General features: G+C 62.1%; 55 protein-coding genes (2 of these 55 running past the window's edge). 34 read left to right on the top strand and 21 right to left on the bottom strand.

The genetic code is table 11. The features are described 5' to 3' along the window. A protein-coding gene (locus tag PRJ_RS06110) for a bifunctional diguanylate cyclase/phosphodiesterase (protein ID WP_104960936.1) crosses the window boundary here: on the top strand, positions 1–1,334 show its 3' portion. 931 nt of this gene lie to the left of the window's left edge; only the last 1,334 of its 2,265 coding nucleotides appear in the window; its start codon lies beyond the left edge, outside the window; the stop codon is at positions 1,332–1,334. Here the strand turns inward: PRJ_RS06110 and PRJ_RS06105 are convergent. Continuing rightward, a complete protein-coding gene (locus PRJ_RS06105; protein WP_064492946.1) occupies positions 1,234–2,121 on the bottom strand; it encodes an NAD(P)-dependent oxidoreductase in 888 nt (295 codons plus the stop codon). The genes PRJ_RS06110 and PRJ_RS06105 overlap by 101 nt on opposite strands. 192 nt (positions 2,122–2,313) lie before the next feature. Further along, positions 2,314–2,625, bottom strand: a complete 312-nt coding sequence (locus PRJ_RS06100; RefSeq protein ID WP_012051427.1) for a DUF2288 domain-containing protein — start codon at positions 2,623–2,625, stop codon at positions 2,314–2,316. A 359-nt stretch (positions 2,626–2,984) separates the two neighbouring features. Here PRJ_RS06100 and PRJ_RS06095 point away from each other — a divergent pair, with 359 nt between their 5' ends. The 9 genes from PRJ_RS06095 to nhaA all read left to right on the top strand — a co-directional run bounded on the left by PRJ_RS06095 (position 2,985) and on the right by nhaA (position 13,312). After that, on the top strand, positions 2,985–4,100 hold the full coding sequence (locus PRJ_RS06095; RefSeq protein WP_104960935.1) for a branched-chain amino acid ABC transporter substrate-binding protein: 1,116 nt from the start codon (positions 2,985–2,987) through the stop codon (positions 4,098–4,100). Between the two features lie 185 nt (positions 4,101–4,285). Then, a complete protein-coding gene (gene livH / locus PRJ_RS06090) occupies positions 4,286–5,209 on the top strand; it encodes a high-affinity branched-chain amino acid ABC transporter permease LivH (RefSeq protein WP_008097482.1) in 924 nt (307 codons plus the stop codon). Then, entirely contained in the window at positions 5,206–6,462 is a 1,257-nt protein-coding gene (locus PRJ_RS06085) for a high-affinity branched-chain amino acid ABC transporter permease LivM (protein WP_104960934.1), read from the top strand. Before livH ends, PRJ_RS06085 begins: the two co-directional genes overlap by 4 nt. Further along, positions 6,459–7,226, top strand: a complete 768-nt coding sequence (gene livG / locus PRJ_RS06080) for a high-affinity branched-chain amino acid ABC transporter ATP-binding protein LivG (protein WP_020192376.1) — start codon at positions 6,459–6,461, stop codon at positions 7,224–7,226. The genes PRJ_RS06085 and livG overlap by 4 nt, the downstream gene beginning before the upstream one ends. Next, positions 7,227–7,928 (top strand): ABC transporter ATP-binding protein, encoded by a 702-nt coding sequence (locus PRJ_RS06075; protein ID WP_003254879.1) that lies wholly within the window; start codon positions 7,227–7,229, stop codon positions 7,926–7,928. A gap of 106 nt (positions 7,929–8,034) precedes the next feature. Next, positions 8,035–9,345 (top strand): IS4 family transposase, encoded by a 1,311-nt coding sequence (locus PRJ_RS06070; RefSeq protein WP_104960600.1) that lies wholly within the window; start codon positions 8,035–8,037, stop codon positions 9,343–9,345. Between the two features lie 110 nt (positions 9,346–9,455). Next, positions 9,456–10,130, top strand: coding sequence for a COG3650 family protein (locus PRJ_RS06065; protein ID WP_104886598.1), 675 nt, complete (start codon positions 9,456–9,458; stop codon positions 10,128–10,130). A 103-nt stretch (positions 10,131–10,233) separates the two neighbouring features. Next, positions 10,234–11,841 carry an NAD(P)/FAD-dependent oxidoreductase gene (locus PRJ_RS06060; RefSeq protein WP_019750617.1) on the top strand — a complete coding sequence of 536 codons (1,608 nt, stop codon included), beginning with the start codon at positions 10,234–10,236 and terminating at the stop codon, positions 11,839–11,841. Positions 11,842–12,118: 277 nt separating this feature from the next. After that, a complete protein-coding gene (gene nhaA, locus PRJ_RS06055; RefSeq protein WP_177413599.1) occupies positions 12,119–13,312 on the top strand; it encodes a Na+/H+ antiporter NhaA in 1,194 nt (397 codons plus the stop codon). Between the two features lie 69 nt (positions 13,313–13,381). Here nhaA and PRJ_RS06050 read toward each other — a convergent pair whose 3' ends face one another. Further along, positions 13,382–13,846, bottom strand: a complete 465-nt coding sequence (locus PRJ_RS06050) for a glycine zipper 2TM domain-containing protein (RefSeq protein WP_009684613.1) — start codon at positions 13,844–13,846, stop codon at positions 13,382–13,384. Between the two features lie 147 nt (positions 13,847–13,993). Here PRJ_RS06050 and PRJ_RS06045 point away from each other — a divergent pair, with 147 nt between their 5' ends. Continuing rightward, positions 13,994–14,227 (top strand): hypothetical protein, encoded by a 234-nt coding sequence (locus PRJ_RS06045; protein WP_104960932.1) that lies wholly within the window; start codon positions 13,994–13,996, stop codon positions 14,225–14,227. Between the two features lie 39 nt (positions 14,228–14,266). Here PRJ_RS06045 and pdxH read toward each other — a convergent pair whose 3' ends face one another. From pdxH to dinG, 5 genes are all read right to left on the bottom strand, one after another. Next, on the bottom strand, positions 14,267–14,914 hold the full coding sequence (pdxH, locus tag PRJ_RS06040) for a pyridoxamine 5'-phosphate oxidase (protein ID WP_064492950.1): 648 nt from the start codon (positions 14,912–14,914) through the stop codon (positions 14,267–14,269). A 19-nt stretch (positions 14,915–14,933) separates the two neighbouring features. After that, positions 14,934–15,911, bottom strand: a complete 978-nt coding sequence (locus tag PRJ_RS06035) for an OmpA family protein (protein ID WP_104960931.1) — start codon at positions 15,909–15,911, stop codon at positions 14,934–14,936. A gap of 99 nt (positions 15,912–16,010) precedes the next feature. After that, positions 16,011–17,156 (bottom strand): EstA family serine hydrolase, encoded by a 1,146-nt coding sequence (locus tag PRJ_RS06030; protein WP_004576208.1) that lies wholly within the window; start codon positions 17,154–17,156, stop codon positions 16,011–16,013. A 133-nt stretch (positions 17,157–17,289) separates the two neighbouring features. After that, entirely contained in the window at positions 17,290–19,524 is a 2,235-nt protein-coding gene (locus PRJ_RS06025) for a beta-galactosidase (RefSeq protein WP_104960930.1), read from the bottom strand. Positions 19,525–19,603: 79 nt separating this feature from the next. Then, positions 19,604–21,748, bottom strand: coding sequence for an ATP-dependent DNA helicase DinG (gene dinG, locus PRJ_RS06020; RefSeq protein WP_003254889.1), 2,145 nt, complete (start codon positions 21,746–21,748; stop codon positions 19,604–19,606). A gap of 98 nt (positions 21,749–21,846) precedes the next feature. Between dinG and PRJ_RS06015 the strand changes: the two genes are divergently transcribed. Continuing rightward, entirely contained in the window at positions 21,847–22,311 is a 465-nt protein-coding gene (locus tag PRJ_RS06015) for a CopD family protein (protein ID WP_021785832.1), read from the top strand. A 119-nt stretch (positions 22,312–22,430) separates the two neighbouring features. Here PRJ_RS06015 and PRJ_RS06010 read toward each other — a convergent pair whose 3' ends face one another. The 3 genes from PRJ_RS06010 to PRJ_RS06000 form a co-directional block, all read right to left on the bottom strand. Continuing rightward, a complete protein-coding gene (locus PRJ_RS06010; protein WP_003254892.1) occupies positions 22,431–22,706 on the bottom strand; it encodes a DUF1145 domain-containing protein in 276 nt (91 codons plus the stop codon). Between the two features lie 98 nt (positions 22,707–22,804). Then, positions 22,805–23,524: an OmpA family protein gene (locus tag PRJ_RS06005; protein ID WP_104960929.1), complete on the bottom strand. Its 720-nt coding sequence runs from the start codon at positions 23,522–23,524 to the stop codon at positions 22,805–22,807. 89 nt (positions 23,525–23,613) lie between these two features. Beyond that, positions 23,614–24,306: an OmpA family protein gene (locus PRJ_RS06000; RefSeq protein WP_010952284.1), complete on the bottom strand. Its 693-nt coding sequence runs from the start codon at positions 24,304–24,306 to the stop codon at positions 23,614–23,616. A 159-nt stretch (positions 24,307–24,465) separates the two neighbouring features. On the opposite strand from PRJ_RS06000, the gene PRJ_RS05995 reads away from it, so the two are divergent. From PRJ_RS05995 to PRJ_RS05980, 4 genes are read left to right on the top strand one after another with little or no spacing between them, the layout of a single operon-like run. Next, on the top strand, positions 24,466–24,960 hold the full coding sequence (locus tag PRJ_RS05995) for a DUF6231 family protein (protein ID WP_020191311.1): 495 nt from the start codon (positions 24,466–24,468) through the stop codon (positions 24,958–24,960). A 2-nt stretch (positions 24,961–24,962) separates the two neighbouring features. Beyond that, complete coding sequence (locus PRJ_RS05990; RefSeq protein ID WP_029615445.1) at positions 24,963–25,439, top strand: YchJ family protein; 477 nt, start codon at positions 24,963–24,965, stop codon at positions 25,437–25,439. Between the two features lie 2 nt (positions 25,440–25,441). Then, the gene (locus tag PRJ_RS05985) at positions 25,442–25,915 is read left to right on the top strand and encodes an LEA type 2 family protein (protein ID WP_104960928.1); all 474 of its coding nucleotides are present in this window, start codon (positions 25,442–25,444) and stop codon (positions 25,913–25,915) included. Positions 25,916–25,922: 7 nt separating this feature from the next. Next, a complete protein-coding gene (locus tag PRJ_RS05980; RefSeq protein ID WP_003254900.1) occupies positions 25,923–26,120 on the top strand; it encodes an SEC-C metal-binding domain-containing protein in 198 nt (65 codons plus the stop codon). 167 nt (positions 26,121–26,287) lie between these two features. Here PRJ_RS05980 and PRJ_RS05975 read toward each other — a convergent pair whose 3' ends face one another. From PRJ_RS05975 to PRJ_RS05960, 4 genes are read right to left on the bottom strand one after another with little or no spacing between them, the layout of a single operon-like run. Further along, a complete protein-coding gene (locus tag PRJ_RS05975; protein WP_014589933.1) occupies positions 26,288–27,190 on the bottom strand; it encodes a pyridoxal-phosphate dependent enzyme in 903 nt (300 codons plus the stop codon). Continuing rightward, entirely contained in the window at positions 27,187–28,398 is a 1,212-nt protein-coding gene (locus PRJ_RS05970; protein WP_014589932.1) for an MFS transporter, read from the bottom strand. Before PRJ_RS05970 ends, PRJ_RS05975 begins: the two co-directional genes overlap by 4 nt. After that, the gene (locus PRJ_RS05965; protein ID WP_010952274.1) at positions 28,395–29,183 is read right to left on the bottom strand and encodes an alanyl-tRNA editing protein; all 789 of its coding nucleotides are present in this window, start codon (positions 29,181–29,183) and stop codon (positions 28,395–28,397) included. The genes PRJ_RS05970 and PRJ_RS05965 overlap by 4 nt, the downstream gene beginning before the upstream one ends. Then, entirely contained in the window at positions 29,180–29,893 is a 714-nt protein-coding gene (locus PRJ_RS05960; protein ID WP_177409993.1) for a serine O-acetyltransferase, read from the bottom strand. The genes PRJ_RS05965 and PRJ_RS05960 overlap by 4 nt, the downstream gene beginning before the upstream one ends. Positions 29,894–30,065: 172 nt before the next feature. Between PRJ_RS05960 and PRJ_RS05955 the strand changes: the two genes are divergently transcribed. From PRJ_RS05955 to pdeM, 7 genes are all read left to right on the top strand, one after another. Then, positions 30,066–31,424 (top strand): PLP-dependent aminotransferase family protein, encoded by a 1,359-nt coding sequence (locus PRJ_RS05955; protein WP_064492956.1) that lies wholly within the window; start codon positions 30,066–30,068, stop codon positions 31,422–31,424. A gap of 85 nt (positions 31,425–31,509) precedes the next feature. Next, on the top strand, positions 31,510–33,951 hold the full coding sequence (locus PRJ_RS05950) for a penicillin acylase family protein (protein WP_104960927.1): 2,442 nt from the start codon (positions 31,510–31,512) through the stop codon (positions 33,949–33,951). Positions 33,952–34,078: 127 nt separating this feature from the next. Beyond that, positions 34,079–35,095, top strand: coding sequence for a ligase-associated DNA damage response exonuclease (locus tag PRJ_RS05945; RefSeq protein ID WP_020191305.1), 1,017 nt, complete (start codon positions 34,079–34,081; stop codon positions 35,093–35,095). After that, positions 35,092–36,750, top strand: coding sequence for an ATP-dependent DNA ligase (locus PRJ_RS05940; RefSeq protein ID WP_104960926.1), 1,659 nt, complete (start codon positions 35,092–35,094; stop codon positions 36,748–36,750). The genes PRJ_RS05945 and PRJ_RS05940 overlap by 4 nt, the downstream gene beginning before the upstream one ends. A 113-nt stretch (positions 36,751–36,863) precedes the next feature. Beyond that, entirely contained in the window at positions 36,864–37,979 is a 1,116-nt protein-coding gene (locus PRJ_RS05935) for a succinylglutamate desuccinylase/aspartoacylase family protein (protein WP_104960925.1), read from the top strand. Positions 37,980–38,046: 67 nt separating this feature from the next. Then, positions 38,047–40,497 (top strand): ligase-associated DNA damage response DEXH box helicase, encoded by a 2,451-nt coding sequence (locus PRJ_RS05930; RefSeq protein ID WP_104960924.1) that lies wholly within the window; start codon positions 38,047–38,049, stop codon positions 40,495–40,497. Next, on the top strand, positions 40,494–41,144 hold the full coding sequence (pdeM, locus tag PRJ_RS05925) for a ligase-associated DNA damage response endonuclease PdeM (protein ID WP_104960923.1): 651 nt from the start codon (positions 40,494–40,496) through the stop codon (positions 41,142–41,144). Before PRJ_RS05930 ends, pdeM begins: the two co-directional genes overlap by 4 nt. A gap of 6 nt (positions 41,145–41,150) precedes the next feature. Here pdeM and PRJ_RS05920 read toward each other — a convergent pair whose 3' ends face one another. Together PRJ_RS05920 and dcd are read right to left on the bottom strand one after the other, a co-directional pair. Beyond that, positions 41,151–41,378 (bottom strand): hypothetical protein, encoded by a 228-nt coding sequence (locus tag PRJ_RS05920; RefSeq protein WP_003254918.1) that lies wholly within the window; start codon positions 41,376–41,378, stop codon positions 41,151–41,153. Positions 41,379–41,472: 94 nt separating this feature from the next. Then, a complete protein-coding gene (gene dcd / locus PRJ_RS05915; RefSeq protein WP_003254920.1) occupies positions 41,473–42,039 on the bottom strand; it encodes a dCTP deaminase in 567 nt (188 codons plus the stop codon). Positions 42,040–42,366: 327 nt separating this feature from the next. Between dcd and PRJ_RS05910 the strand changes: the two genes are divergently transcribed. Next, positions 42,367–42,576 carry a cold-shock protein gene (locus tag PRJ_RS05910; RefSeq protein WP_003254922.1) on the top strand — a complete coding sequence of 70 codons (210 nt, stop codon included), beginning with the start codon at positions 42,367–42,369 and terminating at the stop codon, positions 42,574–42,576. A 167-nt stretch (positions 42,577–42,743) separates the two neighbouring features. Here the strand turns inward: PRJ_RS05910 and apbC are convergent, their stop codons facing one another. Then, positions 42,744–43,838, bottom strand: a complete 1,095-nt coding sequence (gene apbC / locus PRJ_RS05905) for an iron-sulfur cluster carrier protein ApbC (RefSeq protein WP_003254924.1) — start codon at positions 43,836–43,838, stop codon at positions 42,744–42,746. Between the two features lie 158 nt (positions 43,839–43,996). On the opposite strand from apbC, the gene metG reads away from it, so the two are divergent. The 7 genes from metG (at position 43,997) to PRJ_RS30025 (ending at position 49,699) form a co-directional block, all read left to right on the top strand. Continuing rightward, the gene (gene metG, locus PRJ_RS05900; RefSeq protein WP_014860064.1) at positions 43,997–46,036 is read left to right on the top strand and encodes a methionine--tRNA ligase; all 2,040 of its coding nucleotides are present in this window, start codon (positions 43,997–43,999) and stop codon (positions 46,034–46,036) included. Between the two features lie 106 nt (positions 46,037–46,142). Beyond that, positions 46,143–46,691: an Rnf-Nqr domain containing protein gene (locus tag PRJ_RS05895; protein ID WP_104960922.1), complete on the top strand. Its 549-nt coding sequence runs from the start codon at positions 46,143–46,145 to the stop codon at positions 46,689–46,691. Continuing rightward, complete coding sequence (locus PRJ_RS05890; protein WP_014589919.1) at positions 46,688–47,659, top strand: RnfABCDGE type electron transport complex subunit D; 972 nt, start codon at positions 46,688–46,690, stop codon at positions 47,657–47,659. The genes PRJ_RS05895 and PRJ_RS05890 overlap by 4 nt, the downstream gene beginning before the upstream one ends. Continuing rightward, positions 47,656–48,258 (top strand): RnfABCDGE type electron transport complex subunit G, encoded by a 603-nt coding sequence (locus PRJ_RS05885; RefSeq protein ID WP_104960921.1) that lies wholly within the window; start codon positions 47,656–47,658, stop codon positions 48,256–48,258. The genes PRJ_RS05890 and PRJ_RS05885 overlap by 4 nt, the downstream gene beginning before the upstream one ends. Then, positions 48,251–48,775 (top strand): NADH:quinone oxidoreductase, encoded by a 525-nt coding sequence (locus PRJ_RS05880; RefSeq protein WP_104960920.1) that lies wholly within the window; start codon positions 48,251–48,253, stop codon positions 48,773–48,775. The genes PRJ_RS05885 and PRJ_RS05880 overlap by 8 nt, the downstream gene beginning before the upstream one ends. Before the next feature lie 4 nt (positions 48,776–48,779). Then, positions 48,780–49,418 carry an endonuclease III gene (nth, locus tag PRJ_RS05875; protein ID WP_020193232.1) on the top strand — a complete coding sequence of 213 codons (639 nt, stop codon included), beginning with the start codon at positions 48,780–48,782 and terminating at the stop codon, positions 49,416–49,418. Positions 49,419–49,522: 104 nt separating this feature from the next. After that, a complete protein-coding gene (locus tag PRJ_RS30025; protein ID WP_010952256.1) occupies positions 49,523–49,699 on the top strand; it encodes a PA3496 family putative envelope integrity protein in 177 nt (58 codons plus the stop codon). Between the two features lie 70 nt (positions 49,700–49,769). Here PRJ_RS30025 and PRJ_RS05870 read toward each other — a convergent pair whose 3' ends face one another. After that, positions 49,770–50,393, bottom strand: a complete 624-nt coding sequence (locus PRJ_RS05870) for a response regulator transcription factor (RefSeq protein ID WP_003254939.1) — start codon at positions 50,391–50,393, stop codon at positions 49,770–49,772. Between the two features lie 366 nt (positions 50,394–50,759). On the opposite strand from PRJ_RS05870, the gene PRJ_RS05865 reads away from it, so the two are divergent. Further along, on the top strand, positions 50,760–51,242 hold the full coding sequence (locus tag PRJ_RS05865; protein ID WP_064492967.1) for a hypothetical protein: 483 nt from the start codon (positions 50,760–50,762) through the stop codon (positions 51,240–51,242). Between the two features lie 67 nt (positions 51,243–51,309). On the opposite strand, the gene PRJ_RS05860 is transcribed toward PRJ_RS05865, so the two are convergent. Then, positions 51,310–52,527 carry an argininosuccinate synthase gene (locus PRJ_RS05860; protein WP_003254941.1) on the bottom strand — a complete coding sequence of 406 codons (1,218 nt, stop codon included), beginning with the start codon at positions 52,525–52,527 and terminating at the stop codon, positions 51,310–51,312. A 639-nt stretch (positions 52,528–53,166) separates the two neighbouring features. Beyond that, a complete protein-coding gene (locus PRJ_RS05845; RefSeq protein ID WP_104960919.1) occupies positions 53,167–54,108 on the bottom strand; it encodes an OmpA family protein in 942 nt (313 codons plus the stop codon). 130 nt (positions 54,109–54,238) lie between these two features. Between PRJ_RS05845 and pyrC the strand changes: the two genes are divergently transcribed. Both pyrC and rnt read left to right on the top strand, forming a co-directional pair. Beyond that, positions 54,239–55,285, top strand: a complete 1,047-nt coding sequence (gene pyrC, locus PRJ_RS05840; RefSeq protein ID WP_003254943.1) for a dihydroorotase — start codon at positions 54,239–54,241, stop codon at positions 55,283–55,285. Between the two features lie 59 nt (positions 55,286–55,344). After that, positions 55,345–55,478 carry the 5' portion of a ribonuclease T gene (gene rnt, locus PRJ_RS05835; protein ID WP_010952252.1) on the top strand. 478 nt of this gene lie beyond the right edge of the window, so 134 of the gene's 612 nt are visible here — the first part of the coding sequence; the start codon lies at positions 55,345–55,347; its stop codon lies beyond the right edge, outside the window.

Here is a 55,478-nt window from a genome sequence, read left to right as displayed (position 1 = left end):
GCCTGGTCGAACATCAGGCCAGCGAAAACCGCCTGGCCGTCATGTTCCTCGACATCGACCATTTCAAGCGTATCAACGACAGCCTTGGCCACGATGCCGGTGACGAGCTGCTCAAGGTGATCGCCAACCACATCAAGGCCGCTACCCGCAACCACGACCTGGTTGCGCGCTTTGGTGGCGACGAGTTCTGTGTGGTCACCAGCCTGAACAGCCGCGACGAAGCCCGCCACCTGGCCCAGCGCATCATGCAACGGATGAAAGAACCCATCGACCTGGGCGGGCGGCGCATGGTCATGACCACCAGCATTGGTATAAGTATCTTCCCGGACGATGGCAGCACAGCCGAAGAGCTGCTCAAGCATGCCGACCTGGCCCTCTACCAATCCAAGGACAACGGGCGCAACAGCCTGAATTTCTTCAATGACAGCCTGAAGGCTCGCGCGTCGATCGCCTTGCAACTGGAAGAAGAGCTGCGCCTGGCGCTGCTCGAAGAGCGCGGGCTGTGTGTGCACTACCAGCCGATCTTCGACCTGCGCAGCGGGCAAATGGCCAAACTGGAAGCGCTGGTACGCTGGCAGCATCCTCAACACAGCCTGCTCGGGCCCGACCGTTTTGTCGGCATTGCCGAAGCCAACGGCCTGATCATCGACCTTGACCTGTGGGTGCTGCGCCATGCCTGTGCCGACCTGGCCCACTTGCAGCGCCACGGCTACGGCGAGGTCCAGGTCACGGTCAATTGCTCGGCAGTCACCCTCAGCCACGACGAACTGCCTAACGAAGTAGAAAAGGCGCTGTTCCACGCCGGCCTTGCGCCGCGCCACCTGGAGCTGGAGGTGACCGAGAACGCCCTGGTGGGCGATATCCAGCGCACGGTCAGCCTGCTCAAACGCGTCAGGGCTTTGGGGGTGGCACTTTCGATCGATGATTTTGGTACCGGCTACTCGTCACTGGCCTACCTCAAGCGCCTGCCGCTGGATGTGCTGAAGATCGACCGCACCTTCCTGCAGGATGTACCGGGCAGCCAGAAAGACCGGGAAATTGTCCAGGCGATCATCGCCATGGCGCATACCCTGCACCTGCGGGTAGTCAGCGAGGGCGTGGAAACCGCCGAACAGCAGGCGTTCCTCGAAAGCCATGGTTGCGACTACCTGCAGGGCTACCTGTTGGGGCGCCCCGTACCGCTGGCCGAGTTGCGCCCACTGCTGGAGCGGTTGCAGCGCCAAAACAGCCGGATCACACCTTCTTGCGGTACAGCTCTACCAGGGTCGCCGGATCTTTTTGCAGGTAACCCTGGCTACCGTGCAAGCGCATCAGTTGCGCGGCAAGGCCACTGAGCGGCGTCGCAGAGCCTTGCTCGCGGGAAAACTTGACCGCGCCATCGAGGTCCTTGAGCAGCGTGCGTACGTGCCACTTGATTGGCTCGAAGCGGCTCTCGGCCATTTGCGGCGCAAGAATCTGCAATGGCTTGGAATCGGCAAAGCCCCCCGCCAGCGCTTCAGCGATCAGCGTCGCGTCCACGCCCGACTGTTCGGCCAGTGCCACCACTTCTGCAATTACCAGGGCATTGCAGGCTACGATCATCTGGTTGCAAGCCTTGGTCACCTGGCCCGCGCCTACCGCGCCCATATGCGTCACGCGCTGACCAAGCACCTGCAGCACCGGGCGTGCACGCTGCAGATCGGCCGCTTCACCGCCAACCATGATCGCCAGCGTGCCCGCTTCGGCACCGGGCGTACCGCCAGATACCGGTGCATCCAGCCAGGCCATGCCGCACAGTGCGGCCAGTTCGGCAGCCATTTCACGGGTGGCGGTGGGTTCCAGGCTGGAGAAATCGATCAGCAACTGGCCGCTGCGCCCGCCCTGGGCAACGCCTTGCTCGCCGAACACCACTTCACGCACCACCGCCGTGTCGGCGAGGCACAGTAGCACCATGTCGCTGTCACGGCACAATTCGGCCGGGCTGCTGGCCAGGCGCGCACCAGCAGCGACCAGCGCGGCGCACTTGTCCGGGCTGCGGTTCCATACCGTCAGCGGATAACCCGCTGCCAGCAGGCGGCGGCACATGGGCAGGCCCATCAGGCCGATGCCGGCGAATCCAAGCGAAGGTAGTGCAGTGCTCATCGATAAACTCCTGACTGATTCGAACATTTCCCAGGCTGGCGACGGTCCCGGTGGCGCCTGGCAGAACGATGGCCACATTACGCATCCCGTAAACTGTTACCGCCACGCCGAATTGTTACTTCCCTCTACCCGTCTTGATTGCTTTCAAGCACCAAAACGGCGCTGATGCGTATTTTTGCGCACTAAAAAAGATCACGCCTCTTCCTGGCCCTTCACCTGAATCACGATGAACGGTGAAACCACCACCGCCCAGATCTCTGGGTCGCGGCTTTGCAGGTCCAATGCCTGCTCGGCCGACACCGGCCCAACAGTGCCATCACTACGCCACTTGGCGAAGATCTCGCTGCGATTCTCGGCCATCGCCTCGGCAACGGCGATCAGGTCAAGGCTGGGGTCGACCCAAATCAGGTCACCCTTGGCCCAAAAACGCTCCAGCGCTTTCCACTCGATGATTGCCGTCTCGCCAAGCAATTTGGCATAGAGGGTGCTTGTTTGATCAGTCATGGGTGGTATCCGCAAAAAATCGGTCAATAAAAAGGCCGGCATTTTTGCAGAAAAACCCGGTTTCAAATATGTAATTTGGTCGATTGGCCCCGAAGTTGTGGGACGGGGTCGCAGATGCAGGCAGTTTGATGGCGCCTTTCTGTATCTTTCTGTCGATCAAGCGACAACGCAGGAAAGACGCACTTTTCGACCGCTTTTCAAGCGCTCGAACAGCGCTCTACACTGTACCGGTACAGTTCCGGGACATGTTCCGGGGGAAGGTGGGCTAGCGCGTTGGCATGGCCACGCCGCAAATCCCGCCCGGTCTGTAGCCCTGGCCGCCAGGACTATAAGAATTACAACAGAATGAGTGGAGCACTATGATCAAGATTTCCAAGCTGTTCGCCGCAATGGTACTGGCCGGGGTAGCCAGCCATTCGTTTGCCGCCGATACCATCAAAGTCGGCATCGCCGGTCCCAAGACGGGTCCCGTGACCCAGTACGGCGACATGCAGTTCATCGGCGCCAAGCAAGCCATCAAGGATATCAACGCCGCGGGCGGCGTGGATGGCAAGATGCTCGAAGCCAAGGAATACGACGACGCCTGCGACCCTAAACAGGCCGTGGCAGTCGCCAACAAAGTGGTCAACGACGGCGTCAAGTTCGTGGTCGGCCACCTGTGCTCCAGCTCCACCCAGCCAGCGTCCGACATCTACGAGGACGAAGGCGTGATCATGATCACCCCGGCCGCCACCTCGCCGGAAATCACCGCCCGTGGCTACAAGCTGATCTTCCGCACCATCGGCCTGGACAGCGCCCAGGGCCCGGCTGCCGGCAACTACATCGCCGACCACGTCAAGCCGAAGGTCGTTGCCGTCCTGCACGACAAGCAGCAGTACGGTGAAGGCATCGCCACCGCCGTCAAGCAAACCCTGGAAAGCAAAGGCACCAAGGTTGCCGTGTTCGAAGGCCTGAACGCGGGTGACAAGGACTTCTCCTCGATCATCCAGAAGCTCAAGCAGAACAACGTCGACTTCGTCTACTACGGCGGCTACCACCCAGAGCTGGGCCTAATCCTGCGCCAGGCTCAAGAGAAGGGCCTGAAAGCCAAGTTCATGGGTCCGGAAGGCGTGGGTAACGACTCCATTTCGCAGATCGCCCAGAACGCCTCCGAAGGCCTGCTGGTCACCCTGCCGAAGTCGTTCGACGCAGACCCGGCGAACAAGAAGATCGTCGACGCCATCAAGGCTGACGGCAAGGACCCAAGTGGCCCGTTCGTATTCCCTGCCTACTCGGCTGTCGAGCTGATCGCTCAAGGCATCAAGAAAGCCGGTTCCGATGATACCGACAAGGTGGCCAAGGCCATCCACGAAGGCACCTTCAAGACCCCGACCGGCGACCTGTCGTTCGACGACAAAGGCGACCTGAAAGACTTCAAGTTCGTGGTCTACGAATGGCACTTCGGCAAGCCGAAGACCGAAGTCTCCCCTCAGTAACTGCGTGACTAATAGCTGACCTACGAGCCCACTGTGCGAGCAGTGGGCTTCGTTTTATGAGGTTCATGGGCCCGATCCCCGCGATCCGGGGGCAGGCTCACCTGAAAATCTTAAAACCGTCACCCGCGGTTTCCTGGCCGTACCCCTGCCAGTGAAATGCAAATCAGGTTTTTAGGAGCGCTGTAATGCCTGAGATCTACCATTTCTTCCAACAACTGGTTAATGGATTGACCATCGGCAGCACCTATGCCTTGATCGCCATCGGCTACACGATGGTGTACGGCATCATTGGCATGATCAACTTCGCCCACGGCGAGGTGTACATGATCGGTTCCTACGTGGCCTTCATCGCCCTGGCGGGCCTGGCCATGATGGGTATCCATTCGCTGCCGATCCTGATGACCGTCGCCTTCGTCGCGACGATCTTCGTCACCAGTGCCTATGGCTACAGTATCGAACGGGTTGCCTACCGCCCCCTGCGCAACAGCAACCGTCTGATCCCGCTGATTTCTGCCATCGGCATGTCGATCTTCCTGCAGAACACGGTCTTGCTTTCGCAGGACTCCAAGGACAAGTCCATCCCCAACCTGATCCCCGGGAGTTTCTCCTTCGGGCCAGGCGGTGCTGAAGAAGTACTGATCAGCTACATGCAAATCCTGGTGTTCGTCGTCACCCTGGTGGCCATGACCCTGCTCACCCTGTTCATCTCTCGTTCCCGCCTGGGCCGCGCCTGCCGCGCCTGTGCCGAGGACATCAAGATGGCCAACCTGCTGGGCATCAACACCAACAACATCATCGCCCTCACCTTCGTCATCGGTGCCGCCCTGGCTGCCGTGGCGGCCGTGCTGCTGAGCATGCAGTACGGGGTGATCAACCCCAACGCCGGTTTCCTGGTGGGCCTGAAGGCTTTCACCGCGGCGGTACTGGGTGGCATCGGCAGCATCCCGGGCGCCATGCTCGGCGGGCTGGTGCTGGGCGTGGCCGAAGCGTTCGGTGCCGATATCTTCGGCGACCAGTACAAGGACGTGGTGGCATTCGGCTTGTTGGTTCTTGTCCTGCTATTCCGGCCGACCGGCATCCTGGGCCGCCCGGAGGTTGAAAAAGTATGAACAGAAATCTCAAACAGGCGTTCTTCAGCGCCTTGCTGGTCTGGGCCGTGGCCTTCCCGGTACTGGGCCTGAAACTGAGCATCGACGGCATCAGCCTGGTCGTGCACAGTCAGGGCTCGTTCACCATCAGCATCATCGCCGTCTGTTCGGTGCTGATGTTCCTGCGCGTGCTGTTCGACAAGCAGTGGAGTTCGGTGATGGGCCGCCGATCGGATCGCAAGCTGATCCCCCCGGCAGTCAGCAACTACCTCACCCTGCCCAAGACCCAGCGCTATGTCATCATCGGGTTGATCGTGATGGCACTGGTATGGCCGTTCTTCGGCTCTCGCGGTGCGGTCGACATCGCCACGCTGATCCTGATCTACGTGTTGCTGGGCCTGGGCCTGAACATCGTGGTCGGCCTGGCGGGCCTGCTCGACCTCGGCTACGTGGGCTTCTATGCCGTCGGTGCCTACAGCTACGCCATGCTCTCGCATTACCTGGGCTGGAGCTTCTGGGTGTGCCTGCCGATTGCCGGCCTGATGGCTGCCACGTTCGGCTTCCTGCTCGGCTTCCCGGTGCTGCGCCTGCGTGGTGACTACCTGGCGATCGTGACCCTCGGTTTCGGTGAGATCATCCGCCTGTTCCTGCGTAACCTCACCGATTGGACCGGCGGCCCCAACGGCATCAGCAACATCCCCAAGCCGGAGTTCTTCGGCCTGACCTTCGAACGCCGTGCGGCCGAGGGCATGCAGACCTTCCACGAGTTCTTCGGGCTGCAATACAACTCGATCAACAAGGTCATCTTCCTGTACCTGGTGGCCCTGCTGCTGGCCCTGCTGGCGTTGTTCGTGATCAACCGCCTGCTGCGCATGCCGATCGGCCGTGCCTGGGAAGCCCTGCGTGAAGACGAGATCGCCTGCCGTGCTCTGGGCCTGAACCCGACCGTGATCAAGCTCTCGGCATTCACCCTGGGTGCCTGCTTCGCCGGTTTCGCCGGCAGCTTCTTCGCCGCGCGCCAAGGTCTGGTGACGCCGGAGTCGTTCACCTTCATCGAGTCGGCAATCATCCTCGCCATCGTCGTGCTGGGTGGCATGGGCTCACAACTGGGCGTGATTCTCGCGGCCATCGTGATGATCCTGCTGCCTGAGCTGATGCGTGAGTTCAGCGAATACCGCATGCTGATGTTCGGTGCGCTGATGGTGTTGATGATGATCTGGCGTCCGCAAGGCCTGCTGCCTATGCAACGTCCACAGATGGAGCTGCCCCGATGAGCCGCGAAATTCTGCAAGTCAGCGGCCTGAGCATGCGCTTTGGCGGCTTGTTGGCGGTCAACGGCGTGGGCCTGACCGTCAAGGAGAAACAGGTAGTGGCGCTGATCGGCCCGAACGGCGCCGGCAAGACCACCGTGTTTAACTGCCTGACCGGCTTCTACAAGCCCAGCGACGGCACCATCCTGCTCGATGGCCAGCCGATCCAGGGCCTGGCCGGCCACCAGATCGCCCGCAAGGGCGTGGTGCGGACCTTCCAGAACGTGCGCCTGTTCAAGGAAATGACCGCGCTGGAAAACCTGCTGATTGCCCAGCACCGCCACCTCAACACCAACTTCTTCGCCGGCCTGTTCAAGACCCCGAGTTTCCGCCGCAGCGAGAAGGAAGCCTTGGAGCGTGCGCAGTACTGGCTGGAGAAGGTCAACCTGACCGAGTTCGCCAACCGTACCGCCGGCACCCTCGCCTACGGGCAGCAACGCCGCCTGGAAATCGCCCGCTGCATGATGACCCAGCCACGCATCATCATGCTCGATGAACCGGCGGCCGGCCTGAACCCGAAGGAAACCGAAGACCTCAAGGCTCTGATCGCCTACCTGCGTGAGTCGCACAACGTCACCGTGCTGCTGATCGAGCACGACATGAAGCTGGTGATGAGCATTTCCGACCATATCGTGGTGATCAACCAGGGTACCCCCCTGGCCGACGGCACGCCGGAAGAGATCCGCGACAACCCTGACGTGATCAAAGCCTACCTGGGGGAAGCGTAAATGCTGAAGTTTGAAAACGTTTCCACTTTCTACGGCAAGATCCAGGCGCTGCACAGCGTCAACGTAGAGATCAACCAGGGCGAGATCGTCACCCTGATCGGCGCCAACGGTGCCGGCAAGTCGACCTTGCTGATGACCCTGTGCGGTTCGCCGCAGGCGCACAGCGGCAGCATCAAGTACCTGGGCGAAGAGCTGGTAGGCCAGCCGTCCTCGCACATCATGCGCAAGAGCATCGCGGTAGTGCCGGAAGGCCGCCGCGTGTTCGCTCGCCTGACTGTCGAGGAAAACCTGGCCATGGGCGGTTTCTTCACCGACAAGGGCGACTATCAGGAACAACTGGACAAGGTCCTGCAACTGTTCCCGCGCCTGAAAGAGCGTTACATCCAGCGCGGCGGCACCATGTCCGGTGGCGAGCAACAGATGCTGGCCATCGGCCGGGCGCTGATGAGCAAGCCCAAGCTGCTGCTGCTCGACGAGCCTTCGCTGGGCCTGGCGCCGATCATCATCCAGCAGATCTTCGACATCATCGAACAGCTGCGCCGCGATGGCGTGACGGTGTTCCTGGTGGAGCAGAACGCCAACCAGGCGTTGAAGATCGCTGACCGGGCGTACGTGCTGGAGAACGGTCGGGTGGTGATGCAGGGCACCGGTGAGGCACTGCTGACCGACCCGAAGGTACGCGATGCCTACCTCGGGGGTTGAATGAAAAAGGGCCTTCGGGCTAATGCCAGTCAGTTAAGACTGACGCATTGACCTTTAGCCCATAGGCCGCAAAATCCGATGCTTGGAAACGAGCATCGGATTTTTTATGCGCCTGTCAAAAGCCCTGTCCCTCACTCATGAAATGGCATCGCGGCCACATGCCCTCGAAGGGCTTGGAGCCTTGCTTGATCCAGACATTGTGAAACAGGCCTTCGAAACGGCAGGTGTCTCGACTATACGTAAGCGCCGGTTGCCGTTGGAAAGCCTGGTCTGGTGCATCATCGGCATGGCGTTGTTCCGCCGGATGTCGGCTTGGGATGTCGTGAATCACATGGACATCATGCTGCCGGGCAAGCGACCGCTGGTGGCGCCCAGCGCTGTTGTTCAGGGACGGCAACGGCTGGGTAGCGAAGCGGTTCGCGAGGTGTTTTCGCTCACCCAGCAGCGATGGCATGCAGAAGTCCAACACCCTCAATGGTTGGGGTTAACACTTTTGGGTGTGGATGGCGTCGTCTGGAATACCCCCGACACCGCAGAAAATCGGGCGTGCTACGGCGGCGCGACCAATCAGCATGGCGATGGCAGTTACCCTCAAGTCCGAATGGTCTGCCAGATGGAACTGACTAGCCATCTGCTGATAAGCAGTACTTTCGAGAGCTATCACAGTAGCGAAATGAAGCTGGCCGAACAGTTGATCGCTACCACGCCTGATCACTCGCTGACCCTGTTCGATAAAGGTTTCTACTCGTTGGGTTTGCTGCATCACTGGCAATCACAAGGCGAGCAGCGTCATTGGCTTATTCCTTTGAAGAAGGGTAGCCAGTACGAAGTCGAGCACAAGCTTGGGCGCAACGATGCCGTAGTCATTCTGCGCACCTCGCCACAAGCCCGTAAGCAATGGCCCGGCCTGCCGCTGGAGACTCGAGCACGGCTGTTAAGCAAGACGATTAAAGGCAAGGTGGTGAGCGTACTGACCTCAATGGTCGATCCGCTGCGTTTCCCGGGTGATGAGATCGTCGACCTTTACAGTCAGCGTTGGGAAATCGAACTGGGATATCGAGAGATCAAGCAAGGGCTTTTAGGTGGTGAATATACGCTGAGAAGCAAGACGCCGGAGATGATTGCGCAAGAGCTATGGGGCGTACTGCTGGGCTACAACCTGTTGCGTTATCAGATGGTGCAAATGTCTCGACAGTGCCCTGGTGTGTACCCATGCGAGATGAGTTTTACTGCCTGTAGCTGGGCAATACTGGGCTTGCTGCATGGCACATCCTTGAACCACCCCGGAAATTTGCCGGGATTTTTGTCGGATCTGCAGGCTTCGGCGGCACAATATGTCTTGCCACATCGACGGCCTGACCGATGGTTTCCGCGAACGGTGAAGCAACGTCCAGCGAAGTACCCCACCCGAAAATGAAAAATGCCAGTCAGCTTAACTGACTGGCATTAGCCTTCGGGCCCTTTTTTCTGCCCGCAGGACGTGTATCGTGGCCAGCTCTTTGGCAAAGATTCCCCCGGAGCCCGCTCATGCGTCTCACCCCTACCCTGCTGCTCAGTGCCCTGCTGCCCCTGTTCGCTGGCTGCCAGTTACTGGCCGAGAAGCCCCGTGACCCGAACATCGGCACCACGCGCATGCAGGGCGAACTGAGCGCCAACGGCGGCCGCCTGTTGTTCAAGCCCTGCAGCGAAGCACGCCGCTTCGTGATCAACGACGTTGCCGGCACCGGCATCCTGCAGGAGTCCGCCAACCTGGCCAAGGACGCCAACGCCAAGTTGTTCGCCGACGTGCGCGGTCGCCTCACTGGCGCCAAGCAGGCCGACAACGACGGCCAGCTGGAAGTCAGCCGCCTGTACCGCCTGGAACCCTCCACCCGCGCTTGCGACGACCCCAACTTCAAGCAGCTGACCCTGCGCGCCAATGGCCATGAACCGGATTGGGACATCAAGGCCAGCGGCAAGGGCATGGTGCTTAACCGCATCGGCAAAGACCCGCTGCCCCTGCCATTCCTCGAAGAAGAAGTGCCCGGCGGCGGCCTGACCCTGACCAGCGAAGCCAACGGCCAGCACGTGGAACTGTGGGTCGCCCCGCAACGCTGCGTCGACAGCGCCACCGGCGCCGTACGCCACTTGCGCGCCGAACTGCGCATCGACGGCCAGACCCTGCGCGGCTGCGGTTACTACGGTGGTGCGCGCGACAACTGATCGCCGGGCGCTTTTATCCTGCCAGTCGGGGCGGCTAACAGCTTATACTTGGCGGTTTGTGTAAAGCCGCCGGCCGCCCATGGCCGGGATACTGGACCCTGCCATGCTACGAATCACCGAACTGAAGCTGCCCCTGGACCATCCCGACGAAGCGCTGCGCGAAGCCATCGTCCAGCGCCTGGGCATCCGCGACGAGCAACTGCTCAGCTTCAACCTGTTCAAGCGCAGCTACGATGCGCGCAAGAAGAACAGCGAACTGCTGTTCATCTACACCATCGATCTGGAAGCCAGCAACGAGGCCGAGCTGCTCAGCAAGTTCGCCGATGATCGCAACATCGGCCCGGCTCCAGACGTCACCTACAAGTTCGTCGGCCAGGCCCCGGCAGGCCTGCAGGAGCGCCCGATCGTGGTCGGTTTCGGCCCGTGCGGCATCTTTGCCGGCCTGTTGCTGGCACAAATGGGCTTCAAGCCGATCATCCTCGAACGTGGCAAGGAAGTGCGCCAGCGCACCAAGGACACCTGGGGCCTGTGGCGCAAGAGCGTGCTCAACCCCGAGTCCAACGTGCAGTTCGGTGAAGGCGGCGCCGGTACCTTCTCGGACGGCAAGCTGTATAGCCAGATCAAGGACCCGCAACACCACGGCCGCAAAGTGCTGGAAGAATTCGTCAAGGCCGGTGCGCCAGACGAAATCCTGTACATCAACAAGCCGCACATCGGCACCTTCCGCCTCACCGGCATGGTCGAACAGATGCGCCAGGACATGATCGCCCTGGGGGCCGAAGTGCGCTTCCAGGAGAAGGTCACCGACCTGTTGATCGAAGATGGCCAACTGACCGGTGTAGTGCTTGAAAGCGGCGAGCAGTTGCACTCGCGCCATGTGGTATTGGCCCTGGGCCACAGCGCCCGCGACACCTTCCGCATGCTGCACGCCAAAGGTGTCTACATGGAAGCCAAACCGTTCTCGGTGGGCTTCCGTATCGAGCACCCGCAAACGCTGATCGACAAGGCACGCCTGGGCAAGTATGCCGGCCACCCGAAACTGGGTGCCGCCGACTACAAGCTGGTGTACCACGCCAAGAATGGCCGCTCGGTATACAGCTTCTGCATGTGTCCGGGTGGCACCGTGGTCGCGGCCACCAGCGAGCCAGGGCGAGTCGTCACCAACGGCATGAGCCAGTATTCGCGTAACGAGCGCAACGCCAACTCCGGCATCGTCGTCGGCATCGACCCCGAGCGCGACTACCCGGGTGGCCCGTTGGCCGGTATCGAACTGCAGGAGCGCCTGGAGGCGCACGCCTATGTAATGGGCGGCAGCAACTACCAGGCCCCGGCACAGCTGGTGGGTGATTTTGTCGCCGGCCGGCCCTCGACCGCACTGGGCAGTGTCGAGCCGTCCTACAAGCCGGGCGTGACCTTGGGTGACCTGGCGCCGAGCCTGCCGGACTTCGCCATTGAGGCGATCCGTGAAGCACTGCCGGCGTTCGACCGGCAGATCAAGGGCTATAACCTGCATGATGCAGTGTTGACCGGGATCGAGACGCGTACCTCTTCGCCACTGCGGATTACCCGCGGTGAGGATTACCAGAGCCTGAACCTCAAAGGGCTGTTCCCAGCGGGTGAAGGGGCCGGGTACGCGGGCGGGATCCTGTCAGCCGGTGTGGATGGCATTCGCATCGCCGAGGCAGTGGCGCGGGATATGCTCGGCCTCTGATGCTTTATCGACTGACAGGGCCTCTTCGCGGGTAAACCCGCTCCTACACGGAACAATGATCCCCTGTAGGAGCGGGTTTACCCGCGAAAGGGCCCGGTCCGGCATCAGACTATTCCAGCACCTACTCCAGACTTCCCCTCCCCCATCCTTCCCCAAATCCATCTAGGCTTGCCCCAGGCCTGTCAGCAACAACATATAACAAAAACGAATATGTCTTTTGTTTGAAAGCATATCTCTACAGGCTAGGGTGTACGCCCGCACCCTGCGTAAACTGCTCATGGAGGGCCTACAGCCCGTGCGTAGCCTGTTTACCCGATTCTTCCAGCTCGAAGCCGCCAGCGGCCTGCTGCTGATCGCCGCCGCCGTTCTGGCCCTGATCATCAACAACTCGCCACTGTCCGACCTGTACGGCGGCTTGCTCGAGGTACCCGTCGCCATCCAGGTCGGCGCGCTGAACATCGCCAAGCCATTGCTGCTGTGGATCAACGACGGCCTGATGGCCCTGTTCTTCCTGCTCATCGGCCTGGAGGTCAAACGCGAGGTGGTCGACGGTCACCTGTCCAAGCCCTCACAAGTGATTCTGCCTGCCACCGCAGCCGTGGGCGGCATGGTGGTGCCAGCGCTGATCTACTGGTTCATCAACCGTGACAATCCTGCGGCCGTGGCCGGTTGGGCGATCCCTACCGCCACCGACATCGCCTTCGCCCTCGGTGTCCTGGCCCTGCTCGGCAAACGCGTACCGGTGTCACTGAAGTTGTTCCTGATGACCCTGGCGATCATCGACGACCTGGGTGCGATCATTGTCATCGCCCTGTTCTACTCCGGCACCCTGTCGAGTGTGTCGCTGCTGCTGGCTGCGGCCTGTCTGCTGGTGCTGGTGGCGATGAACCGGCTTGGTGTGATCAAGCTTGGCCCGTATATGATCGTTGGCCTGATCCTGTGGGTCTGCGTGCTCAAGAGTGGCGTGCATGCCACCTTGGCCGGTGTCGCCCTGGCCTTTTGCATCCCGCTGCGTACACGCAATGCTGAATCGTCGCCGCTGCTGGCGCTGGAACACGCCCTGCAGCCCTGGGTGGCCTATGCCATCCTGCCAATTTTCGCCTTTGCCAATGCCGGCGTTTCGCTGGCAGGCATGACCGTAGACAGCTTCACCCACCCCGTGCCGATGGGCATCACGATCGGCCTGTTGCTGGGCAAGACCGTGGGGGTTTTCGGCCTGACCTGGGTGGCGGTCAAGCTGCGCCTGGCCGCGCTGCCTGCGGGCGCTGGTTGGGGGCAAATTCTGGGGGTGGCGATACTCTGCGGCATTGGCTTTACCATGAGCCTGTTCGTAGGCTCGCTCGCCTTCGCCCCGGGTAGCAGTGAGTACGCCGGCATGGACCGCATGGGCATTCTTACTGGTTCGTTCTTTGCCGCGGTGATCGGCTACGCCGTCACCGCAATGGCCAGCCGCAAAACCAGCATTGCCTGACTTGGCTGAGGCATGAAAAAACCCCGACTGGCATCAGCCATGTCGGGGTTTTGTTTGACTGCGCTACGGTCAGTGCGAAACGCGGCTGGTACCGTCAACTGTCATGATGCGCACGCGGTCGCCAACGCGGAAGATTTCGTTCTCCTGCACGGCCTGCACATAAGCGCGCATGCTGCCATCATCTTCACGAACGGTAATTTCGACACCTTGGGTACGGGTCAGGCCTTCTTCTGCTGCGGAGCCGGCCAAGCCACCGGCCACGGCACCGATCACGGCAGCCACGATGCTGCCACGGCCACCGCCCACGGCGCTGCCGGCTACGCCACCCACGATGGCACCGGCACCGCCGCCAATTGGGGTCTTGGTGCCCTCGATCTTGACCGGACGCAGGGATTCGATGGTACCCATACGCACGGTTTGCACGCGGCGGGCTTCGTCACGAGAGTAGCTGTCACCGGTCAGGCTCGAGGCACAGCCCCCCAGCAGCAGCGACATGGTGGTAAAGGTCGCCACCAGCAAAGCGGATTTACGCATGGGTAAAGTCTCCATAAGTCAGGTGCTCATTAGACGCTGCACATTGACGGCTGTCACGGTACAAACGTAATAAAATTGTTTTCATTCAGCCGGGGTACAGCCTGCCGGGCTGTGTCGAAGGCCTTTCAAGTGAGACCAAGAATAGCCATGGATTACTTCATCGTCGTGGTCACCACCGTTGCGGGACTGTATTTCCACTGGTGGTTGTATGTGCGCATGCGCCGCTGGATGGACCGCGACCTGGCGTTGTCGCTGGCAGGGACCGATCCTGAAAAACGCGCGTTCATGCTGGAAAGGTTGGCGCAGGCGCGGCAGGAGAAGGTGGGGCGTAAGCAACTGGCGGGGTGGTTGGAGCGCGAGGCAGCAGGTTATACGGGGTAGCTTGATCAATGGCTGGGGCCGCTTGGCGGCCCCGGTTGCTCAGGGCGCCAGCCGCTCTCGCAGCCACTGCCCATCCACCAGTCGATAGTTCAACCGGTCATGCAGGCGGCTTGGCCGCCCCTGCCAGAACTCGATGCGCTCGGGCAACAACCGGTACCCCCCCCAATGCTCAGGGCAGTGCGGCTGGGTGTCGGAGAAACGCGCTTCGGTGGCCTTTACCAGGCTCTCCAACTCTTCGCGCCCGGCAATCACGCGGCTCTGTGGCGAAGCCCAGGCCCCCAGGCGACTGCCCAGCGGGCGCACCTGGTAGTAGGCATCCGACTCCTGCGCCGTGACCTTCTGCACCCGACCCTCGATGCGCACCTGACGCTCCAGCGCAGGCCAGAAGAAGGTCATTGCCGCAAAGGGGTTGGCTTGCAGTTGCTGACCCTTGGCGCTGTCGTAGTTGGTGAAGAAGGTGAAACCCTGCTCGTCGAGCCCCTTCAACAGCAATACACGGCAATGCGGGCGACCTTCGCCGTCCACGGTGGCCAAGGTCATGGCGTTGGCTTCCACCGGTACCTGCTCGGTTTTCACCGCATCGGCGAACCACTGGTGGAACAGGGCGAACGGCTCCCCTGGTGCCTGGGCTTCGGCCAGGCCATCACGGGTGTAATCGCGGCGCATATCGGCCAGGGATTGGGTCATTACTGCGGTTCCTTGACGATCAGTTGGTCTTCGCAGGGCTGTTGGCAGCTACTTTCTTGTCAACGGCAGCTTTCTTGGCTGCAGGCTTGGCCGGCGCAGCTTTTTTCTTGGCTGCAGTCTTCGCAGGCGTTTTGGCCTTGGCTACCGGTTTCTTCGCCGCAGCCTTGACGGCCGGTTTGCTGCCAGCGGCCTTGGAGGCGGGTGCCTTGGCATCCTGCACCGCCACCATCGAGGCCGGGGCGGGTGCCGGGGCGGCCTGCTGGTACTTGGCCAGCAGCGCGACCATGGTGTTTTGCGGAGTCAGCAACATTTCCACGCGGCGGTTCAGGGCGCGCCCCTCGGCACTGTCGTTGGCAGCGCGCGGCATCACCGAACCCATGCCCTTGAGGGTCAGGCGGTCACGCTGCAGGCCGCTGAGGCGGAAGATGGCCGATACCGAAGCGGCGCGCTCCAGGCTGAGCTTCTGGTTGGCAACGGCGGCGCCGCTGCTGTCGGCATGGCCCAGTACCAGCACGGCAGTCTTGGGGTCGCCTTCGACAGTCTTGGCAACGCGGGTAATCGGGCCCAGGGACATGGGCAGCAACATGTTCGGGCGATCAGGATTGTACGAGCTGTCCACCGGCAGGGTTACCGCCAGCACGTTGTCACGACGCTCCAGCTCCAGCTTGCTGTCCTTGATCGCTTCGCGCAGCTTGGGCTCGTATTCGTCCAGCCAGGCCTGCGTGGCCTTCTGATCGATCTTCGGTACCACCGGCCCCTTGGCTTGCTTGTCGTCACCGCCAAACGGCCACCACCAGCGGCTGGAGCTTTCGGATTTGGCATCGGCTTTGGCCACGTTTTCAGTGACGGCTGACTTCACTTCCTGCTCGGCAACCTTGTCCGAACCGAAAGGCCACCAGCTGGAGCCACCTTCCTTGGAGCCGTCCGGGGAGTGGCTGGCGCAGCCGGTAACGGCGGTCAGGCACAGGGCGAGTGCTAAGGTTTTATGTGAAGACATCAGCGATACACCATGAAATAGAAAGATATTTTGCCTACGAACTTCAGGCGTTGGCATTGAGAATAGTCAAAGGGGGGTGGCAATACCCGCATTACCCGATCAAAGGCAACTGGCAAGGACGCGTACCAGTTTCTGGGCGCGTGGGTCCATCAGCACATAAGGGCCGAGGGTATTGACCACAAAACCGAAGGCCACATCGTACTCCGGGTCGGCAAAACCGACCGAACCACCGGCACCAGGGTGGCCAAAGGCGCGGGCGCCGAGACCAAAGGTGGCATTGGCCACATCGGGCTGGTCGAGCATGCAACCCAGGCCGAAACGGGTCTGGGTGAGCAAGGTACGGTCCTGGCCAAGGCTATGCTCGCGAGTCAGCTCATCGAGCAGTTCGGATTCAAGCAGGCTGCCGTCCAGCAGCCCGGCATAGAACCCCGCCAGGCTGCGTGCGTTGCCATGGCCATTGGCCGCTGGCTGCTGCATGCGTCGCCATTCCGGTTTGTTGGTGCTGGTCAGTATCGCGGGTGGGTTGGTAAAGGCACGGGTCGACAGCGCCTCAGGCTCGCGCATGGTCACCTGCAGCAAGCGTTGCGCTGCGCTGTCTCCAGCATTGCCCTTGCCACGGGCGATATGCGCCACGCGGTGGAACTCCTCGTCGGCCAGGCCAACATGGAAATCCAGCCCCAATGGGCGGGCGGTGCGGGCCACGATCGAGTCGCCAGGGCCACGGCCGTCGGCACGGCGAATCAGCTCGCCGATCAGCCAGCCATAGGTGATGGCGGCATAGCCGTGTTCTGTGCCTGGCGTCCACCACGGTGTCTCGGCTGCCAGGGCATCGACCATGAACTGCCAGTCATACAAGGCTTCAGCCGGCAACAGCTTGCGTATGGCCGGTAAGCCGGCACGGTGGCTGAGTAGCTGACGCAAGGTGATCGACTGCTTACCCGCCTGGGCGAACTCGGGCCAGTAGTTGGCCACCGGGGCATCGAGGGCCAGCTTGCCCTCGCCGACCAGCTGCAGGGCGGTAACGGCCGCAAAGGTCTTGGTGCAGGAGAACAGGTTGGCGATGGTATCGCTGTGCCAGGCCTGCTGGCCGTCCTTGTCGGCACTGCCGGCCCACAGGTCAACGACGGTTTCGCCACCCACCTGGATGCACAGCGCGGCGCCACGCTCCTGGGGATCATCGAACAGCGCGGCAAAAGCTTCGCGCACAGCTTCGAACTTCAGCTCATAGTGACCCTGGATCTGCACCCGCTGCTCTCCGTACGACCATATCCAAAAAGGTGTGCATTGTTTCAGTAGTTGGGTGTTTTGCAAACTGGCTTGGGCCAAGTGGTCGCGACACAAGGCCGCTCTCACCTGGGTTGACTGCATCTGCCTGATCTCAGGGGGCCGGTTTTTCCAGCTCGGCACGCAGTTGGTTCATGGTTTGCAGATTGCTTTTGCGCACGGCATCGACAAACCCTGGATAGGGCATATCGGTAATCGCCACCAGCCCCAGGTGGCCGTTCTCACCATCGAGCAGGCGACCGCTGGCCGGTTGGTCGAGGTACTGGAACCAGTGCGCGCCAACGATCATCGGCTGCGCCATGGCTGCCTTGAGGAAGTTTGCATAGGCCGGGCCGCGATCCTCTTCCCGCGCCAGCTCCAATGGCCCCGGCCAGAACGGCCCGCGATCACGCGAGCCGAACTGGAACTCGGACACCAGCACCGGCTTGTCCAGCTCTGCCAGGCGGGCAAAGTCGTAGCCGTCCTGTGGCTTGAGGGTATAGAAGTTGAAGCTCAGTACATCGCAGAACTCGGCACAGGCCTTGACCGCTTCCGGCGTACTAACTGCATAGCGGCCACCCAGGAGCATGTGATTGGGCGCATGCCATTTCAACGAATCGGAAATGGTCTTGAAGTAGGTCTCGGCAAATACCCGCTGGAAGTGCTGGTAGTCACGTTCGATTTCCGGGTGCTCCGGGTCAGGCAACGGCGCCTCGAAGCCAGGATCTTCCATGAGTTCCCAGGCGGTCAGTTCGATGCCCCAGGCCTTGGACAACCCTTCCTGGTTGCGATACTTGTCGCGCAACTGCTTGAGGAATGCGCGTTTGGCTGGCACATCGGTGGTCAGGCGCAAGGTGCCGTAGGCCAGGCCATAACGGCTCTTGGGGTCGCTTCCAGGGGCGGCCCATGCCAGTTCGTTATCGGCGAAGTAGCCGATGAGCCAAGGGTCGTCACGGTGATCACGAGCGGCGATGGCCACGGCACGCTCGGTGGCCATGGCAAAACGCGGGTCGAACGGGTCGGGCATGCGGCCCCACCAGTCCATGCCCGTGCTGATGCTGGCGTAGTCGCCTACGATCGACAGCGGCAAGGTATACGGCATGCGTCTGGCTTGGCCAAGCGTCGGCTCGCTCCAGTTGCCAACAGTGTTGAACCCCCAGGCCTGAAGGCGATCAAGCGCATGCGCCTGCCAGCGGTCGGCATCCAGCACCGGCGGCGCGCAATCGGCTGGCTGGCCCTCCACTGCGGGCGGACAGGGTTTGCCATAGGTACGCTGCAGGTTGGCGGCGTAGAAGTCGAACCAGCGCCCCTGCTTGAAATTGCGCCCTTGCGACGAGGCATTGCCATCGTCGTTGTTGCTTTCGCCATAGAACGCGGCCAGTGCATCGCCCTCAGCGGGCAAGGCCTTGAACATGCCTTCGCGCCCGGCGACATACGTACGCCCGCCGTCTGCCGCCACGGCGTTCACACCCAGGGAATAGAACGGGTGCCCATCCGGCGTTACCAGGTACCAGCGGCCATCACGCTTTTCAGTGCGAAAGAAGCCCTTGGCTGCAAAGGCCGGACCGCCCACCAGGCCACCGTAAGCGTCCAGCTGCTGCTTGCCGCGCTCTGCCAACCAGCCCTTGAGCTGTTGCTGTTCACGGGTATCGGCCGCCTTGAGCTGCTCGTCACTGGATACCTTCTCGGGCCAGTTACCGCGAGTCGACTGGCCATAAGCATCAATCAGCTCGTGGTAGGCCGCCCTGTACGCCTGGTCGTCATCCTGGATACCGACACGCTCGATCAGCAGGCTCTGCGCCACCTTGGGGCTGGGGATGCTCAGGCTGACCGAGGTCACCTGCTTGAGGTCGACTGCACCGGCACTGCTGGTCAAAAGGAGGCGCTGACCACCATGGTTCCAGGGCATCGGCGGGCCGGCGCGCATGCCCTGGTCCAGCGGCGAACTGGCCGTCAGGGGCACCATTACGGTTTGCGCGGGGCCAGCGGGCAGGTCGATACGGCTGGTCAAGACGCGGCCATCGCTGCCTTGCACTGTGACATCCACGGTCAATGCCCAATCCATGGCACTTTGCAGGCGCAAGGTCAGGAACTGCCCGGCGGACCAGTCCCACACCCCGCTCTGCGGGCTCAGGCGCAGGGTCGGCTGCTGGGCCGGGTTGAACACCACACGCCGCAACACCTCGCCCTCGGCCGTTTGTTCCGCGTTGTACTGCGGCATGCCGGCATCCACCGTCGCCACATTGACCACCGAAGCCGGGCGCACGAAGCTGAACAGCGTTTGCTGCCCGGCCAGCAAGGGCGAACTGCACAACAAGGCGAATACGGCGGGCAGGGTGCGGCGGATCATAAGGCTGGGGCTCTCCTTCAGGACCCTGATGGGTCCAAGACGAGTAATGGACAATGCGCCGGCGCAAGTGCTCCGGCGATCAGGAAATTTCCCGCCGGAACGGCGGCAGCGCATTGAGAATAGCCTTGCCGTAGCGCTGCGTGACCAAGCGCCGGTCAAGCAAGGTGATAACGCCGCGATCCTGCTCGGTACGCAGAAGGCGGCCGCAGGCCTGGATCAGCTTCAACGAGGCGTCAGGCACGGCAATTTCCATGAACGGGTTGCCGCCACGTGCCTCGATCCACTCGGCCAGCGCAGCTTCGACCGGGTCGTCGGGCACAGCAAAGGGAATCTTGGCGATGACCACGTGCTCGCAATACGCGCCCGGCAGGTCGACACCCTCGGCAAAGCTGGCCAGGCCGAACAGCACGCTGTGCTGGCCATCGTCGACCCGCGCCTTGTGCTTGTTCAGTGTTTCCTGCTTTGAAAGGTTGCCCTGGATGAGCACCAGCTTGCGCCAGTCACGGTCCAGACCGTCAAACACATCCTGCATCTGCTTGCGTGACGAGAACAACACCAGCGCGCCACGGGCATCTTCGACGATGTTCGGCAGTTCGCGGATGATCGCCGCGGTGTGCGCTGCTGCATCGCGTGGGTCGGCCTGCAGGTCGGGGACCCGCAACAGGCCGGCATCGCCATGCACGAACGGGCTGGGCACCACGCAGGTGACTGCGTCGCGCGGCAACCCCGAACGCATGCGGAAACGGTCGAACTTGCCTAGCGCGGTCAATGTCGCCGAGGTCACCAGCGCGCCGTGGGCCACGCTCCACAGGCTGCGCCGCAGCATATCGGCGGCGAGGATGGGGCTGGCGTTGACTTCGATGTCGAACAGCGCGCCACTTTCGGCCAAGGTCAGCCAGCGCGCCATGGGCGGGCTGTCTTCCGGGTCTTCGGCGGTGAAGGCCGTCCACAGCTCCCAGTTGCCCTGGGCACGGGTGACCAGGCTGCCGAACAGCGGATACCACTCTTCGGCCTGGTGGCTGGCGATGCCGATATTGACCTCGCCGTCCATGCCTTCCTTGAGCAGGTCAGCCAGGCGGGTGAACAGATCGTTGAGGCGGGCAAAGCCCTTTTTCAGTTCGATGCCCACTTCACGAATCTGCTCCGGCACCACCCCACCCTCGAAACGGTAACGCGGGCGCTCACGGCCTTCGGTGTCCTCGCTGGGACGGAAGTCAGCCACCTGTTCACAAAGGGTGAACATGAACTGCTGCTGGGTGCGTACTTCTCGCGCCAGCTCCGGCACCTGCTCGATGTACTTGCCCAGGTCGCCGGGCAGCGGATGCTGGGCCAGCAATTTGGTCAGGTTCTTGGCGGTCTGCTCCAGCCAGTCGGCGGTGGAACGCAGCCGCGAATAGTGGGCGAAATGGCCGATCGCCTTGTCTGGCAGATGATGGCCTTCGTCGAACACGTACATGGTATCGCGCGGGTCGGGTAACACCGCACCGCCACCCAGGGCCAGGTCGGCCAGGACCATGTCGTGGTTGGTGACGATCACATCGACCTTGCCCATGCCTTCGCGGGCCTTGTAGAACACGCACTGCTGGAAGTTGGGGCAGTGGCGGCCGGTGCACTGGCTGTGGTCGGTGGTCAGCCGTGCCCAGTCCTGGTCTTCCAGGGCCTCTGGCCAGCTGTCACGGTCACCGTCCCAGCGGTTGCCGGCAAGCTTCTCGATCATGCTGTTGAACAGCTTCTGGCTGCGCTCGTCGACTTCGATGCGGAAGCCTTCTTCCTCGAACAACTGAGCCGTGGCTGACTGGGCGTGGCCTTCCTGCAACAGGATGTCGAGCTTGGACAGGCACAGATAGCGGCCACGGCCCTTGGCCAGGGCGAAGCTGAAGTTGAGGCCGCTGCTGCGCATCAGGTCGGGCAGGTCCTTGAAGACGATCTGTTCCTGCAGGGCCACGGTGGCCGTGGCGATCACCAGGCGTTTGCCGGCGGCCTTGGCTGCCGGGATGGCCGCCAGGCTGTAGGCTACCGTCTTGCCGGTACCGGTGCCCGCTTCCACGGCCACCACGGCAGGCTCGCCAGCGCGGCGGCCTTCATCGTCGCAGGCAATGTCGCCAAGCACCTTGGCCACTTCGGCGATCATCAGGCGCTGGCCATAGCGCGGCTTGAGGCTCTTGGCTTCGAGAAAACGCGAATAGGCGCCCTGGATAGTGGCTTTGAGTTCGTTGCTGATCATGGTCTGCAGGCGCCCGAAGGGCTGGATATATTTTCAGTGTTTCACATGGGGCGGCTATCATAACCCGCTATTGCCCTTTCTGCCGCATGGAGATCCGAATGCTCGCCTTTGCCCTGCCCTACACACTGCATGTTCTGGCCGCACTCGTATGGGTCGGCGGCATGTTCTTCGCTTGGCTGGTGCTGCGCCCGGCAACGGTTGCAGCCCTTGAAGGGCCTGCCCGCCTGCGCTTGTGGGTGGAAGTTTTCCGACGCTTCTTCGGCTGGGTCTGGCTGGCGGTGGCGATTTTGGCGATAAGTGGTATCGGCATGTTGCACATGCGCTTCAGCGGTTTCGAGACGGCGCCCAGGTACGTGCACGTGATGATCGGTGGCGGGATCGCCATGCTTGCCTTGTTCATGCGCATTCAGGCGTTGCTGCTGCCGGAATTGAAGGCAGCGGTGCAGGCCGAGGACTGGCCGACGGGGGCGGCGGTACTCGGGCGCATTCGGAGGATGGTGGGTATCAATCTGCTGCTGGGGCTGGCCGTGGTTGCGGTGGCCAGTTCGCGGCTGGTGATCTGACAGGCGCTGCGTGCAAACAGCAGTGAAGCAGGTGCCACGATGGATGGCACCGGCGTTGCCAGTGTTCGCGGGCAAGCCCACTCCTGCAAGGGAGCAGCGAGAATTAGTACGCTGCAAGATCAGTTCACCCGCGGCGCCTCCCGCGGACGGGGAATGGACATGACATGGAAGATTCCCGTCAACAGGATTTGCAAACGGTCAAACCAACGGTGACTGCGCCCGCGCAGGCTGCGATTGAAGAACAGCACTTCAAGTAGGTGCAGGCCAAACAAGACGATGCCTGCGGCATTGATCAGCAGATTGAAGGGCAAGGGTTGTGGCATCAGCTGATTGAACAGCACCACCCCCCAGAAAGCGACCGTCAGGACCTTGCCCAGGCCCAGGATGAACTTCATACCACGCCCCTATAGATGGTTGTCATGTCGAGGTGGCCTGATCGAGCAAACTGTGCGAACAACATTAACGGCAATGCCGAGGCAGGCGCCAGCACCACTCAGTTGAGGTGCAGCTCCACCCGTCGGTTGCGCGCACGGCCCTCCTCGGTTTCGTTGTCGGTAACCGGCTCGCTTTCCCCACGGCCCTGGCTGGTGACCTTGCCCATCTCCAGACCCTGGCCGATCAGGTACTCGGCAACGCTGCTGGCGCGGCGTTCGGAAAGTGCCTGGTTGTAGCTGTCGGAGCCCACACTGTCGGTGTGCCCGATCACACGAACCTTGGCCACCGTCGGTGAATTGAGCTTCTCCACGAGGCCTTGCAGGCGTTGCTGGGCCGCCGGCGTCAGTTCGGCGGAGTCGAAGGCGAACATCACCGCGCCGTTGTCATCGAGGGTGATCACCTCTGGCGAGGATTCGGGTGCACTGGCAGGTGGCGCGGCCGGGTACTGTTTCAGTGGGCAACCCATGTGGTCGACCGCCGTGTTGGCCGGGGTCTCGGGGCAGTGATCGCGCCGGTCGAAAATGCCGTCACCATCTTCGTCACCGTCCTGGGCGTAACAAATCAGCCCGCCGGCGATGGCGCCCAAGGCGCCACCACCGGCAGCCCAGGAAGAACTCTCGATGGCACCAAGGCCACCACCGACCAAGCCGCCCAGCAGGCTGCAGATGGGCCAGGTCCTTTGATTGAGGGGCGCGCTGCCATCGCTGTGCGTAGCGCAGCCCGTGAGCAGGCTGGCAGCCACCAACAGCGGCAAAGCCGCCTTCGACGTCACACTCATGCTGAATGCTCCTGTGTCATTGGCCACAAACGGCTGGCCGGCATGAAGACGCGCCCGTGCCACTGCTCAAGGCACGGGCGCCTGCCGTCTTACCGCTGGATCTTGATCTCGGTACGACGGTTCATGGCACGCCCTTCGGCCGTGGCGTTGTCTGCCACCGGCTGGGTTTCACCCGCGCCGACCACCGAAACGAAGCTACTGCGCGGTACACCGCTCTCGACCAGGTAATCGGTCACCGAATGGGCACGGCGCTCGGACAGTTTCTGGTTGTAGCTGTCGGAACCGACGCTGTCGGTATGGCCGCTGACGCTAAGGCGGGCAGAGGGCGCTTCCTGCTTCAGGCGCGTGGCAATGGTATTGAGGCGCTCTTTGTCACTGGCAGTCAGGCGCGCAGAATCGAACTCGAAGTGCACGTCGCGGATGACAATGACTTCTTCCTTCTGCACCACCACTTCTTCGACCACCGCAACCGGCTCAGGCGGGCATCCGTTGGCATCGACCTGCACACCACGCGGGGTGCCAGGGCACTTGTCACGGCTGTCTGGCACGCCGTCGCCATCCTCGTCGCCATCGCCATGGGCCCAGCAATAGCCCGCCGCCAGGCCACCGCCCAGCAACGCACCCCAGCCAGCCCAGCTGGAGCTTTCGATGGCGCCCAGGGCGGCGCCGCCTACACCCCCGACGGCGGCACATTTCGGCCAGTCGGTTTTTTGCAAACCTGCACAACCAGTCAACACACTGGTGAGCAGTACCAGGGGTAACGCTGTGCGTACTATGCTCATTTCATTGCTTCTCCTAGGGGGAATCGGCATAAGGCCGATCTCTGGGAGTAAAGACCGCGCATTCCAACCCTGCCAGCAATAAGCTACGACACGGTCACATGCCTCTTTGCCCGCACGCCGCAGCCCGCTAGTCTTGGATGACTTGAACGAGGAATGGCAATGACCGAAGGTTTCTCCAAACGCACCCCGCAACAGGCCCTGGCAGCCCTGCTCGAGCGCTTCACTCCACAACGGCTGCTGCTGGTAGGTACGCGCTTTCCGGCGCTGGACGCCTTCGCCCAGGCACACCCCCAGGTCACCATCGACACCGCCGCCCCAGGCCCGCTGCCAGCCGAACTGGCCGCCAAGCGCTTTGACCTGGCGGTACTGGTGGACTGCCTGGAACACTTGCCCAAGCGCACCGGCCTGGAGCTGCTCGGCGGCATTCGCAACCTCAATGCCAGCCGGGTTGCAGTGCTGGCCGACCTGGCTGCCTGCGGCTGGCAGGACACCGACTTTTTCGCCCTGGCCATGTCGGCCAGCGAGAAATTCTGCCGTGACCAACAGGTTTTGAGCCTGTTCACCTATGATCTACATGACTATAAGCAGGTCCCGGACTGGCTCAATGCCAGGTTCTGGGCCAACCCTGAAAACTTCGGCAAGTACTGGTGGTGATGATGAGTGTCTCGGTCTGCCCTTGTGGCAGTGGCAACCTGCTTGACGCCTGCTGCGGGCATTACCATGCCGGTACCCCGGCACCGGATGCCCAAGCCCTGATGCGCTCACGCTACAGTGCCTACGTGCTGGGCCTGGTCGACTACCTGGTAGCCACCACCCTACCGGCCCAGCAAGCCGGCCTGGACCGTGCTGCCATGGCCGACTGGAGTGCACAGAGCACCTGGCTGGGCCTGGAGGTGGAAAGCGCAGAAGTGCTGGGCGGCCAACCCGAGCACAGCTTCGTCACCTTCACCGCGCGCTGGCACGACCAAGACGGCGATCATCAGCACCGCGAACGCTCGGCCTTCGTCCAGCATGCCGGTCGCTGGTACTTCATCGACCCAACGGTCGGGCTGAAGGCCGGGCGCAACGACCCCTGCCCCTGCGCCAGCGGGCACAAATTCAAGAAATGCTGCGCCAGCTACGTAGGGAGCTGAACATGATCAAGCGCACCCGTCTGCTACTGCTCGGTGCGCTGCTGGCATGGCTGACGGGCTGTGCCAGTTGGGGCGAGGACTGGCGCGAGCCCGAAGTGCATCTGGTCGAGGTCGAAACGGTCAAGGCCAGGTTGCTGGAACAGGAGTTCGTGTTGCACCTGCGGGTCGACAACCCCAATGACAGCCGCCTGTTCATTCGCAACGTGTCGTATGCAATACGCCTCAATGACCTGCTACTGGTGCAGGATGAAGCCAGCGTATGGCGCAGCGTGGGCGGGCATGCACGGCGCACTTTCAAGATCACCGCACGAACCAACCTGTGGCAGCACCTGAAGCCACTGGCCAAGCTGCTCAGAAGCAAGCAGCCGCTGCATTACACCCTGCAGGGCGAACTGGCGACCGGGTTGCTCATCCATCGGGACCTGCACATCTCGCGCAGTGGTGAGATAATCCCCGACGATTACATACCGGAGTAACCCTGCAATGTCCCAACAACCCCACGTTCATGGCCCTGACTGCAACCATGACCATGATCACCACCACGACCACGGCCATGTACACGGCCCGCACTGCAACCACGGCCACCAGGAGCCGGTACGCAACGCCCTGAAGGACGTTGGCCGTAACGACCCGTGCCCGTGCGGTAGCGAGAAGAAGTACAAGAAGTGCCACGGCGCCTGATCGACTGACGCGATAAAAATCTGAGAGATGGCTCGAACACTGTGGGAGCGGGCGCGCCCGCGAACACGGGCGAAGCCCGTGCCATCCACTGCGCCGCCTGCTTCGCGGGCTTGCCCGCTTCCACAGGTAGCGTGCCAGCCTCTGGATCATGAGCCTGACACAGGAGGCTACGCGGCCTTTCGCCGGTTTGCCCCCAACAGGTCCTGGTACCAGAGGCCGGCATCATAGGCGATGGTCACCAGGGTGGTCTCGACATACCGCGGATGCTGGGCCATGCGCTGGGCAACCGCCAGGCAGGCAGCGGCTGTATTACCGACGAAAATGCCACTCTGCATGTAGAACCAGCGCTGTGCGGCCAGCATTTCTGCATGTTGCACCTGGGCCCGCTCGTCCACCAGCGACCAGTCCATGAACGGCGGGCAAACGCCCACGGCCATGCCTTCAAAACGATGATCGGCGAACACGCCAGCCCTCGAATCACAGCCATTGGGGTCGACCAACACCGTCGACACCTCGAAGCCATGGTCCTTCAGCCCCAGGGTGATACCCGTGAAACTGGCGCCAGTACCCGCACAGCCCACGAACAGGATCTGCCGCCCTGCCCCGGCGTTGGTCAGTTGCACGGCCAGTTCACTGGCGGTCTGATAACGATGGGCTTCGATGCCCACCGGGTTGTTGAACTGGTCGGTGTAGAAGTATGACTTGCCCAGCGCGGCCTGGTTATCCAGGTGATGCATTACCACGTCCTTGGGTGTGGCACCGGCCATCAGCATTTCCTTGCCGATCAGTCGGGCACCGAAACACTCCAGCAGATCCCGCTTGGTCTGGCTGAAGCTCAGCCCGACCGCCAGCTCTACGGCGACCTGGTACTTGTGGCAGGCCGCCAGCAAGCCAAAACCGAAGCTGCCACCGGTTTTTTCGATGACGGTCGTCACCCCGGGAATGATCTCACCCTTGCGCACGGCATGTTCGACGATCCGCCGCGCCGCCCGATATTTGTGGCTACCGCCCGGATTGTTCATTTCCAGCTTGGTGTAGATACGATCGCTGACACTGATGAGCTCGCTCATTTGCGGCTACCTTCCATTGAAGTTTGCAGGCCGACCTTGTTCTGCAGCAGGCCGGCAGTGGCAACCAGCAGCCCCAGGCAGAGGACCATGCAGATGGCGTTGGTACCGTCCCAGCCGACCGAGCTGAGCAACAGCGAAGGGCTGAATGCGCCGAGGGTGGCAAAAATGGCAATGGCCAGGTCGTTTTTACCCTGCATCTGCATCGCTGCCGGGCTGTTCTGCAGTGACTGGGCCAGCAAGGCGCCTCCGCCTACGTAAGTGAGGTTCCAGCCCAGCCCGAGGGCAATCAGTGCCAGGGTCATCATGGCGTAGCTGTGCGACCAGATATTCATCGCCGAGCAACCGATCAACAGGGCCAGGCCCGCGCAAATGGTGGTCTTGATACCCAGCCGCTGGATGATGGCGCCGGTGAAGAACGACGGGGCAAACATGGCAATCACATGCCACTGGATCGCCAGACGGACGTCAGTGAAGTCCTCGTGCATGTGTTTCATATGCATCGAGGCCTGGATCATCAGCAGGTTCATGATCCCGTAGCCCAGGGCAGCGACAGCCATTGCCACAACCACGCTCGGGCCTGCCGGCTCGGCACGGACACTGGCCGGCTTTGCTGCGCTGTTGACCGCGCTGGCCATACCGGCATCGTTGGGCAGGCACAGCGCAATCAACAATGAAAGCAACGCCAGGCCGACAAACGCGGCATAACACAGCGAAAACAGTGGATAGCCACCCACGTCACGCAGCCACTCGGTAAGCGTCGGCCCGACGACAGCCGCGATGACCCCGCCCGCCACGACCAGCGAAAGCGCCTTGGGCTTCAAGGCCTGGGAAAGATTGTCGGTTGCCGCGAACCGGTTGAAGTTGGCGAACGCGATGTACACACCCAATGCAGAGTGGCTGAGGACCAGCGTTGGAAAATGCTGGTGCTCCACCGCCAGAAAGCCGCTGACGCCAGACAGCGCCAGGGGAATCGCGCCCAGCATGAACGCCTTTTTACGGCCGATACGGCTCATCAGCCTGGAGACTGGATAAGTTGCCAGCATCAGGCACAGAAACTGGAACCCGTACGGCACCGTGGACCATGCGGCATCAGGCGCCAGCGCAGCCCCGACAATGGCCGCCATCGTCACCGACATCACGGCAGTCGTCAGGTTGATCGACTGTGCCGTGAAGTACAGGTACGTGCGCCGCGGTAACGTGCTGTTCATAATGCGTGCTCGTGATAAGTGGACAGGTCGATTTCGGCCTCGGGGAACACGCAGATCAGCCGTTCCTTGCCTTTACCCAGGCGTTTGCGCTTGACGCCAAGGCGCCCGATGCGCCGAGGCGAATCGAGGTGCGTGCCACCGCACGGGATTTCGATGCCGTTGTAGGTCCACAAACGCGCGTCTTCCAGGCCTTGAACCGCGTAGTGCTCGATGGGCGCATCGCAGCCGATCAGTTCATTCGCCCGTCGTTCTATTTCAAGTACGTCTTCAGCCGTGAACGCGTCCTCGACCAGGAAGTCGAAACGTGCCGTGTCCTCCTTGATATGGCAGCCGATAGTCCATTGCTTCAATTCTTCACGCAGCCCGATGGCGGCGGCATACAGGAAGTGGCTGGCACTGTGAGACAACGTCAGCCGTTCGCGCCGTTCGATATCGATAGTGACGCGGGCCGGCATGCCTACCGTGACTTCATCCAGCAAGTGCAAATCATCAGGGTGCAGGCTGTGAATAATGATGCCGCCCAGTTTTCCACCTTTGAAACCTTCCAGGCGAATAGGGCTACCGTAGAGTTTTTTAACCCAGACGAATCGCACGGTACCCACCGGTAATTCAATGGTGCCGAAGTCAGCTTCCTGGCCGCCCCCTTCTGGATAGGCCACCGTACTCAGCAACTCGATGCCGTCACTGTGCACCCGCGCTACTTGCGTATTCGCGCCCGCCAAATACTGGTCTTTGTAATACAGTTTCTCGGTATTTCTTAAAACTTCATAGTTCAGAGCGTTCATGATTCCAATACCACCTGCAATGATGTTTTAACCTGTACCCGGGCAGCGGCCGGGACGTCTTTGGTAACAATGCAGCCCGGCCCGATAAACGCACCGTCACCGACATGAATTGCGCCCAGCACACTGGCGAAAGCGCCGATCTGCACCCGGTTGCCCAACGTCGGATGCCTGGGGCTCGAGGGGTTGTCACTGATACCGCGGGCGCCCAGGGTTACGCCGCCAAGCACGTAGCAATCGTCACCAATGGTCGACGTTTCACCAATGACGGTGCCCATGCCGTGATCGATGATGAAGCGCGCACCAATGCGGCTGCGGAAATGGATCTCCGCCCCCGAAAGCATTTTTCCGCGCCTGGAGATCATGGCGGCCAGGCATTGACCGCCGGCGCCGTAGGTCGCGGCGCTATTGTTGTAGATCCAATGGGCAAGCCGATAATGCAAAACCGCAGAATAAGAGGTGTAGGTTTTTGCAATGAATACCAGGTCGCGGCCGGCAGCCGGATCCTTCATGGCAAATGCCTGTAAATCGGCATGTGCCTGTTCAGTCACATGTTCTATGACCATTGTTTCTTTCAGTGCTTCGAACTCGACGACTGAACAACACTCCAATAACGCCGAGGTCACAAGATTCTTTACAACTTTGAATGACTCCAGTTCGTCAGGGACAGGAAGCCTGGCAATGACGGCTGATTGCATGTCCATAGGGTGCATGGGCTTGATATCCAGTTGTCTGGTCTGCACAGACGCTAAAAGTGCCGCCTTTGTTGGCAGCCGAAAGTTCCGACACAGGGATATTGGCATGTGCTGGCCATTTGCAAACGAACAGTCGACAAGCATTTCCGTTAACTGTTAGGCTTTTTTTTCTAACGGTTTCGGACCTGCCATGATCCCCTGCAGCCTTCATCACCTTTTGAAACAACGCCTGGATGCAGGCGAGTGGTTGCCCGGGCAACGCATGCCCTCCATCCGCAAGCTGACCGCTGCAGTGGACTTCAGTTACCACGACGTCGTGTCGGCCTACGCCCAGCTGGTCAGCGAAGGTGTGTTGACGGCATCACCCGGGCGAGGCTACTTCGTGGCAAACCGCGCCCGGCAAACCAGCGTGATCCACGAACCCGAATGCATGGCCGGCGACCCGCTGTTCCGGCTGCTGCAGGGCGGCCAGCACTTCACCAAGCTGGGCAGCGGCTGGCTGCCCCCAGCGTGGCGCGACACCGAACTGCTGGCCAAGGCGATTCGTCGCACGGCGCGGCTGGAGCAGAGCTCGCTGGCAGAGTACGGCGACATCCAGGGGTACCTGCCCATGCGCAAACAGCTCTGCGTGCACATGAAACGGCTAACCCGTGTCGAAGTCCGCCCCAACCAGTTGCTGACCACACTGGGGGCCACGCAAGGCCTGGACCTGGTTGCACGGTTGCTGATCAAACCGGGCGACCACGTGTTCGTCGACGAGCCGGGCAACGGCAACCTGATCAAGCTGATCCAACTGGCTGGCGGACACGTCGTCGGCATTCGGCGGACCCAGGACGGGCCGGACGTGGAAGAAATGAGAAGCCACCTGGCCAGGCACAAGGTCAAGGCGTTTTTCTGCAACAGCACCTTCCACAACCCGACCGGCAGCAACATCAGCCCGCACAACGCCTTCAGCGTCCTGCGCCTGGCGGTGGAGCACGAGTTCTTCGTGGTCGAGGACGACGTTTACGGGGACTTCAGCCCTGCTGTGCGCCAGACCTTTGCCGAGCTGGACAACCTTGACCGGGTTATCTACATCGGCAGCTTCTCCAAATGCCTGTCGGCCTCGCTGCGCGTAGGGTTCATTGCCTGCTCGCAAGACCTGATCGAGCCGCTCACACGCCTTAAACTGCTGACCTGCGTCGCTGTCCCCGCGTTTTGCGAACGCTTCGTCAACACCATATTGTCGGATGGCACTTATGCCCGGCACATGAAAGACGTGCAGCAGCGCCTGATCCGCCAGCAAGTGCAAACCCAACGCTTGCTGCTCGAGCGCGGCTGGCAGTTCGACATCGCACCGCAAGGGGGTATGTTCCTCTGGGTATACCACCCGGACCTGCCCGACCTGCAACCTTTCGTGCGTAAACTGGAGCAACACAAGATCCTGCTGATGCCCGGCTCTGCATTCGCGGTGAGCCGTGACTACCAACGCTACACGCGCATCAATTGCACGCATTTTTCCGACGCCTTGGCCGAGCACTTCGACGTTGGACCCGGCGCAATCAAATAAACCGACCTGGGACCTTGCACGGCGCCTGCGCGCTTACTACCTTAGCGCCTTTCCAAACCAGCCTCGCCTTGCAGGAGCCCTTGCCATGGCCGCCCCCGCCTTTCCTCCCTTCCGCCTGCGGTTCGCAACCGCTGCCACCCTGCTCGGCATGCTCGGGCTGGCCGGCTGCCAGACGGGCGGCTATCAGGACAGCGTGCCACCGACCAGCGGCGTGCAGCCGCTCAAAGGCCTGGCACAGAATGTTTCGGTACGGCGCAATGCCATGGGTGCGCCGCTGATCGAAAGCAGCAACTTCCATGATGCGCTGTTCAGCCTGGGCTATGTGCACGCCGGTGACCGCATCGAACAGATGGTCGCCATGCGCCTGCTCGCCCAGGGCCGCCTGGCCGAACTGGCCGGCAGCGAGGCGCTGGATATCGACCGCCTCATGCGCGCCGCCAACCTCAAGCAGAGTGCCGCCCAGCAATACGCCGACGCATCGCCACGGCTCAAGCGCTTCTTCGAAGTGTACGCGCGCGGGGTCAACGCCTACCTGTTCCGCTACCGCGACAAGCTGCCAGCAGGCCTGGCCAGTAGTGGCTATCGCCCCGAATACTGGAAGCCTGAAGACTCGGCGCTGATCTTCTGCCTGTACGCGTTCAGCCAGTCGGTCAACCTGCAAGAGGAACTCAGCGCCCTGACCCTGGCGCAGAAAGCCGGTAGCGACAAGCTGGCCTGGTTGCTGCCCGGGGCCCCGGACGAGCCGTTGGCCGAAATGGAAGTGGACAAGCTCAAGGGCCTGAACCTGGCCAGCCAATTGCCGGGGCTGGCAGCCCTGGCGGCTGCCAGCCAGAAGCTCGCCGACCTCGACCTGCTCGGTAGCCCGGGGTCGGCCAACCTGGCCCTGGGCCCGCAGCGCAGCCGCAGCGGCAAGAGCCTGCTGGCCAGCGACAGCCGCGCCGCCTGGGCCTTGAGCCCGGTACAAATCAATACCAGCAAGTATCAGGTTGCCGGCCTGTCCTTGCCGGGCCTGCCAATTGTACTGGCCGGCTACAATGGCAAGCTGGCCTGGAGCAGCAGCGCGGTCATGGCCGACAATCAGGACCTGTTCCTCGAGCAGCTGCGCCGCCAAGGCAATCAGCTGAGCTACCTGGCCGATGGTAAATGGCTGCCGGCCCGCGCCCGCAGCGAAACCTACTTTGTACGTGGCCAACGCCCCGTGCGCGAAGTGATGTACGACACCCGCCACGGCACCCTGCTGGCCCAGCCAGAAAATGCCAGCCTGGGCCTGGCGCTGAACCTGCCACAGTTCAAAGGTGATCGCAGCCTGGATGCCCTGTTCGACCTGACGCGGGCCAAGAACGTGGAGCGGGCCTTCGACAGCACACGTGAAGTGACGGCTGCTGCCGTCAACTTCGTTTTCGCCGAGCCTGAGCACATCGGCTGGCAAGTCAGTGGCCGCTACCCCAATCGCCGCGAAGGCCAGGGCCTGCTGCCCTCGCCGGGCTGGGACGGGCGTTATGACTGGGACGGCTATGCCGACCCGATGCTGCACCCGTACGACCAGGACCCACCCGCGGGCTGGATCGGCCATGCCAACCAGCGCAGCCTGCCGCGCGGCTATGGCATGCAGCTGTCCAGCACCTGGTACTACCCCGAGCGTGCCGAACGCCTGGCACAGCTGGCCGGCAACGGTCGCCACGACAGTCGCAGCCTGATGGCCCTGCAGAACGACCAGGTAACCTTGCTGGCCAACAAGCTCAAGCAGATGTTCGACGCACCCGGCATGGCCCAGCCACTGAAGCAGGCAATCGACGCCCTCCCCGCCGGGCAGCGCGACAAGGCCCGCGACACGCTCGCCCGGCTCAAGGCCTTCGATGGCCGCCTGAGCCCGGTGTCGGCCGATGCCGCGCTGTACGAGTTGTTCTTGCAGGAGGTCGCTCGACAGACTTTCCTCGATGACCTGGGCCCGGAGTCTGGCCCGGCCTGGCAGGCATTCGTCGGCAATGCACGTTTGTCATTCTCGGCGCAGGCCGATCATCTGCTGGGCCGCGATGACAGCCCCTTCTGGGATGACCGCAACACGCCGCAAAAAGAAGACAAGCCCGCCATCCTCGCCCGCAGCCTGGCGGGCGCAATGGAGGCCGGTATCGCACAGCTGGGGGCCGACCGACGCACCTGGCAGTGGGGCAAGCTGCACCAGTACCGCTGGCCGGCACCGGCCTACCATGGCCTGGGTGATGCGATCAGCCGTTCGCCGCTTGCCGCAGGCGGCGACTTCACTACCCTGGCCCTCACACCATTCGCCTGGGGCAGCGACTTCGACACGCGTCTGCCAGCCTCGGCACGGATGATCGTCGACTTCGGCCAGGCCGAACCGTTGCAGATACTGACCAGCAGCGGCCAGTCCGGCAACCCGGCCAGCGCGCATTACCGCGATGGGCTGGATGCCTGGTTCAAAGGGCGCTTCATGAGCCTGCCACTGCAACAGCAGAACTTCGGCAGGGCGTATGGCAACCAGCGGCTTACGTTGGTGCCGGGGCGGTAACGGCGTTCTTCAGGGGCGCATGAGGGGGCTTGATGAACTTTTTTCAGCAGCTCCCTCCCAAATCCATCCGAACTAACGTCCAGCACCATGCCTCTTAACGGGTAACCCCAGAACCAGTGCCCGTGCCATGGACCTCGTCATCGCCCGCCCCGAAGGCCTGTACTGCCCGCCCGGAGATTTCTACATCGACCCCTGGCGGCCCGTGGACCGGGCTGTCATTACCCATGGCCACGGCGACCACGCACGCACCGGCAATGGCCATTATCTGACCGCCAGCCCCGGTGCCGGCATTCTGCGCAGCCGCCTGGGCCAGGACATCAATCTGCAGACCCTGCCCTACGGTGAGCGCCTGCTGCACCACGGCGTGACGTTGAGCCTGCACCCGGCCGGGCACGTGCTGGGTTCGGCACAGGTGCGCCTGGAGTATCGAGGTGAAGTCTGGGTTGCATCCGGTGACTACAAGGTAGAACCCGATGGCACCTGTACACCCTTCGAACCGGTGGCGTGCCACACCTTCATCACCGAGTCGACCTTCGGCCTGCCGATCTACCGCTGGCCAAGCCAAAGCGAGATCTTCGCCAGCATCAATGCCTGGTGGCGGGCCAACAGTGAACAGGGCAAGGCCAGCGTGCTGTTCTGCTATGCCTTCGGAAAGGCCCAGCGGATTCTGCATGGGCTGGATGCCAGCATCGGCCCGATCCTCGTGCATGGCGCCATGGAGCCGCTCAACCGGGTGTATCGGGATGCCGGTATCCGCCTGCCGGAAACCCGCTACGCAGGCGATATACCGCGCAACGATCCTCTGCTGCGCCAGGCACTGGTCCTGGCGCCCCCATCAGCCGGCGGGAGTAGCTGGATGCGCCGTTTTGGCGATTACAGTGATGCCTTCGCCAGCGGCTGGATGCTGCTACGCGGCGCCCGCCGGCGGCGCGGCGTGGACCGGGGCTTTGTGCTGTCCGACCACGCCGACTGGCCTGGCCTGCTCTGGGCCATTGGCCAGACCGGTGCCCAACGGGTGATGGTCACCCACGGCTCGGTCGAGGTACTGGTGCGCTACCTCACCGAACAAGGCCTGGATGCCCGCGCCTTCGTCACCGAGTATGGCGACGAAGACGATGTGCCCAACACCGCCCCCTCGCCATGAAAGCCTTCGCTACGCTGTTCCTGCGCCTGGACGCGACCACCTCCAGCAATGCCAAGCTCGAGGCACTGCGCGACTACTTCGACATGGCGCCCGCCGACGATGCTGCCTGGGCGGTGTATTTCCTGGCCGGCGGGCGCCCACGCCAGCTGGTGCCCACCCGCCTTCTACGCGAACTGGCGACGACGCTGGCTGGCCTGCCGGACTGGCTATTCGAAGAAAGCTATCAGGCCGTGGGCGACCTGGCCGAGACCATTTCGCTGCTGCTGCCGCTGCACGCTGATGGCAACGAGGAAGGCCTGGCCACCTGGGTGGAACAGCACTTGCTGCCCCTGCGCGGGCTGGCGCCTGAGCAAGTCCGCCAGCGCCTGCCGCCGCTCTGGGCCCGGTTGGACCGTGCCAGCCTGATGCTATGCCTGAAGCTGATCACTGGCAGCTTTCGCGTGGGCGTGTCAAAGCTGTTGGTCACCCGCGCCCTGGCGCAACTGGCCGGGCTGGACGCCAAACGCGTGGCCCAGCGCCTGGTCGGCTACACCGATACAGGCCATCGCCCGACTGCAGCCAGTTACCAGAGGCTGATCGCCCCAGAGTCCGCCGATGAACACAACCAGCGTGGCGGCCAGCCCTACCCATTCTTCCTGGCCCATCCGCTGCAAGTGTCCAGCGATCAGTTCGATACCCTGCTCGGACCACCAAGCGATTGGCAAATCGAATGGAAGTGGGACGGCATTCGGGCGCAAGTGGTGAAGCGCGATGGCCAGCTGTGGGTGTGGTCACGCGGCGAAGAACTGGTTACCGAGCGTTTCCCCGAACTGCATAGTCTGGCACAGAGTTTGCCCGATGGCGTGGTGCTCGACGGCGAGATCCTGGTCTGGAAACCTGGTGAAACCGAGGCTGAACTGGCCGTGCAGCCGTTTGCCTTGCTGCAACAGCGTATCGGTCGCAAAACGCTGGGCAAAAAACTGCTGAACGATGCACCGGTGGTGCTGCAGGCCTACGACCTGCTGGAGTGGCAGGGCGAGGACTGGCGCAGCCGACCGCAGCACGAACGCCGAAGCCAGCTGGAACGCCTGGTGGATGAACACCCACTTGCCCCCGTGCTGTTGTCGCCTCTGCTGCAAGGCCCGGACTGGGCCGACCTTGCCCGCCAGCGCGAACAGTCACGCAGCCTGGGCGTGGAAGGGCTTATGCTGAAGCAGCGCGAGGCCCTGTACGGCGTGGGGCGCACCAAGGACATGGGCATCTGGTGGAAGTGGAAGATCGACCCTTTCAGCGTCGATGCGGTGCTGATCTATGCCCAACGCGGCCACGGCCGCAGGGCCAGTCTGTACAGCGACTACACCTTTGCCGTATGGGATGCACCGGCAGGTTCCCCTGGTCGGGCGTTGGTGCCCTTTGCCAAGGCCTATTCAGGGCTCAGCGACGAAGAAATGCGCAAGGTCGACGCCATCATCCGCAAGACCACGGTGGAAACGTTCGGCCCGGTGCGCAGTGTCACTCCAACGTTGGTGTTCGAGCTGGGCTTCGAAGGCATCGCCCTGTCCCGGCGCCACAAAAGCGGTATTGCCGTGCGCTTTCCGCGCATGCTGCGCTGGCGGCTGGACAAGCCAGTGGAAGAAGCAGATGACCTGGCCACCCTGCAGGCGCTACTGGCCTGAAAAAGTTTGCGATGCCCGACTGCTGCAGGATGAGGCGCATTCGCTGAAACTATGCTTCTATTTTTGAGCCGACCCGTGTCGCAGACCGTTTTCGCCACGCAGCCAGGACCAACATGCACCATTCAACCCACGACCTGCTCTCCCCCGTACCGGGGATCACCCGCCAACTGCACAGCTTCCACTTCGGCCCCCGCAGTGGAGGCAAAGTCTATATCCAGGCCTCACTGCACGCCGACGAGCTGCCGGGCATGCTGGTAGCCTGGCACCTCAAGCGCCGCCTGGCCGAGCTGGAACAGCAAGGCCGACTGCAGCGCGAGATCATACTGGTGCCGGTGGCCAACCCGGTGGGTTTGGAGCAAGTGCTGCTGGATGCACCATTGGGGCGTTTTGAACTGCAAAGCGGCGAGAACTTCAATCGCAACTTCATCGACCTGTCGGACAGCATCGGCGACCAGATCGAAGAACACCTTACCCAGCACCCGACGCACAACCTTGCACTGATCCGCGAATACCTGCGCCGTGGCCTGGACGCACACCCGGTCCGCACACCCCTGCAAGCCCAGCGCCTGATACTGCAGCGCCTGGCCTGCGATGCCGATATGGTGCTGGACCTGCACTGCGACTTCGAAGCAGTCGAGCACCTGTACACCACACCCGATGCCTGGCCCCAGATCGAACCCTTGGCCCGTTACCTGGGCGCCCAGGCCAGCCTGCTGGCAACCGACTCGGGCGGGCAGTCGTTCGATGAATGTTTCAGCCTGGTCTGGTGGCAATTGCAGCAACGTTTCGGCAAACGCTTCCCGATTCCGCTGGGCTGCTGCTCGGTCACCGTGGAGCTGCGTGGCCAGGCGGATGTCAGCCATGATCTGGCCAGCAAGGACTGCCAGGCGATCCTCGACTTCCTGACCCACGCAGGTGTCATCGAAGGCACCAGCGCCCCCCTGCCCGCGCTGTTACGCCACGCCACGCCGTTGGCTGCGGTGGAACCCGTGGCAACGCCACTGGGTGGGTTGCTGGTTTACCACGCCAGACCGGGCCAGCACCTGGAGGCCGGCCAACTGATCGCCGAAGTCATCGACCCACTCAGTGACCGAGTCACCCCCCTGCGCAACAGCCAGCCGGGGCTGCTGTATGCGCGTAGCGTCCGGCGCATGGCCACCGCCGGCATGGTCATCGCCCATGTGGCCGGCGAACAGGTATGCCGCAGCGGCTACCTGTTGGCCAATTGATCCGGTAAAACCATTGCAGCCGGCAAGTGGTCTGTAGAAGCACAGCCTTCGGAGGGCCATCTGCCTCATGCCTGCTGCTACCGACCTCGCCAATGCCTGGTTTGCCAAGCGCGGCTGGAAGCCCTTCGCCTTCCAGCGGCGAGTATGGGCTGCCGTCGAACGGGGCGAGTCCGGTTTGCTGCATGCCAGTACCGGTGCCGGCAAGACCTACGCGGTCTGGCTCGCGGCGCTGCGTGCGTTCAAGCCCAGGCCCCAGGGCCGCCACTTGGCCCCCATACAGGTGCTGTGGGTGACGCCCATGCGTGCCCTGGCCGCCGACACCGCACGTGCGTTGCAAGCGCCGCTTGATGAACTCCAGCTGCCTTGGAGCGTAGGGGTGCGCAGCGGCGACACCAACAGTGCCGAGCGCGCCCGACAGGCCCGGCGGCTACCCAGTGTGCTGATCACCACCCCCGAAAGCCTGACCCTGCTGCTGACCCGGGCACAAGCACGTGAGGATTTCGCCACGCTGCAACTGGTGGTGGTGGATGAATGGCACGAGCTGCTTGGCAACAAGCGCGGGGTACAACTGCAGCTGGCCTTGGCGCGCCTGCGGCATTGGCACCCGGGCCTACCGACCTGGGGCTTGTCGGCAACCCTCGGCAACCTGCAACACGCACGGGATGTCTTGCTGCCCCAGGGCGGCCTGCTGGTGCAAGGCCGGCAAGACAAGGCACTGCAAGTCGACACCCTGCTGCCAACAGCGATCGAGCGCTTCCCTTGGGCTGGACACATGGGCCTGAAGATGCTCGACCAGGTCTGTCACGAGATCGATGCCAGTGCCAGTAGCCTGGTGTTCACCAACACCCGCGCCCAGGCAGAAATCTGGTATCAGGCCCTGCTTGAGGCCCGCCCGGACTGGGCCGGGCTGATCGCCCTGCACCACGCCTCGCTGGCCCGCGATACCCGCGACTGGGTCGAGCGCAGCCTCAAGCAAGGCAGCCTCAAGGCGGTGATCTGCACTTCCAGCCTGGACTTGGGCGTGGACTTTCTGCCCGTGGAACGGGTGCTGCAAATCGGCTCGGCCAAGGGCATCGCCCGCCTGATGCAGCGGGCGGGTCGCTCAGGACACGCGCCTGGGCGGCGCTCCAGGGTCACCCTGGTGCCCACCCATAGCCTGGAACTGGTGGAGGCGGCGGCGGCCCGACAGGCGCTGATAGCCGGCCACATCGAAGCCCGCTTTTCACCGCGCCTGTGCATGGACGTGCTGGTACAGCATCTGGTCAGCATGGCCTTGGGCAGCGGTTTTCGCCCGGAGCAACTGCTCGCCGAAGTGCGCAGCACCTGGGCTTTTCGCCAGTTGCGCGACAGCCAATGGCAATGGGCGCTGGACTTCGTCTGCCACGGCGGCAGCTCACTGACCGCCTACCCGGACTACCAGCGCGTCGAGCGCCAGGCCGACGGTGTTTACCGGGTTACCAGCGAACGCCTGGCGCGGCGCCACCGCATGGGCATCGGCACCATCGTCAGCGATGCCAACCTGCAACTGAAATACTGGAGCAAGGGCGGCGGCGGGAAAACGCTGGGCAGTGTTGAAGAAGCGTTCATCGCCCGCCTGCGCCCCGGCGATACGCTGGTGTTTGCCGGGCGGGTACTGGAGCTGGTGCGCGTGGAAAACATGACGGCCTATGTGCGTCGCAGCACGGCGCGCAAGGCTGCGGTAGCGCGCTGGAACGGCGGGCGCATGCCGCTCTCGAGCGAACTGGCCGAGGCGCTGGTCGAGCAGCTCGATGCTGCCGCCCATGAACGCTTTGACGGGCCGGAAATGCGCGCAATACGCCCGCTGCTTGCGCTCCAGGCGCAGTGGTCAGCCTTGCCCACCACAGGCACACTGCTGGCCGAGACCTTCAAGTCCCGCCAGGGCTGGCACCTGTTCCTGTATCCCTTTGCCGGGCGCATGGCCAACCTGGGCTTGGCCAATCTGATTGCCTGGCGGGTTAGCCGCGCACAACCGCTGTCGGTGTCGATTGCCGTCAACGATTACGGATTCGAACTCCTCAGCCCTGCCCAGGTGGACTGGGCCAGTCACCTGCCGCAAGCACTCGGCACCGCGGACCTGCTGGAAGATGTGCTGGCCAGCCTGAATGCCGGGGAAATGGCACTGCGGCGCTTTCGTGAAATTGCCCAGATTGCCGGGCTGGTGTTTGGCGGCTATCCCGCCGCGCAAAAGAGCACGCGGCAAATCCAGGCCTCCAGCGGGCTGTTCTATGAGGTGTTTCGCAAGCACGACGCGGGGAATTTGCTGCTTGGCCAGGCGCGGGATGAAGTATTGAGCGAAGAGCTGGAAATTGAACGGCTGCATCGGCAACTGCTGAAAATGAGTGAGTTGCAACTGGACCTGCAGGCGTTGAATCGGCCAGGGCCCCTGGCGTTTGCCTTGTTGGTGGAAGGCATGCGCGAGACATTGAGCACCGAGAAGCTGGCAGACCGCATCGCGCGGATGGTGGCGGAACTGGAACAAGCGGCGGACGCGGGATGAATTACCAACCCATCGAACACTGGGGGCAGGTGCTCTGGCTGCTCGCCGACAAAGCCATCTACTGGCCCGCCCGCCGCGCCCTGCTGGTGGCCGACGTGCACATCGGAAAGGCCGCCAGCTACCGCGCCCTGCATCAACCAGTGCCACGCGGAACGACTGAGGCGACACTCGTCAGGCTCGATCGCCTGCTGGCCGAGCATGACTGCGAACAACTGATCATCCTGGGCGACTTTCTGCATGCCCGCACGGCCCGCGCCCCGGCAACGCTGGCCAAGGTGGAGGATTGGCGGAAGCGGCACAAAAATCTGAAAGTGGTGCTCATACGCGGCAATCATGATCGCAACGCCGGCGATCCACCTGCCTCGCTCGATATTCAGGTCGTGGACGAGCCTTGGGTTCTGGGGCCCTTTGCCCTGCAGCACGAACCGCAGCCGCACCGCACACACCCGGTACTGGCGGGCCATGTACACCCGGTCTTCGTCCTGCGCGGCAAGGCCCGTCAGCGCTTGCGTCTGCCTTGCTTCGTGATCGATGAGCAAGTCAGCCTGCTACCTGCATTCGGTGAGTTCACCGGGGGGTGGGAAATCACCCCCGCCAGCGCCAGCCGGCTGTACCTGGCTGGCGCTGACCGCGTCTGGCCGCTTTAGCGACGCTCAGGCCACAGGGGCGGGAGGCGGCTCGTCCGGCAAGGTCGGCTCACCCGGCTCCATGGGAGGCGTCTCACCGGGTTCCGGCGGTTGCGGGGTATCGGGGTCAGGCTGATGGGGCACGCCCCCCGCCTGCATGGGCAGCGGGTGCGCCAGCAGTGACCAGGGCAACAACCCAACGTGATTGGGCTGCAGGCCTGCCAGCTTGGCACTGATTGCGGGATGGAGTTTCATTGGCTGCTCCTGACGAAAGCCGATGTACATCATGCACACCGGCGTTACTTCGTTGGAGTGCCAAAGGCGCGGGTAATTCCCCGCGCTTGTCGGCTCAGGTACGCGGCAGGGTGACGCCGCGTTGGCCCTGGTATTTGCCGCCACGGTCCTTGTACGACACTTCGCACTCTTCGTCGGACTGCAAGAACAGCATCTGCGCCACGCCTTCGTTGGCGTAGATCTTTGCCGGCAGCGTGGTGGTGTTGGAGAACTCCAACGTCACATGGCCTTCCCACTCGGGCTCGAGCGGCGTGACGTTGACGATGATGCCGCAACGGGCGTAGGTGCTCTTGCCCAGGCAAATGGTCAGCACGTCACGGGGAATGCGGAAATATTCGACAGTGCGCGCCAGGGCGAAAGAGTTTGGCGGGATGATGCACACGTCGCTCTTGATATCGACGAAGCTGCCAGCATCGAAATTTTTCGGGTCGACGGTGGCCGAGTTGATGTTGGTGAACACCTTGAATTCGTCGGCGCAGCGTACGTCGTATCCATAGCTGGAGACGCCGAAGGAGATCACGCGGTTGTCCTGCTCGCCGCGCACCTGGCGCTCGACGAACGGCTCGATCATGCCGTGTTCCTGCGCCATGCGGCGAATCCACTTGTCCGATTTGATGCTCATGGCGGGGTGTCCTGAAGAGTTGCGAGGTGAAAATCGTGACGCGCATATTACCGGTCCCGGCGCCCAGGTTAAAGTTCCATCCCTCATCCCGCGCCGGGTGGGGGCTGCAGCCGCCGCCGATCCGAATTTGCTTAAAGCGTCTTCTGACCATTGGCAGGTTGCGGAAAGTGGGGTAAGGTGTTGCCACTGTGCTGCACGTGACACCGAGAATCTCTAGTTTGATGCACGATCCTGATCGGCCCATCGCTGAATTTTCTGCTCTCTTTGCGCTCAGTCCCGGGCAGGGTTTTTCCTGACCGTTATCAAATTGTCCAAGGAGACAGAAAAATGTCCAACCGTCAATCCGGTGTTGTTAAGTGGTTCAACGATGAGAAAGGCTACGGCTTCATCACCCCTCAGTCGGGCGACGACCTGTTCGTGCACTTCAAAGCCATCCAAGCTGACGGCTTCAAAACCCTGAAAGAAGGCCAGGCTGTTACTTTCGTCGCTACCCGCGGCCAGAAAGGCATGCAGGCTGAAGAAGTTCAGATCGCCTAAGTCGATCTAGCTTCCTAGCTTTCAAAAAAACCCGCCTTCTGGCGGGTTTTTTTATGCCTGCTCGAAATAGGCGCTGGCCTCTTCGCGGGCTCGCCCGCTCCCACAGGGACTGCACAGGCTTCAAGTACGGCGCAGTCGCTGTGTGCGGGCAAACTCGGTATGGCAGGTCAATCTTCGCTGATGGTAATGCTGGGCATTGCCGGCGCCGCAGCTTCCTGCAGCACGATCCGCGCGCCTACCTGGCGAGCCAGCTCCTGGTAAACCATGGCAATCTGGCTTTCCGGCTCGGCGATCGCCGTCGGCTTGCCGCTGTCGGCCTGCTCACGTATCAGCATCGACAACGGCAGCGACGCCAGCAGGTCGACGCCATACTGGCTGGCCAGCTTCTCGCCGCCACCTTCACCGAACAGGTGTTCGGCATGGCCGCAATTCGAGCAGATATGCACGGCCATGTTCTCGACCACGCCCAGCACCGGAATGTTGACCTTGCGGAACATTTCCACGCCCTTCTTGGCATCCAGCAGCGCCAGGTCCTGCGGCGTGGTGACGATCACCGAACCGACCACCGGTACCTTTTGTGCCAGGGTCAGCTGGATGTCACCGGTACCCGGTGGCATATCGATCACCAGGTAATCCAGGTCATCCCAGGCGGTCTGGGTGACCAGTTGCAGCAGCGCGCCAGACACCATTGGGCCACGCCATACCATCGGCGTGTTGTCGTCGGTGAGGAAGGCCATGGACATGACTTCCACGCCGTGGGCCTTGATCGGCACGAACCACTTCTGCTCGCGAATCTGTGGACGGGTGCCCTCGGCGATGCCGAACATCACCCCCTGACTGGGGCCGTAGATATCGGCATCGAGAATACCTACCCGTGCGCCTTCGCGTGCGAGGGCCAAGGCCAGGTTGGCCGCGGTGGTCGACTTGCCCACACCGCCCTTGCCCGAGGCCACGGCGATGATGTTCTTGACGTTGGCCATGGCTGGCACCTGGGCCTGGGCCTTGTGCGCGGCCACCACGCAATCGATCGAAACCTGAGCGCCAGTGACCCCCTCAAGGCTGCCAATGGCGGTCTGCAGCACCTGGGCCCAGCCGTTCTTGAACAGCCCTGCGGCATAACCCAACTGCAACTGCACGCTGACCTGCCCGCCCTGGATATCGATGGCGCGCACGCAGCCGGCGCTGACCGGATCCTGGTTCAGGTAGGGGTCGGTGTACTGGCGAAGCACGCCTTCAACGGCGGCACGGGTGACGGCACTCATGGAGACTCCCATTGGCAAACTGAATGTAAAACAGCCGCCTATCCTAACCCGTCAATCGTCAGCAGATGCGCTTGCGGGGTGAAATATCTTCGCCAGCCCTTTATAGTGGCCGATCATCCTCATTTTTACCCCGTAGCCAGATAAGTAGCCGAGCCACCATGTCCGAGCCACGCCAGATTCTCGTCACCAGCGCCCTGCCCTATGCCAATGGATCGATCCATCTCGGCCATATGCTGGAGTACATCCAGACGGACATGTGGGTGCGCTTCCAGAAGCTGCGCGGCAACCAGTGCATCTATGTCTGCGCCGACGACGCCCACGGTTCGGCCATCATGCTGCGCGCCGAAAAGGAAGGCATCACCCCGGAACAGCTGATCGCCAACGTCCAGGCCGAGCACAGCAGCGATTTCGCCGACTTCCTGGTGGACTTCGACAACTTCCACTCCACCCACAGCGAAGAGAACCGCGAGCTGTCGAGCCTGATCTACTCGCGCCTGCGTGAAGCCGGGCACATCGCCACCCGTTCGGTGACCCAGTACTTCGACCCGGAAAAAGGCATGTTCCTCGCCGACCGCTTCATCAAGGGCACCTGCCCGAAGTGCGCGGCCGAAGACCAGTACGGCGACAACTGCGAAAAATGCGGCGCCACCTACGCACCCACCGAGCTGAAGAACCCCAAGTCAGCGATCTCCGGTGCCACCCCGGTACTGCGTGATTCCCAGCACTTTTTCTTCAAGCTGCCAGACTTCCAGGCCATGCTGCAGCAATGGACCCGAAGCGGCACCCTGCAGGACGCGGTAGCCAACAAGCTGGCGGAATGGCTGGATTCCGGCCTGCAGGAGTGGGATATCTCCCGCGACGCGCCGTACTTCGGCTTCGAGATCCCGGGTGAGCCTGGCAAGTACTTCTACGTATGGCTGGATGCGCCGATCGGCTACATGGCCAGCTTCAAGAACCTCTGCGCACGCCGCCCGGAGCTGGACTTCGACGCCTTCTGGAACGAAGGCTCCAAGGCCGAGCTGTACCACTTCATCGGCAAGGACATCGTCAACTTCCACGCCCTGTTCTGGCCAGCCATGCTCGAAGGCGCCGGCTTCCGCAAGCCGACCGCGGTCAACGTGCACGGCTACCTGACGGTCAACGGCGCCAAGATGTCCAAGTCGCGCGGCACCTTCATCAAGGCCCGCACCTACCTGGACCACCTGCAGCCGGAATACCTGCGTTACTACTATGCGGCCAAGCTGGGCCGTGGCGTCGACGACCTGGACCTGAACCTGGAAGACTTCGTGCAGAAGGTCAACTCCGACCTGGTCGGCAAGGTCGTCAACATTGCCAGCCGCTGCGCCGGTTTCATCCACAAGGGCAACGAGGGTGTGATGGTAAGCGGTGATGCCGCGCCTGAGCTGACCGAAGCCTTCCTGGCTGCCGCACCTTCCATCGCCGAAGCCTATGAGGCCCGTGATTTTGGCCGCGCCATGCGCGAAATCATGGCACTGGCCGACCGCGCCAACGCCTGGATCGCCGACAAGGCACCGTGGTCACTGGCCAAGCAGGAAGGCAAGCAGGATGAAGTCCAGGCCATCTGCGCCCAAGGCATCAACCTGTTCCGCCAGCTGGTGATCTTCCTCAAACCGGTACTGCCGGTGCTGGCCGCTGACGCCGAGGCTTTCCTCAACGTGGCCCCGCTGACCTGGAACGACCACCTGACACGCCTGGAAAACCACACGCTTAACCCGTTCAAGGCCTTGATGAGCCGTATCGAGCCGGCCAAGGTCGAAGCCATGGTCGCTGCCAGCAAGGAAGACCTGCTGGCTGCCGAAGCCAAGGCCCCGGCGGGCAATGGCGAGCTGGCCAAGGACCCGCTGTCGGCAGAGATCGAGTTCGATACCTTCGCTGCCGTCGACCTGCGTGTGGCGCTGATCGTCAAGGCTGAAGCCGTGGCGGGTGCCGACAAGTTGCTGCAACTGACCCTGGACATTGGTGACGAGCGCCGCAACGTGTTCTCCGGCATCAAGTCGGCCTACCCAGACCCGTCCAAGCTGGAGGGCCGCCTGACCATGATGGTCGCCAACCTCAAACCCCGGAAGATGCGCTTTGGCGTGTCCGAAGGCATGGTCATGGCTGCCGGCCCTGGCGGCGAAGAAATCTACCTGCTGAGCCCGGACAGCGGCGCCAAGCCAGGCCAGCGCATCAAGTAACCGCCCTGCGGGCCATTGTGGGAGCGGGCTGCCCGCTCCCACAATTACGCAGGCCCCTTCATGCCAAACCCGGACAATCGCCCCGATTCCCGGCTATCGTCATCTCATGAATGACTACATCCTGGTCCTGATCAGCGCCGCACTGATCAATCACCTGTGCCTGCTTCGACAGCCACTCCCCGGGCTGCAACTGCAGGTGCACGGCCTGGCCTGCGCCCTGTGCATCGCCCTGGGCGTAATCGGCGCGCAGCTGCTGGTGCACGCGGTACTTGCCCCGTTGCACATCCACGATCTTGCCCTGTTTCTGCTATTGCCCTGGCTGGCCTTGCTCGCTTGGGGACTGCCCTGGCTTTTGGCCAAGTGGCGCCCGGCCTGGCCTGTAGTGGGGTTGCCAGCGCTGCTGTTGAGCAATGCAGCAGCGCTTGGGCTGGCCCTGCAGCAGACAAGCGACGGCAGCACCTGGCCAACCATGCTGCTCCAAGGCTTGCTGACGGGTGGCGGCTTCTGGCTGGCGCTGATGGTGTTCGCCGACCTGCGCCAGCGCAGCGCCCACGCCGATATCCCCAACGTGCTGCGCGGCCTGCCCATCGAATTGATCGGTGCCGGGGTGATGGCCATGGCGTTTTCCGGTTTCAACGGAATGTTTGGCCAATGAGCAGTCCCGATCCGCGCCTACGCACCAGCATGGGCCTGGTCTTGCTAGCCTGCACGCCTGGACTGCTGGCGCTGTTGTGGCTGCATGGCTGGGGCATGATGCTGAACCTGTTGCTGTGCGCCAGTGCCGCGCTGCTGTGCGAGGCATTGCTGCTGGCACTGCGCAGCCAATCACTGAGCCAGGCGCTCAACGACGGCAGCGCACTGGTGACCGCCGTACTGCTGGCGGCCGCCCTGCCCACCTTGGCGCCATGGTGGCTGCCGGTCATCGCGGCAAGTGTCGCGATCGGAATCGGCAAGCAGGCCTACGGTGGGGTCGGGCGAAATCTGTTCAATCCGGCCATGGTGGGTTATGCCTTCGTGCTGCTCAGCTTCCCGTTGCAGATGAACCATTGGCCTGGGCAGGCCCCAGGCCTGCTCGACAGCGTGCAGCAGGTGTTCGCTGGGGGCGAACAGATCGATGCCTGGGCCCGTCCGACATTGCTCGACGGCTTGCGCCACAACCGCAGCCTGACCATCGACGAACTGTTTGCCAGCCATCCAGGCTTTGGCAACATTGGCGGGGCAGGCAGCGAATGGGTCAACCTGGCATTCCTGCTTGGTGGCCTGTTCTTGTTGCAGCGCAAGGTGATCAGTTGGCATGCACCGGCAGGTTTGCTGGCAGGGCTATTGGTATTCAGCTTGTTGGGCTGGAACGGTTCGGGGTCGGACTCCAATGGCTCGCCTTTGCTGCACCTGTTTTCCGGCTCGACCATGCTGGCAGCCTTCTTCATTGCGACCGAGCCAGTGTCCGGCCCCAGAGACGACTGGGCCAAGCTGTGCTTCGGCGTGGGAACAGGAGTGCTCATCTACCTGATTCGTACCTGGGGCAGCTATCCGGATGGCACCGCGTTCGCCGTCCTGCTGATGAACCTTTTCGCACCGGCACTCGAGCGCATGGCTGCGCAGCGTCAGCAGGCAGCCCGATGAAGCGCGGGGTTCGGGATGTGGGCCTGTTGCTGCTGACGGGAGTATTGGCAGTGTCTGCCACCCTGGCCTGGCGGCAGTGGACCGGTCCGGCCATCGCCGGCGCTGAAAAGCAGCTGCAAAGCCGCCAGCGGCTGGCCGTGCTGCCCGACGGTAGCTATGACAACCAGCCCCTGGAAAGCCCGCTGCCAAGGCCCGCCGCACAGAGGCCCAACAGCCGTATCCTGGCGGCTTACCGTGCCACTGTGGCAGGTAAGCCAAGCGCCATTATCCTGATCACACAGGCCCAGGGGTATGCCGGGCCGATCGTGCTGAGCGTCGCCATCACCACGGACGGCCAGCTGATCGGCAGCCAGGTTGTCGAACAACAGGAAAGCCCCGGGCTGGGCGATCGCCTGGGGGATCCGCGATTGCACTGGCTGAGTCAGTTCAACAACCGCGATCAGGGCGATCACTGGGCGCTGAAGCGGGACCAGGGTGACTTTGACCAATTGGCCGGCGCAACCGTGACCTCGCGCGCGGTGATCGCCGCATTGCAGGATGCGCTGAGCTATTTCGACGAGCAGCGTAGTGTATTGCTGGAGGGCGCCACCCATGAATAGGTTCTGCCTGCTGGCCATGAGCCTGGCGCCACTGCTGGGTGCCACCCGAACGCTGGCTGAAGGCGCGGCCATCGGCCTGTGCGCAGTACTGATGGGGTGCCTGCACCAACTGTTGCTGGCGCCACTGCGTAAACACATGGCCAGCTGGGCCTATGTACTGGCTAGCCTGTTGCTGCTGGCAGCCTTGGCCAGTTGCCTGCAGTTGGCCCTGCGGGCCTGGCTGCTACCACTGGCCATTGCCCTGGGCCACTATCCCGCATTGTTGTGCCTGCAATGCCTGGCCAGTGACCACCTGCTACCTGACCAACGCCGCTGGCGCCTGCTCGCAAAGCACCTCGGCGCTGTCTTTGCCATTTGCCTGCTGCTGGGCGCCAGCCGCCAATGGCTGGCTGACCATGCCGAGCTGCACCTGGCCAGCCTCGCACCCGGTGCGCTACTGCTGCTGGGTCTGCTGTTGGCCTTGTACAATCGCCTGCTTCCGGACCCTGCCCACCCACCTCGTCAAGGAAAGCCCTGATTTCATGAATGCCGCCAAACGCCTGGAGATTTTTCGCAGGCTGCACGAAGACAACCCCGACCCAAAGACCGAACTGGCCTACACGACCCCGTTTGAACTGCTGGTCGCCGTGACACTGTCCGCGCAATCCACCGACGTCGGCGTCAACAAGGCCACTGCCCGCCTGTTCCCCGTCGCCAACACCCCCGAGGCCATCTATGCCCTGGGCGTTGAAGGCCTCAGCGAATACATCAAGACCATCGGGCTTTACAACAGCAAGGCCAAGAATGTCATCGAAACGTGTCGGCTACTGATCGAGCGCCACGACAGCCAGGTACCGCAAACCCGCGAAGCGCTGGAGGCGCTACCCGGCGTCGGCCGCAAAACCGCCAACGTGGTGCTAAACACGGCGTTTCGCCAACCGGCCATGGCCGTGGATACCCATATCTTCCGGGTGAGTAACCGCACAGGCATCGCGCCAGGCAAAACGGTGCTGGAAGTGGAAAAGAAACTGCTCAAGTTTGTACCCAAGGACTACCTGCTCGACGCCCACCACTGGCTGATCCTGCACGGGCGCTACGTGTGCCAGGCGCGCAAGCCAAGGTGCGGCAGCTGCAGGATCGAAGATTTGTGCGAGTACAAGCACAAAACCTCCGACGATTGAGCCGATAGCCAAAAACCACTCACATCGATTGAAAAAATCTTTTTTACCAGCGTCTGCTTTCTGGTTATAAGGACGGCCAATGGCCCCTTGGCTTGGAGCGACTCATGAGTACCGATAAAGACGACCTGTCGATCGATGATGATTTTGTTGCCGCAGACGATGACGCGGAGCCACAGGTTGAAATCGCAAAGACCAACCTGAGCAAACGTCGCACCATCGACAACATGCTGGAAGAACGGCGCCTGCAAAAGCAGTTGGCCGATTTCGATTACGACCTGTAGTGCGGGTCCCGTAGTCAGGGACCGATAGCCTTGGCAAAGCCTCCTGGCTGGAGGCTTCAAGGCTTGGCGATCAGTTCAGACCTTGCCGTTGCGCCAGCTCGATCAGGTCAACCAGTGACCGTGCATTGAGCTTTAGCAACAGCCGCGACTTGTAGGTACTGACCGTCTTGTTACTGAGGTACATGCTGTCGGCAATCTCCTTGTTCGAACGCCCTCGCGCCAGTTGTTGCAGCACCGTCATTTCTCGCGCAGAAAGGCGATTCACCATATCCGTCTCGCTGCCCGCCCCCCTGCCACGTGACGCATGCAAGGCCTGGTTGGGGAAGTAGCTGTAACCCGACAACACAGCCTTGATAGCGCTGAGCAGTTCGGTAAGCTCCTGCTGCTTGCACACGTAACCCGCCGCCCCTGCCTGCATGCAGCGCATCGAAAAGTTGCCGGGGGCCTGTGACGTCAGCACCAGTACCTTGCTACCCGGGCTGAATGTCGCCATGCGGGCGATCACCTCCAGGCCATCCAGTTTCGGGATACCGATATCCAGCACCACAATATCCGGCAGGTGTTGCCGTGTCAGCTGCAACGCAGCTACCCCATTGTCAGTCTCCGCCACAACGTCATACCCATGCCGCTCCATCAGCATGCGTACGGCCAGGCGTATGACCGGATGATCATCCACGATAAGCACTTTATTCATGCGATATCCATACATTGTTGTTGCTTTGGCACGCCACGATAACCGACAGGACGCTTGCTGGCGCGGCGATTTACCAGCGAAAGCCATGGACAGACAAAGCCTACAGAACTTACAGAAACTTCCTACACACAATGACTATGGTTGTAACAAATAAATTACTTATTACCGAAAAAAGGTACCACCCACTGACATAAACGTACCAGTTGAATACTGATCTTCAGCAAAGGAAAACTTCCGACTCAAACACGTCGAAAAAGCAACACAACGAGGTTCTCTGACGATCATTCCTCCCCCGGGAAACAATCCAGCCTTTAGTTGAGTACAGCAGTAAGGTAAAGATGGACAAAACCGCTGGAGACGGCCCATATGACCCAAGCACAACCTGTCGCCCCGCTGACGATCATTGCCATCTTCGCGGGGATCATCGAAGCCTCCGCCCTTGCCACACTGCCATTTCTCGGCGAGTCCAGCCAAAAGCTCTACACCTGGTTCCTGGTAGGCTTTCCATTCTTTCTGACGGCACTGTTTTTTCTGACACTCAACTTCAATTACAAGTCGTTCTATAGCCCGCTTCCCAACAACACAGCACACGACAACACGCCAGCACTGAGCAGTGTGGCCACACCCGCAATTGCCAATGATGCCCCCGAGGCGGTACAGGGCGAACCTGTCACTTTCATGTTCTCCGGCCCCGACGCCTGTCGCATGATGGAACAACAACTCTTGCACGCACTTGCCCAACCGCCCGAGCCAGCGCGCGTCTGGCGCTTTTGTAATCTGGACAGACGTCAATGTGCGCAGCTTTCGATCAGCGCACTCGAGGGCGATGATGTGAGCCATCGAAGTTGAACGACCCGCCTTTGCGCGGGCATAAAAAAACCCCGGACCGAGCCGGGGTTTTCGCACACACCAGCAATCAGAGCAGCGAACGGCCCTTGTTGGCGGCAATGCGCATACGCAGAGCATTGAGCTTGATGAAGCCAGCAGCATCTGCCTGGTTGTAGGCACCACCATCTTCTTCAAAGGTGGCGATGTTGGCATCGAACAGCGAATCGTCCGACTTGCGGCCAACCACGGTCACATTGCCCTTGTACAGTTTCAGGCGCACCACACCATTCACGTTGACCTGCGAAGCATCGATCATCTGTTGCAGCATCAGACGCTCCGGGCTCCACCAGTAGCCGGTGTAGATCAGGCTGGCATACTTTGGCATCAGCTCATCTTTCAGGTGAGCGACTTCGCGGTCCAGGGTGATCGACTCGATGGCACGGTGTGCCTTGAGCATGATGGTACCGCCAGGCGTTTCGTAGCAACCGCGCGACTTCATGCCGACGTAACGGTTTTCGACGATGTCCAGACGGCCGATGCCGTTGGCACCACCGATACGGTTCAGGTCTGCCAGGACGGTGGCCGGGGATTTCTCGACGCCGTCGATGGCAACGATGTCACCATTGCGGTAGGTCAACTCGATGTAGGTAGCCTGGTCCGGGGCGTTCTCAGGCGAGACACTCCAGCGCCACATGTCTTCTTCGTGCTCGGTCCAGGTATCTTCCAGGACACCGCCTTCATAGGAGATGTGCAGCAGGTTGGCGTCCATCGAGTACGGCGACTTCTTCTTGCCGTGGCGCTCGATCGGGATGCCGTGCTTCTCGGCGTAGTCCATCAGCTTTTCGCGGGACAGCAGGTCCCACTCGCGCCATGGAGCGATGACCTTGACGCCTGGCTTCAGGGCATAGGCACCCAGCTCGAAGCGCACCTGGTCGTTACCCTTGCCGGTGGCGCCATGGGAAATGGCGTCAGCGCCGGTTTCGTTGGCGATTTCGATCAGGCGCTTGGCGATCAGCGGACGGGCGATGGAAGTACCCAGCAGGTACTCGCCTTCGTAGACGGTGTTGGCGCGGAACATCGGGAACACGAAATCACGCACGAATTCTTCGCGCAGGTCGTCGATGTAGATCTCTTTAACGCCCATTGCCTGGGCCTTGGCACGGGCCGGTTCGACCTCTTCGCCCTGCCCCAGGTCAGCAGTGAAGGTCACCACTTCGCAGTTGTAGGTATCCTGCAGCCACTTGAGAATCACCGAAGTATCAAGGCCGCCGGAATACGCCAGTACGACCTTTTTTACGTCCGCCATGCCATCACTCCACGGGGTTGTACGGAAAGGGATCGATTCTACCGGCGTTGCGGATAAATTTACAGTGGGGCGACAGCTTCTGACGACAAAGCGACAGGAACTTTCGTAGGGGCGACGGGCGGTCGGTTGAGGGATGTGGCATGAGGACCTTGGAGGGGCGTCGAGCCGCAGCGTGCATGCCTTGAGGAGTTCAGCGCCGGTGAGATCGAGCGCCGCCAGGTGTCCGCCTCAAGACATTCTGCGCCTGTGAGATCGAGCGCCGCCAAGTGGCCGCCTCAAGACATTCTGCGCTTGTGAGATCGAGCGCCGCCCGCGCGGCGCTTCGCGGGTAAACCCGCTCCTACGTTTGTTTCGGGCCAATTATGCCTGTGGGATTCGCGCGCGAACGCCTTGGTGCCTATCTCGATATCGCGTCGTACCAACAAGGCGGTCGCGCGCGCCAGGCACAGGATGGACTGGCCCGAAACAAACGTAGGAGCGGGTTTACCCGCGAAGCGCCGCGCGGGCGGCGCTCGATCTCACAGGCGCAGAATGTGTCGAGGCGGACACCTGGCGGCGCTCGATCTCATAGACGCTGAAAATGTTGTGACGAACCCCTGGCGGCCTTGATGCGAGCCCATGACATGCACCGACCAGATCTCAGGGCGCCTTCGCCCCCGGGACGCCCGAGGCAGGTGCAACACCCGGCGCCGCTTGCTCAACCGGCTTTTCCACCGCTTTCTCAACCACCGCCACCCGATCCAGCTCGATATTCACCCGCCGATTACGCGCCCGATTCGACGCACTGTTGTTCTTCGCGAGCGGATAACGCTCGCCATGGAAGCGCACAGTGATCTGCTCTTCCGGCACACCGTTAGCCTTGAAATAATCGGCCACGGCCAATGCGCGGCGGCGTGACAGGTCGCGGTTGGCCAGGCGGTTGCCACTGTTGTCGGAATGCCCATTGAGCTCGACATGGTTCACCGTCGGGTCGGCTTTCATGTAATCGAGGATCACATCCAGCCGCGCCTTGGCTGCTGCATCCAGCTCGATACCGCCCCCGGGGAAACCCACCTGGGTCTGGCGCACCTGGTCGTAGTTCATCGGCAACAGCTTGCCCGCACAGACCTGATAGTCATTGTAGGCCTTGGCGAAGCTGACCGGCAGCACACGCACCTCCATCGGCCTGCCCGCCTCACCGGTGTAGTTGCGCACGACTGTGCTACGCCCGTCGAGCAAACCGTTGATCAGCCGGCTGGCCTGCCCTTGGGAGGAGCTGAACAGCACGCCACTGCGGGCCATTCGCACATTGCCCAGGTTGATATCGCCACGCCCAGGTTGCCACGGCGCTGCCGCAGCCAGCAGGCTGGCGGTGCCGGCACCCAGTACGTTGCTGTCCGACCGCAGCTGGAACACCGGCTGCTCGCCTGCCCGACGCACGAACGTACCGCTGCCGAAACCTTCGATCGGCTGGCTCAGACGGCACTCGAACTGGTCACCCTCGACCTTCCAGGCAATGTTCTCCATGCGCGTCTGGAAAGTCAGTGCGCCGGCCGGCAGGCTGGCGAACAGGGTCAACAGGGCTAGGTAACGCTGGCGCACGGGCGGCTCCACAAATTCTGACGGCTTACCAGCAGGCTATCGGACGCTGTCCGGAAAACTTGATAGCCGTGCTCGCCCCGGGGTTTTCCGGTAGGATTGGGGCTTGAGTTCGACCCGCCTGGAATCCCCAATGTCCGATCGCCTGACCCTCCTGCGCCCCGACGACTGGCACATCCATCTGCGCGATGGTGCCGTCCTGCCCCACACCGTTGGCGACGTGGCGCGTACCTTCGCCCGTGCCATCATCATGCCCAACCTCGTGCCGCCGGTGCGCAATGCCACCGAGGCCGGCGCCTACCGTGAGCGCATTCTGGCTGCCCGCCCGGCCGGCAGCCGCTTCGAGCCGCTGATGGTGCTGTACCTCACCGACAACATCAGCCCCGAGGACATCCGCGCGGCCAAGGCCAGCGGTTTCGTGTACGCCGCCAAGTTGTACCCGGCCGGCGCCACCACCAACTCCGATTCGGGCGTGACCAGCATCGACAACATCTTCCCGGCCATAGAGGCAATGGCGGAAGTGGGCATGCCGCTGCTGGTGCATGGCGAAGTGACCCGCAGCGAGATCGACGTGTTCGACCGCGAGAAGCGCTTCATCGACGAGCACATGCGCCGTGTGGTCGAGCGCTTCCCGACGCTGAAAGTGGTGTTCGAACACATCACCACCAGCGATGCCGCGCAGTTCGTCACCGAGGCCCCGGCCAACGTGGGTGCGACCATCACCGCCCAGCACCTGCTGTACAACCGCAACCACATGCTGGTTGGCGGCATTCGCCCGCACTTTTACTGCCTGCCGATCCTCAAGCGCAACACCCACCAGGTGGCCTTGCTGGACGCAGCCACCAGCGGCAATCCGAAGTTCTTCCTCGGCACCGACTCGGCACCTCATGCCCGTCACGCCAAGGAAGCAGCCTGTGGTTGCGCGGGTTGCTACACCGCTTATGCGGCCATCGAGATGTACGCCGAAGCGTTCGAGCAGCGTAACGCGCTGGACAAGCTGGAAGGCTTCGCCAGCCTGCACGGCCCGGCCTTCTATGGCCTGCCGGCGAACACCGACACCATTACCCTGGTCCGCGAAGAATGGACCGCTCCGGAAAGCCTGCCATTTGGCGAGCAAACCGTAGTCCCGCTGCGCGCTGGCGAAAAACTGCGCTGGCGCCTGCTGGAGAAAAACGCGTGAGCGAAGACCTTTACGAAGACGACCTGGAAACCCAAGGCAGCAGCGGTCCTCGCCACCCGATGGCCGAGCGCTTCCGCGGCTATCTGCCGGTCGTGGTGGATGTTGAAACCGGTGGTTTCAACAGCGCTACCGATGCATTGCTGGAAATTGCCGCCGTCACCATTGGCATGGACGAGAAAGGTTTCCTGTTCCC

The sequence above is a fragment of the Pseudomonas sp. XWY-1 genome, from assembly GCF_002953115.1.
GTDB lineage: Bacteria > Pseudomonadota > Gammaproteobacteria > Pseudomonadales > Pseudomonadaceae > Aquipseudomonas > Aquipseudomonas alloputida.
Note: the sequence above shows the minus strand (reverse complement) of the source record. Positions and strands in the feature narration are given on the sequence as shown.

What these genes read in the sequence shown, in the direction of transcription:
- PRJ_RS05930 (WP_104960924.1), top strand. Translation starts at nt 38,047, where the DNA reads ATGCCTGCTGCTACCGACCTCGCCAATGCCTGGTTTGCCAAGCGCGGC.
- PRJ_RS05985 (WP_104960928.1), top strand. Translation starts at nt 25,442, where the DNA reads ATGATCAAGCGCACCCGTCTGCTACTGCTCGGTGCGCTGCTGGCATGG.
- PRJ_RS06010 (WP_003254892.1), bottom strand. Translation starts at nt 22,706, where the DNA reads ATGAAGTTCATCCTGGGCCTGGGCAAGGTCCTGACGGTCGCTTTCTGG.
- PRJ_RS05995 (WP_020191311.1), top strand. Translation starts at nt 24,466, where the DNA reads ATGACCGAAGGTTTCTCCAAACGCACCCCGCAACAGGCCCTGGCAGCC.
- PRJ_RS05990 (WP_029615445.1), top strand. Translation starts at nt 24,963, where the DNA reads ATGAGTGTCTCGGTCTGCCCTTGTGGCAGTGGCAACCTGCTTGACGCC.
- PRJ_RS05860 (WP_003254941.1), bottom strand. Translation starts at nt 52,527, where the DNA reads ATGGCGGACGTAAAAAAGGTCGTACTGGCGTATTCCGGCGGCCTTGAT.
- PRJ_RS05970 (WP_014589932.1), bottom strand. Translation starts at nt 28,398, where the DNA reads ATGAACAGCACGTTACCGCGGCGCACGTACCTGTACTTCACGGCACAG.
- dinG (WP_003254889.1), bottom strand. Translation starts at nt 21,748, where the DNA reads ATGATCAGCAACGAACTCAAAGCCACTATCCAGGGCGCCTATTCGCGT.
- PRJ_RS06100 (WP_012051427.1), bottom strand. Translation starts at nt 2,625, where the DNA reads ATGACTGATCAAACAAGCACCCTCTATGCCAAATTGCTTGGCGAGACG.
- PRJ_RS05935 (WP_104960925.1), top strand. Translation starts at nt 36,864, where the DNA reads ATGCACCATTCAACCCACGACCTGCTCTCCCCCGTACCGGGGATCACC.
- PRJ_RS05910 (WP_003254922.1), top strand. Translation starts at nt 42,367, where the DNA reads ATGTCCAACCGTCAATCCGGTGTTGTTAAGTGGTTCAACGATGAGAAA.
- PRJ_RS06015 (WP_021785832.1), top strand. Translation starts at nt 21,847, where the DNA reads ATGCTCGCCTTTGCCCTGCCCTACACACTGCATGTTCTGGCCGCACTC.
- PRJ_RS06065 (WP_104886598.1), top strand. Translation starts at nt 9,456, where the DNA reads ATGCGTCTCACCCCTACCCTGCTGCTCAGTGCCCTGCTGCCCCTGTTC.
- PRJ_RS05965 (WP_010952274.1), bottom strand. Translation starts at nt 29,183, where the DNA reads ATGAACGCTCTGAACTATGAAGTTTTAAGAAATACCGAGAAACTGTAT.
- nhaA (WP_177413599.1), top strand. Translation starts at nt 12,119, where the DNA reads ATGGAGGGCCTACAGCCCGTGCGTAGCCTGTTTACCCGATTCTTCCAG.
- PRJ_RS05865 (WP_064492967.1), top strand. Translation starts at nt 50,760, where the DNA reads ATGACCCAAGCACAACCTGTCGCCCCGCTGACGATCATTGCCATCTTC.
- PRJ_RS06060 (WP_019750617.1), top strand. Translation starts at nt 10,234, where the DNA reads ATGCTACGAATCACCGAACTGAAGCTGCCCCTGGACCATCCCGACGAA.
- PRJ_RS05955 (WP_064492956.1), top strand. Translation starts at nt 30,066, where the DNA reads ATGATCCCCTGCAGCCTTCATCACCTTTTGAAACAACGCCTGGATGCA.
- PRJ_RS05980 (WP_003254900.1), top strand. Translation starts at nt 25,923, where the DNA reads ATGTCCCAACAACCCCACGTTCATGGCCCTGACTGCAACCATGACCAT.
- PRJ_RS05975 (WP_014589933.1), bottom strand. Translation starts at nt 27,190, where the DNA reads ATGAGCGAGCTCATCAGTGTCAGCGATCGTATCTACACCAAGCTGGAA.
- PRJ_RS06070 (WP_104960600.1), top strand. Translation starts at nt 8,035, where the DNA reads ATGCGCCTGTCAAAAGCCCTGTCCCTCACTCATGAAATGGCATCGCGG.
- PRJ_RS05870 (WP_003254939.1), bottom strand. Translation starts at nt 50,393, where the DNA reads ATGAATAAAGTGCTTATCGTGGATGATCATCCGGTCATACGCCTGGCC.
- PRJ_RS06000 (WP_010952284.1), bottom strand. Translation starts at nt 24,306, where the DNA reads ATGAGCATAGTACGCACAGCGTTACCCCTGGTACTGCTCACCAGTGTG.
- PRJ_RS05895 (WP_104960922.1), top strand. Translation starts at nt 46,143, where the DNA reads ATGAATGACTACATCCTGGTCCTGATCAGCGCCGCACTGATCAATCAC.
- livH (WP_008097482.1), top strand. Translation starts at nt 4,286, where the DNA reads ATGCCTGAGATCTACCATTTCTTCCAACAACTGGTTAATGGATTGACC.
- PRJ_RS05885 (WP_104960921.1), top strand. Translation starts at nt 47,656, where the DNA reads ATGAAGCGCGGGGTTCGGGATGTGGGCCTGTTGCTGCTGACGGGAGTA.
- PRJ_RS06085 (WP_104960934.1), top strand. Translation starts at nt 5,206, where the DNA reads ATGAACAGAAATCTCAAACAGGCGTTCTTCAGCGCCTTGCTGGTCTGG.
- livG (WP_020192376.1), top strand. Translation starts at nt 6,459, where the DNA reads ATGAGCCGCGAAATTCTGCAAGTCAGCGGCCTGAGCATGCGCTTTGGC.
- PRJ_RS05960 (WP_177409993.1), bottom strand. Translation starts at nt 29,893, where the DNA reads ATGCACCCTATGGACATGCAATCAGCCGTCATTGCCAGGCTTCCTGTC.
- PRJ_RS05950 (WP_104960927.1), top strand. Translation starts at nt 31,510, where the DNA reads ATGGCCGCCCCCGCCTTTCCTCCCTTCCGCCTGCGGTTCGCAACCGCT.
- pyrC (WP_003254943.1), top strand. Translation starts at nt 54,239, where the DNA reads ATGTCCGATCGCCTGACCCTCCTGCGCCCCGACGACTGGCACATCCAT.
- PRJ_RS06050 (WP_009684613.1), bottom strand. Translation starts at nt 13,846, where the DNA reads ATGCGTAAATCCGCTTTGCTGGTGGCGACCTTTACCACCATGTCGCTG.
- pdeM (WP_104960923.1), top strand. Translation starts at nt 40,494, where the DNA reads ATGAATTACCAACCCATCGAACACTGGGGGCAGGTGCTCTGGCTGCTC.
- dcd (WP_003254920.1), bottom strand. Translation starts at nt 42,039, where the DNA reads ATGAGCATCAAATCGGACAAGTGGATTCGCCGCATGGCGCAGGAACAC.
- pdxH (WP_064492950.1), bottom strand. Translation starts at nt 14,914, where the DNA reads ATGACCCAATCCCTGGCCGATATGCGCCGCGATTACACCCGTGATGGC.
- PRJ_RS05940 (WP_104960926.1), top strand. Translation starts at nt 35,092, where the DNA reads ATGAAAGCCTTCGCTACGCTGTTCCTGCGCCTGGACGCGACCACCTCC.
- apbC (WP_003254924.1), bottom strand. Translation starts at nt 43,838, where the DNA reads ATGAGTGCCGTCACCCGTGCCGCCGTTGAAGGCGTGCTTCGCCAGTAC.
- PRJ_RS06025 (WP_104960930.1), bottom strand. Translation starts at nt 19,524, where the DNA reads ATGATCCGCCGCACCCTGCCCGCCGTATTCGCCTTGTTGTGCAGTTCG.
- PRJ_RS30025 (WP_010952256.1), top strand. Translation starts at nt 49,523, where the DNA reads ATGAGTACCGATAAAGACGACCTGTCGATCGATGATGATTTTGTTGCC.
- PRJ_RS06095 (WP_104960935.1), top strand. Translation starts at nt 2,985, where the DNA reads ATGATCAAGATTTCCAAGCTGTTCGCCGCAATGGTACTGGCCGGGGTA.
- PRJ_RS06035 (WP_104960931.1), bottom strand. Translation starts at nt 15,911, where the DNA reads ATGTCTTCACATAAAACCTTAGCACTCGCCCTGTGCCTGACCGCCGTT.
- PRJ_RS06005 (WP_104960929.1), bottom strand. Translation starts at nt 23,524, where the DNA reads ATGAGTGTGACGTCGAAGGCGGCTTTGCCGCTGTTGGTGGCTGCCAGC.
- PRJ_RS06075 (WP_003254879.1), top strand. Translation starts at nt 7,227, where the DNA reads ATGCTGAAGTTTGAAAACGTTTCCACTTTCTACGGCAAGATCCAGGCG.
- PRJ_RS05945 (WP_020191305.1), top strand. Translation starts at nt 34,079, where the DNA reads ATGGACCTCGTCATCGCCCGCCCCGAAGGCCTGTACTGCCCGCCCGGA.
- PRJ_RS05890 (WP_014589919.1), top strand. Translation starts at nt 46,688, where the DNA reads ATGAGCAGTCCCGATCCGCGCCTACGCACCAGCATGGGCCTGGTCTTG.
- metG (WP_014860064.1), top strand. Translation starts at nt 43,997, where the DNA reads ATGTCCGAGCCACGCCAGATTCTCGTCACCAGCGCCCTGCCCTATGCC.
- PRJ_RS06105 (WP_064492946.1), bottom strand. Translation starts at nt 2,121, where the DNA reads ATGAGCACTGCACTACCTTCGCTTGGATTCGCCGGCATCGGCCTGATG.
- nth (WP_020193232.1), top strand. Translation starts at nt 48,780, where the DNA reads ATGAATGCCGCCAAACGCCTGGAGATTTTTCGCAGGCTGCACGAAGAC.
- PRJ_RS06045 (WP_104960932.1), top strand. Translation starts at nt 13,994, where the DNA reads ATGGATTACTTCATCGTCGTGGTCACCACCGTTGCGGGACTGTATTTC.
- PRJ_RS05920 (WP_003254918.1), bottom strand. Translation starts at nt 41,378, where the DNA reads ATGAAACTCCATCCCGCAATCAGTGCCAAGCTGGCAGGCCTGCAGCCC.
- PRJ_RS05880 (WP_104960920.1), top strand. Translation starts at nt 48,251, where the DNA reads ATGAATAGGTTCTGCCTGCTGGCCATGAGCCTGGCGCCACTGCTGGGT.